The sequence below is a fragment of the candidate division WOR-3 bacterium genome (assembly GCA_039801365.1).
Lineage (GTDB): Bacteria > Hydrothermota > Tepidihabitantia > Tepidihabitantales > Tepidihabitantaceae > JBDRUN01.
Map to the genome: position 1 here is coordinate 1 of JBDRUN010000010.1, position 45,531 is coordinate 45,531.

Annotated in this window: 35 protein-coding genes; 24 read left to right on the forward strand and 11 right to left on the reverse strand. The window is 58.0% G+C overall.

From position 1 onward, the window contains the following. The 6 genes from ABIL25_02695 to ABIL25_02720 form a co-directional block, all read left to right on the forward strand. Window positions 1–444, forward strand: a 444-nt coding sequence (locus tag ABIL25_02695) for a BadF/BadG/BcrA/BcrD ATPase family protein (protein MEO0081186.1), incomplete at its 5' end; no start/stop codon positions are given. A gap of 121 nt (window positions 445–565) precedes the next feature. Beyond that, the gene (gene amrB, locus ABIL25_02700) at window positions 566–1,978 is read left to right on the forward strand and encodes an AmmeMemoRadiSam system protein B (protein ID MEO0081187.1); all 1,413 of its coding nucleotides are present in this window, start codon (window positions 566–568) and stop codon (window positions 1,976–1,978) included. 122 nt (window positions 1,979–2,100) lie between these two features. After that, window positions 2,101–3,054 carry an ACP S-malonyltransferase gene (gene fabD / locus ABIL25_02705; GenBank protein MEO0081188.1) on the forward strand — a complete coding sequence of 318 codons (954 nt, stop codon included), beginning with the start codon at window positions 2,101–2,103 and terminating at the stop codon, window positions 3,052–3,054. Window positions 3,055–3,062: 8 nt separating this feature from the next. After that, entirely contained in the window at window positions 3,063–3,338 is a 276-nt protein-coding gene (locus ABIL25_02710) for a TMEM165/GDT1 family protein (GenBank protein ID MEO0081189.1), read from the forward strand. Window positions 3,339–3,506: 168 nt separating this feature from the next. After that, window positions 3,507–4,661 (forward strand): tRNA pseudouridine(13) synthase TruD, encoded by a 1,155-nt coding sequence (gene truD / locus ABIL25_02715; protein MEO0081190.1) that lies wholly within the window; start codon window positions 3,507–3,509, stop codon window positions 4,659–4,661. Window positions 4,662–4,670: 9 nt separating this feature from the next. Beyond that, window positions 4,671–7,496 carry a hypothetical protein gene (locus tag ABIL25_02720; protein ID MEO0081191.1) on the forward strand — a complete coding sequence of 942 codons (2,826 nt, stop codon included), beginning with the start codon at window positions 4,671–4,673 and terminating at the stop codon, window positions 7,494–7,496. Between the two features lie 43 nt (window positions 7,497–7,539). Here ABIL25_02720 and ABIL25_02725 read toward each other — a convergent pair whose 3' ends face one another. Beyond that, window positions 7,540–7,857, reverse strand: coding sequence for a hypothetical protein (locus tag ABIL25_02725; GenBank protein ID MEO0081192.1), 318 nt, complete (start codon window positions 7,855–7,857; stop codon window positions 7,540–7,542). 1,207 nt (window positions 7,858–9,064) lie between these two features. Here ABIL25_02725 and ABIL25_02730 point away from each other — a divergent pair. Further along, a complete protein-coding gene (locus tag ABIL25_02730) occupies window positions 9,065–9,346 on the forward strand; it encodes a hypothetical protein (protein MEO0081193.1) in 282 nt (93 codons plus the stop codon). Between the two features lie 164 nt (window positions 9,347–9,510). Here the strand turns inward: ABIL25_02730 and ABIL25_02735 are convergent, their stop codons facing one another. Next, window positions 9,511–13,539 carry a T9SS type A sorting domain-containing protein gene (locus ABIL25_02735; protein ID MEO0081194.1) on the reverse strand — a complete coding sequence of 1,343 codons (4,029 nt, stop codon included), beginning with the start codon at window positions 13,537–13,539 and terminating at the stop codon, window positions 9,511–9,513. Between the two features lie 303 nt (window positions 13,540–13,842). Here ABIL25_02735 and ABIL25_02740 point away from each other — a divergent pair, with 303 nt between their 5' ends. After that, complete coding sequence (locus tag ABIL25_02740; GenBank protein MEO0081195.1) at window positions 13,843–16,455, forward strand: CARDB domain-containing protein; 2,613 nt, start codon at window positions 13,843–13,845, stop codon at window positions 16,453–16,455. 609 nt (window positions 16,456–17,064) lie between these two features. Here the strand turns inward: ABIL25_02740 and ABIL25_02745 are convergent. Beyond that, entirely contained in the window at window positions 17,065–18,114 is a 1,050-nt protein-coding gene (locus ABIL25_02745; protein MEO0081196.1) for a hypothetical protein, read from the reverse strand. A 41-nt stretch (window positions 18,115–18,155) separates the two neighbouring features. Between ABIL25_02745 and speB the strand changes: the two genes are divergently transcribed. Then, a complete protein-coding gene (speB, locus tag ABIL25_02750; GenBank protein ID MEO0081197.1) occupies window positions 18,156–19,025 on the forward strand; it encodes an agmatinase in 870 nt (289 codons plus the stop codon). Between the two features lie 225 nt (window positions 19,026–19,250). Here the strand turns inward: speB and ABIL25_02755 are convergent, their stop codons facing one another. The 3 genes from ABIL25_02755 to ABIL25_02765 all read right to left on the reverse strand — a co-directional run bounded on the left by ABIL25_02755 (window position 19,251) and on the right by ABIL25_02765 (window position 23,599). Further along, window positions 19,251–21,440: a two-component regulator propeller domain-containing protein gene (locus tag ABIL25_02755; protein ID MEO0081198.1), complete on the reverse strand. Its 2,190-nt coding sequence runs from the start codon at window positions 21,438–21,440 to the stop codon at window positions 19,251–19,253. A 171-nt stretch (window positions 21,441–21,611) separates the two neighbouring features. After that, on the reverse strand, window positions 21,612–22,655 hold the full coding sequence (locus ABIL25_02760; GenBank protein MEO0081199.1) for an MraY family glycosyltransferase: 1,044 nt from the start codon (window positions 22,653–22,655) through the stop codon (window positions 21,612–21,614). Then, complete coding sequence (locus ABIL25_02765) at window positions 22,652–23,599, reverse strand: glycosyltransferase family 2 protein (GenBank protein MEO0081200.1); 948 nt, start codon at window positions 23,597–23,599, stop codon at window positions 22,652–22,654. Before ABIL25_02765 ends, ABIL25_02760 begins: the two co-directional genes overlap by 4 nt. Window positions 23,600–23,731: 132 nt before the next feature. Between ABIL25_02765 and ABIL25_02770 the strand changes: the two genes are divergently transcribed. The 4 genes from ABIL25_02770 to ABIL25_02785 all read left to right on the forward strand — a co-directional run bounded on the left by ABIL25_02770 (window position 23,732) and on the right by ABIL25_02785 (window position 27,996). Next, entirely contained in the window at window positions 23,732–24,703 is a 972-nt protein-coding gene (locus tag ABIL25_02770; protein MEO0081201.1) for a CoA-transferase, read from the forward strand. After that, complete coding sequence (locus ABIL25_02775) at window positions 24,703–25,479, forward strand: CoA-transferase (protein MEO0081202.1); 777 nt, start codon at window positions 24,703–24,705, stop codon at window positions 25,477–25,479. Before ABIL25_02770 ends, ABIL25_02775 begins: the two co-directional genes overlap by 1 nt. Before the next feature lie 130 nt (window positions 25,480–25,609). Continuing rightward, window positions 25,610–26,743: an acyl-CoA dehydrogenase family protein gene (locus ABIL25_02780; protein MEO0081203.1), complete on the forward strand. Its 1,134-nt coding sequence runs from the start codon at window positions 25,610–25,612 to the stop codon at window positions 26,741–26,743. A 110-nt stretch (window positions 26,744–26,853) separates the two neighbouring features. Then, window positions 26,854–27,996 carry an acyl-CoA dehydrogenase gene (locus tag ABIL25_02785; GenBank protein ID MEO0081204.1) on the forward strand — a complete coding sequence of 381 codons (1,143 nt, stop codon included), beginning with the start codon at window positions 26,854–26,856 and terminating at the stop codon, window positions 27,994–27,996. Between the two features lie 122 nt (window positions 27,997–28,118). Here ABIL25_02785 and ABIL25_02790 read toward each other — a convergent pair whose 3' ends face one another. Further along, window positions 28,119–28,532, reverse strand: a complete 414-nt coding sequence (locus tag ABIL25_02790) for a peptide chain release factor-like protein (protein ID MEO0081205.1) — start codon at window positions 28,530–28,532, stop codon at window positions 28,119–28,121. Window positions 28,533–28,649: 117 nt separating this feature from the next. Continuing rightward, a complete protein-coding gene (locus ABIL25_02795; GenBank protein MEO0081206.1) occupies window positions 28,650–30,554 on the reverse strand; it encodes an ABC-F family ATP-binding cassette domain-containing protein in 1,905 nt (634 codons plus the stop codon). Between the two features lie 136 nt (window positions 30,555–30,690). On the opposite strand from ABIL25_02795, the gene ABIL25_02800 reads away from it, so the two are divergent. The 11 genes from ABIL25_02800 to ABIL25_02850 all read left to right on the forward strand — a co-directional run bounded on the left by ABIL25_02800 (window position 30,691) and on the right by ABIL25_02850 (window position 42,015). Beyond that, window positions 30,691–31,590 (forward strand): hydroxyacid dehydrogenase, encoded by a 900-nt coding sequence (locus ABIL25_02800; GenBank protein ID MEO0081207.1) that lies wholly within the window; start codon window positions 30,691–30,693, stop codon window positions 31,588–31,590. Between the two features lie 21 nt (window positions 31,591–31,611). Beyond that, a complete protein-coding gene (locus tag ABIL25_02805; GenBank protein MEO0081208.1) occupies window positions 31,612–32,895 on the forward strand; it encodes a DUF1015 domain-containing protein in 1,284 nt (427 codons plus the stop codon). A gap of 87 nt (window positions 32,896–32,982) precedes the next feature. Continuing rightward, complete coding sequence (locus tag ABIL25_02810) at window positions 32,983–33,972, forward strand: GTPase (protein ID MEO0081209.1); 990 nt, start codon at window positions 32,983–32,985, stop codon at window positions 33,970–33,972. 69 nt (window positions 33,973–34,041) lie between these two features. Then, the gene (locus ABIL25_02815; protein ID MEO0081210.1) at window positions 34,042–35,331 is read left to right on the forward strand and encodes a UDP-glucose/GDP-mannose dehydrogenase family protein; all 1,290 of its coding nucleotides are present in this window, start codon (window positions 34,042–34,044) and stop codon (window positions 35,329–35,331) included. Window positions 35,332–35,365: 34 nt separating this feature from the next. Further along, window positions 35,366–36,307 (forward strand): UDP-glucuronic acid decarboxylase family protein, encoded by a 942-nt coding sequence (locus ABIL25_02820; GenBank protein ID MEO0081211.1) that lies wholly within the window; start codon window positions 35,366–35,368, stop codon window positions 36,305–36,307. Beyond that, window positions 36,304–37,344 (forward strand): Gfo/Idh/MocA family oxidoreductase, encoded by a 1,041-nt coding sequence (locus tag ABIL25_02825; protein ID MEO0081212.1) that lies wholly within the window; start codon window positions 36,304–36,306, stop codon window positions 37,342–37,344. The genes ABIL25_02820 and ABIL25_02825 overlap by 4 nt, the downstream gene beginning before the upstream one ends. Then, window positions 37,341–38,000: a glycosyltransferase family 2 protein gene (locus tag ABIL25_02830; GenBank protein ID MEO0081213.1), complete on the forward strand. Its 660-nt coding sequence runs from the start codon at window positions 37,341–37,343 to the stop codon at window positions 37,998–38,000. The genes ABIL25_02825 and ABIL25_02830 overlap by 4 nt, the downstream gene beginning before the upstream one ends. A 3-nt stretch (window positions 38,001–38,003) precedes the next feature. Then, window positions 38,004–38,699: an ATP-binding cassette domain-containing protein gene (locus ABIL25_02835; protein MEO0081214.1), complete on the forward strand. Its 696-nt coding sequence runs from the start codon at window positions 38,004–38,006 to the stop codon at window positions 38,697–38,699. Then, window positions 38,689–39,537, forward strand: coding sequence for a permease-like cell division protein FtsX (locus ABIL25_02840; GenBank protein MEO0081215.1), 849 nt, complete (start codon window positions 38,689–38,691; stop codon window positions 39,535–39,537). The genes ABIL25_02835 and ABIL25_02840 overlap by 11 nt, the downstream gene beginning before the upstream one ends. Next, the gene (locus ABIL25_02845) at window positions 39,534–40,688 is read left to right on the forward strand and encodes a peptidoglycan DD-metalloendopeptidase family protein (GenBank protein MEO0081216.1); all 1,155 of its coding nucleotides are present in this window, start codon (window positions 39,534–39,536) and stop codon (window positions 40,686–40,688) included. The genes ABIL25_02840 and ABIL25_02845 overlap by 4 nt, the downstream gene beginning before the upstream one ends. 127 nt (window positions 40,689–40,815) lie before the next feature. Further along, entirely contained in the window at window positions 40,816–42,015 is a 1,200-nt protein-coding gene (locus ABIL25_02850) for a hypothetical protein (protein ID MEO0081217.1), read from the forward strand. Between the two features lie 4 nt (window positions 42,016–42,019). Here ABIL25_02850 and ABIL25_02855 read toward each other — a convergent pair whose 3' ends face one another. The 3 genes from ABIL25_02855 to rny form a co-directional block, all read right to left on the reverse strand. Next, window positions 42,020–43,078 (reverse strand): decaprenyl-phosphate phosphoribosyltransferase, encoded by a 1,059-nt coding sequence (locus ABIL25_02855; protein MEO0081218.1) that lies wholly within the window; start codon window positions 43,076–43,078, stop codon window positions 42,020–42,022. Between the two features lie 328 nt (window positions 43,079–43,406). Then, a complete protein-coding gene (locus ABIL25_02860) occupies window positions 43,407–44,207 on the reverse strand; it encodes a TIGR00282 family metallophosphoesterase (GenBank protein ID MEO0081219.1) in 801 nt (266 codons plus the stop codon). After that, a partial coding sequence (gene rny / locus ABIL25_02865) for a ribonuclease Y (GenBank protein MEO0081220.1) occupies window positions 44,197–45,531 on the reverse strand: 1,335 nt, incomplete at its 5' end. The genes rny and ABIL25_02860, both read right to left, overlap by 11 nt.

A 45,531-nucleotide genomic window follows, 5' to 3' on the forward strand; every position in this document is an offset into this window, starting at 1 on the left:
TTTGCCGAGAGTGACATGATTCACAAAGCTCAGCTCGGCATCGCCACGGCAGACATCGTCGCGGGCCTGTGCGACGCAATCGTCCGAAACTACATGAACACCGTCGCTCGAGGAAAGGTTATCCAGCCGATGATTCTGTTTCAGGGCGGTGTCGCAGCCAACGTCGGGGTCAAGGACGCATTCGAACGCGCTTTGGGTCAAAAGATTGTCGTGCCCGAGCATTTTCTCGTGATGGGTGCGATCGGCGCAGCCATTTTGGCGGCCGAGGAAACCTGCGGCAGGGGCACAAAGTTCGCCGGCTTCGAAACCGCGGACATTGAGTTTGAAACAAGAGCTTTTGAGTGTGACGGCTGTCCGAACAAGTGCGAGGTAGTCGAAACCCTGCGCCAGGGTCAGGTCATTGATCGGTACGGCGACCGGTGCGGAAGGTGGTCACAGGTGTAGGTCGCTCCATCGCGTTGACAGTGACACCGCCGACGTATAAGATGAGTTGATATTGAGGACTGCATTGCTGGTGTTGCCGATTGTGCTTGGACTGTTTTGTTCGAGCCCCAAGGAGTCGAGCATGGTTAGAGAACCCGTTGTCGCTGGCCAGTTCTATCCTGCGGACGCCGAGGCCCTTGCCAAAATGGTTGACCAGATGCTTGCCGATGCCGAGCCGCCGGCCCTGACTGGTCGAGTTGTCGGCATTCAGGTACCGCACGCCGGGTACCCGTATTCCGGTTCGACCGCGGCCTGTGCGTTCAAACTGCTTTCTGGACTGGATTCGGTCACAATCGTGATGGTCGGGCCGAGCCATCATATTCCCATCAACAAGGCTGCAGTGTTTGACAGGGGGAAATGGAAGACCCCGTTGGGTGAGGTTGAGGTAGACGCTGATTTGGCAAGTCGGATGATTGCCGAAGACGACTATCTTACGGCGATGCCTGCATCCCACTGTCAGGAACACTCGCTCGAAGTTCAACTACCTTTTCTGCAACGGGTCATACCGCAATTCAAGATTGTGCCAATAATGCTGCTTCACCCGACTTGGGAGCAATGCAGGAAGGTAGGCCGGGCGATTGCCACTGCAGCTAGGCATAAAAAAACCGTGCTTCTTGCATCTACTGACCTGTATCACGGCCACGACTATAGTGCGGCCAGACGTACTGACAGCCTCACAGTGAGTCTTATCACGCAGTTCGAGCCCAAGGCGCTGTACGAGGCCTTGGATGCCAGCAGGGCGCAGGCGTGCGGCGGGTATCCAGTTGTCGCGGTAATGACTGCGGCACAGGAGTTGGGGGCAAACAGTACGGTGCTTCTTGCTCAAACTAACTCCAACGATGTAACCGGAGTACGCGACGGGTACTGCGTCGGGTACAGCGCCACAGCGTTTGTGGTCGGGAAGAACTCTGGCCTTGATACGAATGCAGACACAAGCCATGAACTGACCATGGCGGAGAAGAAGAGCCTCCTGGATATTGCGCGGCGCACACTGGAACGTTACATCAGGACCGGCATGGTGCCAGAGGCGAAACCCGTGACGGCGAAACTGTCCGAGAAACGAGGTGTTTTCGTTACCCTGCACAGGAAAGGCGAGTTGCGTGGGTGTATTGGATATGTCGAGGCAGTAAAGCCGTTATATCAAGCGGTGCGTGATATGGCAGTTGCGGCCTCGACCGAGGATCCGAGGTTTCCGCCGGTTGAGACGACGGAACTCAGTGACATTGACATAGAAATAACAGTACTCAGTCCTCTGAGCCGAATCCTCGACCCGGAGTCGGTTACCGTAGGCAAGCACGGCCTAGTTGTGCGTCGCGGAGGCCACTCCGGCCTGCTGCTTCCTCAGGTGCCGGTTGAGCAAGGATGGAACCGCGAAGAGTTTCTTGCACACACGTGCCTGAAGGCCGGCCTACCCACTGATGCCTGGAGGGACAGGGCCACCGAGCTGTACGTTTTCACCGGCCAGGTCTTCGGTGAGAAAGTCTTGGGGCGATAGCGGTCAAACGGCGCTTGGCGCCTTGTGCCATCACCCTAAGGCTTGTTGTATCCTCTGCAACAAGGGACAACATTCATAAATCTCGGCGCAGGTCTGAGAGGAACCCGGTTGACACCCCGGTGATGGATTCTATTATTGCATCTGAACAGGAGAAGCCAATGAGCAAACGTTACGGATTTCTTTTTCCCGGTCAGGGCGCCCAATATGTCGGAATGGGCGCAGATTTGTACGACAAGTACGCTAAGGCTCGCGATACCTATGAACGTGCTACTGACATCCTCGAATTCGACCTGAAGGAGGTGTCGTTTCAGGGTCCGGAAGAGAAATTGCGGCAGACCCGCTACACCCAGCCTGCGATCCTCGTGCATTCGCTGGCGGTCTTGTCGGTTCTCGGACAGGTCGAACCGATTCTAGTTGCTGGCCACAGCCTCGGCGAGTACTCGGCGCTGTACGCGGCCGGAGCGCTTGATTTCGGGTCGGTACTCCGTCTGGTAAAGCGCCGGGCCGAACTGATGGCCGAGGAAGGTGAAAAGAACCCAGGTACGATGGCTGCGATTCTCGGACTGGACGCTGCCGTGGTCGAAGAGCTCTGCCAAGAGGCCGGTGGCGTAGTCGTTTGTGCGAACTACAATGAGCCTAAGCAGACTGTAGTGTCGGGAGAAGTTCAAGCAGTCAAGAAGGTTGCCGAGCTTGCACAAGCGAGGGGAGCACTCAAGGCGGTAATGCTACCCGTCTCGGGTGCCTTTCACTCACCGCTGCTCGCCCGGTCGGCTCGGGATTTTGCCGAGTTTCTGGCGCTGTTTCCCATCAGCGAACCCCGCTGCCCGGTCATCGCGAACGCGACGGGCCGGCCGGCTTCGACCGCGGCCGAAATAGGGGAATGCCTTGCCGCGCAACTGCGTAGCCCGGTTCGCTGGGTGCAGACGATGCAGAGCGCGAAGGAACTAGGTTGCACGGCGTTCGTTGAGGCCGGGCCAGGCCGGGTCCTGGCCGGGCTTGCTCGCAAGATTGACCGGGACTTTGAGGTCATACCGGTTGGCACCGCTGACCAGGTGGCCGCAGTTCTTGCAAGCTAGGAGCAACAATGGACTGGAGACTTTTGGCCGCAACGTTTGGAACAGTATTCCTAGCTGAGCTGGGCGACAAGACCCAGTTGGCCACTTTGTGTTTCGCCGCGTCCGGTCGCTCGTTCTGGAGCGTGTTCCTTGGCAGTTCTCTTGCCTTGGTGTTGACTTCGTTAGTCGCTGCACTCAGTGGTTCAGGCCTTGCTCGGATTGTCCCGGTTCGATATGTTTCAATCGCGTCTGGCGTACTATTCATCGTCATCGGTGTATTCGTCATCATTCGAAATGTCAGGTAATTCCAGAGGCACACGCGAGGAGGAGTGAAGACGGATATCAAATGTACAAACAGAATAGCCTGACCATACTTCCGCTGAGCCAGAGTTCCTATTTTCTACACGCCTATCATTGTTCAGTCTTTCATCGTCGGTGTCATCGGTTGCATCGGACTTTTTTCGTGTGACCTGATGAAGCTGAAGTGCCGGCCAGAAGACTTCGTCGTTGAGGAGAAGGTTCGGCTTCGCCTGAAGAGACGGGGGGCCTATTCGATCTACCGCCTGGTGAAACGTTGCTGGAACACACTTGACGTCATAAGGGAGCTTGAGGCCCGCCATCGGCTGCACAGGATCGGACGCGCTGGTCTTAAGGATCGGTATTCTCTATCGGTGCAGTACATTTCGGCCCCCGGTCAGGGACCGAAGAGTGTCGCGACGGAGAACTACCGGCTCACTCTGATAGGTATGTCAGATAAACCGGTTTCCCGGGACCTTGCTTTGGGTAATCGGTTCGCAATCACACTGAGGTCTCTGTCAGAGAACGAGGTTGAGACTGTCCGAGCTGCGGTACCACGAGTCCGGCAAGACGGTGTTCCCAACTATTACGACGACCAGCGTTTCGGTTCAGCCCGACACGGCCTGGGCTTCATCGGCCGGAAATTGATAGACGGACACTTCAACGGTGCTCTCAAGTTGTTATTGGCAACGCCTTCTGCTGCAGACGATTCGCGTACTCGAAGAACCAAGCAGTATTTGGCCGAGCACTGGGGCGACTGGAACCGGTGTCTCGAGGCAGCGCCGGAAGATGCGAGGCTGGCACTCAGGCATCTCAGTAAACATCGCTCAGACTTCAAGACTGCGGTCAAGCTCCTACCGCGTGGGCTGCTTGAGTTGTTCATCAACGCTTACCAGTCATACCTGTGGAATGAGACTCTGGCTGGTCTGCTTGCCCGACTCAGGATTCCAGCCCGGAAAGTCGAATACTCAGTCGGTGCCCTGCTTTTCTATGAACGGCTCGCACCGGACAAACTTTCCTATCTGCGTCGGCTTCTTATACCGGCCCTGGCTCCCAGCACCAAGTTCAGAAGCGACCGGGTGGCCTCGGTTGCCGCTGAGGTACTTGACCGGGAGGGACTGGAGCTGGGCAGGTTGAGGCCGAAAGTCAGGCTGGGCGGGCTGTACTTCAAACCGTATGAGCGGGCGGCAATCGTAGTACCGAGTGAGCTTGAGTTGTCCGAACCCAGACCGGATGACATGTATCCGGGTCGGTACAAGATGGAGCTCAGATTCTTCCTGCCACCCGGTTCTTATGCGACCGTGGTTTTGAAGCGGCTCGCCCTGGGCTGAACGTTCGTGGTGTTCGTCGCTGTGCTAATTACAGTAGCTCTGCCTGGTATGCTCGATTTCGACCCCAGCAGCTCGTGGTACACGCTGGAGACTGAGCACTTCGCGGTTCACTTTTCTTCACGTGGCATGTTCAAGCCCGAACAAAAGGAATTGGTAGAACATGTTGCCCGGCTGGCTGAGGATGTCCACGCCCAGCTCACCGCGCTTATTGGTTGGGCGCCTGCGTCAAGAACGCAGGTTGTGATTAGCGAGTCCTTCGACTATGCAAACGGCTGGGCCGCGCCGTTACCGGATAACACCATCACGTTGCTGCTTTTCCCACCGGCTGGCGAGAGGAGTGGATACGACGACTGGTTGCGGACTCTGCTCGTGCACGAGTACTGCCATGTCATCCAGATGGATATGGCAAGGGGACTACCAAGAATGCTACGCCGGATGTTCGGCCGGGCAGGGCTGACGAACCCCTTTGTTCCAGTCTGGCTGCTTGAAGGTTATGCACTTCACACCGAGACCAGGGTCTGCGGATATGGCCGGGCTGAGAGTGCCGAGTTTGATATGATGGTTAGGGCCGCGGCCGATGCCGGGGTCCTATTGCCGATTGACCGGTGCTGTAACTATGAGCTCATGCGGTGGCCGGCCGGCAGCGCACCGTACCTTTACGGCAGTCTTTTCTGTCGCTATATCGCAGCAAGAGCGGGACAGGAAGTCTGGGACCGCTTCAGCCTGGCGCGGAGCTCCGGGTTGCCTTTCTTTGACAACTGGTATGCCCGCCGACTGCTCGGAGCGGGATTCGATTCGCTATGGCGGGAGTGGCAAGCAGAGCTAAACAGGCACGCTGATTCGGTTAGTCACGTTATACAGCTCGAGCCATTGACCAGTTTTCGCCAGCTGACTGAGGAGGGTTTCTATACCGGTTCGCCGTTGTGGTCACGCAGCGGCGAGGAGGTGTACTACATATCCAACAATGGTACGGGGTTTCCCGCGATAAAGGCAGTGAATGTGGCGAGCCGTGCTGTCAGGGTTGTATTTCGGGGGCGGGTGTCGGGCAACCTGTCACTGTCAGCAGACGGCCGGTGGCTGGCTTTCTCGCAGTTCGAGCGCAACAACTACTCAGACCATTCCGATATCTTCTGCGTCAATCTTCGCTCAGGCGAACTGCGACGTCTCACACGAGGCATGCGGGCGCGGGACCCTGACTATTCGCCGGACGGCAGGACTCTTGCGTTCATTTCTGTCGAGCACTGCCGCAGCAGCTTGATGCTAATGGACCTGGCCACTGGAGAGGTTGAGAACCTTGTTGAAGGAGACGCCTACGCTGTCTACTCAAACCCTCGCTTCTCGCCGGACGGGCGGTACGTTACGTTTGCGGTCGGTCGGCCAGACGGTCACTCAGATATCGAAATATTGGACCGCTTGACTGGCTGGGTCGTACCAGTTACCGAGGATGCTGCCGTTGATCTCTCCCCGTGCTGGTCACGCACCGGCCGTCACCTTTTCTTTGTCTCAGACCGTTCTGGCGTTTTCAATCTCTATGCATTCTCACTCGAGACTCGGCAGGTGCGGCGCTGCACCAACGTGCTGTACGGTGCTTTTGGACCTGCTGTGTCTCCGAGTAACCGGGAGCTGGCTGTAGTCTTGCACTCGTTCGAGGGCGATGACATTGCCGTTACTTCACTGGACGCTCGAACTTGGGGTCCGGCCCTGTCCCCCCTTGACAGCATTCGTAGTGTATCGGTCGGACCAAACGAATCTAATGTCCAGCCACTTAGGACTGTGGCGTCTCTGAACCTTTCCCCAGTATACTACTACAACCCTTTTCCCACAATCCTGCCCAAGTTGTGGCTGCCGTTCGTCTGGCCTGACTCGCTTTGGAGCCTAGGCGCATTTACGTTCGGGTGGGATGCGCTGCAAATTCACCGGTACTCCGGCGCAGTCGGATACCGTCCCGGCGCGGGGCCATTCATGGCGCTAGAATACCGGTTTAACAGATTTCTGCCTCTGTTAAGACTGAGGCTGAACACCGACCCCAGGCTCCAGACTGGAGAGCTCTCGTTTGGTGTGCCGGCGCTATCCAACCGTCGTTCTTCAATATTCGAACTGACGGGCCGAGTTCGGCGCGATACGGCATTCGCGGCTCGATACATGCTGGGATTTGCGACCTCTAATGCGTTTGCCTACCGGTTCGACGTAGCGCCGAGAGAGGGTGCGGTGTGGGGAGCATACTCGGACCTCGAAGCTAGGTCGCTACTGGGCCAGCACGAGCGGGTTCGCGTTGTGTCATACGTGTCAGGTTTCGTCGGTAACTGGCCATCCTCCCCTGCTTCTCCTGTGTTTTCCCGCTGGAGTGTACGTTTGCGAGCCGCAGCCGGTTCTGCATTCGGCGATGCCTCACGGGACAGCGCTTGGCAGACAGTCGCGCGTGATGGTATCTTCGGTGTCCGAGGTCCGAGAGCGGAGTCAGTCTTGGGGTGTAACACTGCTGCTGCCGGGGTCGAGTATCGCATGCCCATTTCCTGGCTGGAGCGAGGACTGTCAACCGCACCGGTGTTCCTGCGCAACCTAAACGGAGCGCTGTTTGCCGACTGGAGGATGACTTGGAGCCACTGGCAGCCGCGTGGCAGTGACCTCGAGAGATCACTACTTGGACTCGGTGCAGAAATCAGGGCTGATCTGGTCTTTTTCCACCTGTTGCCGGCGAGCTTCGCGGTCGGCTACGCCCGGGGCGTCAGACCTGCACCCGCAAACACTGTCTATTTCAGGCTGGAGAGCTCGATGCTTGGGGAACTGATGGACCAGACGCAGGAACGCTTCGAGCCGGTTTTACTGCGCGACTAAACATGGTCCTGCGGCTGGCAGAGCAAACACGGGGCGGAAGCGATCACTTGCCGCAGACTGGGCACTTGTAGTCGGGTGCGCTTGGTGTGGGGTGGGTAGCGTCAGCCAAACCGCCGTTGCCAATCTGCTTATGATACCAGTAGCAGTGAATACTGTAGCACTCACGCGGGGTGAGGGCAGGCTCGAACCAGAAAAACTGATACTGGTTCCAGTAGGCTCTAATGGCTTCCCGGAGGTTGGCTTCGGCCCGGCCCACGACCGCTACATGCCTGGGGTCTTTACCCAGACAGTACACCCCGCCCACCTTTGTGGGGACAGAAATGTCGATCTGCAGCGGCCTCAGAAGATACGGACCACGCATTACGCGCCTCCTGAAAAACGGCGAGACTGCTCGTCTCGCCCCTCTGCCGGTCTCTCGATGTAACCCGCGGTTACTTACCGCGCATCTAATGTTACTACCACAACACCGCTTGTCAAGCGGCCGCGTTGCCTCACTAAGAATGTACTCGAAGCTACCCTGTTGCCTCGGTTGAGAGAGTACTCAAAAGGAGACGTAATTTGCCGAAAGGATTTGGTCAAATGGAACTGACCAATACGTGAGAAACAGGCCCTAAGAATGGAGCTGACCCGCCAATGTTCCCCAGCTGACAGAAAGACGAAGGCTGCTATCATCAACCAGGTGACGCGGCTCACCGGATACAACCGTTTCTACACCACACCCCTGCTGCGGGTTTCCAATCGCCACGTTCTCTTACCGCAGGCCGCCAGCCCACACCTCGTGCTAACCCGCCGCTCCACAGGGCTACGCCAGGACTAAGGCCCGGCCAAACCCGCCCCGACGCTCCTGCGGCAGACGCCAACTGTCACTCATGCTGAGCGCCGGACCGACCAGGGTATGTGCAGTTCGACCTTGTTGATCACAACGGCGGCTGTGCCCGGGGCGAATCCTGTCAACCGCTTGATGTTACACACCGTTATTATAGTGGCTGGACCGAAACTCGGGCGGTACGCAACAAGGTGCACTGCTGGATGTTTGCCGCGATGCGTGACATTCGGGGCCGGCTGCCCTTTCCCCTAATGGTGATTCACTCGGACAGCGGCCCCGAATTCATCAATGGGGCGCTATACGAGTATTGTCTGGCGAACGGGCTCGAGTTTAGCCGCTCGCGACCGTACCAGAAGAACGACGACTGCTACTTAACTCGTCCGTTCTCAAGCTGGACGAGGTTTGTGATCCGAATAGAAGTGCATTCTGAGGCGCGGGGCTTAGTACCCTGGATAGGCAACAGGCTCTGCTTCCCAGAACGCAGCTTGCGAGATTCTTTCTCTCTTATACGGCCCAACCAAGCGCAACCAGGGGCTACCGAGCATTGGCAGCCGCAGACACTAGGATACTGGGCAAACAAAAATGCGATGACTGACGCCCCTCTCTTTCTGACTTGCCGTGCACGCTGGTCTGTGTTGGTGAATCCAAGAATTCAGTTCCCAGCAACTAGCGACCAGCTTTCACAAGCACAGTTAGTTCATTCAGCTTGATTCCCGCTTGGCAAAAGCTATCATTGGCCGACATGCGTAACCGACGTACTCAGACTGGTGGACGTTCCCTTGGTCTTCTGGTGCTAGCTGTACTGGTCGCGGGCATTGCCGGCAGCGCCATATCCTACTTTCTCGCCGGAGTGTTTCCAGCTGGTCCAGTCCGAGATTTCTTCTTCAAATCCGTCGACGTCGGCGTGCCGGTCTTCACCGTGAGCCTGGGGTTTGCCAGGCTGACGTTCGGACTATCTTTCACGATTACCACCTTTACAGTTGCTCTGATCGTCCTAGGCACTTACCTCTGGTATAAATTCTGATCCTGCACGCCAGTGCGCCAGACCTAGACCCGTAAGAATGGCGAATGCGAACGCATTTCATCATGCAAAGTGCGATTCACCATCAAGACGGGCAGCGGATTGCCCGCACCGCGACTACGAGGCTTGTGGCTGCGAGATCGCCCGCAAGTCGCACAACTACCTAGCTATTCTTCCTGCACGACCAACTTACTAGTCAGGACAACACCACTAGTGATCTCCATCCTCAGGACATACACACCTGCAGGAACTCTCTGGTTACGCTCGTTGACTGCGTCCCACCGGACTGAATTTCGGCCCGGCAGGGAGGTAGCGTCATATAGCGTCCTGACCAGCCGTCCGGTCCGGTCGTAGACCCTGAGCCGGACATGGGTCGAGCCGGGTGCTGAGTAACTGATGAGAGCCCCGGTCTTGGTCGGGTTAGGCCAAGCCTGAAGAAGCGGTACGCTCGATGGATGGCCGGACTCGGCCATCGTGCCGGCACGCGTTTCCCAAGATCCCGAGACCGATCCGGCCGAATCAGCCGATGGCATGTACTCCCAGAACTCGTTGCTATAGGAGCCCTTGAGACAGAAGATGGTTGAATCCACCGCGGCCATGGCTGACCCGCGTTTGACTTTGCGGTGCCGACCAGCAATGGCTATAGGAATGCCAGTCCGCTGAAGCCAGGAATCACCGCCGGCCGTGTTGTAACTCCAAAACTCCTGGGTATTGCCGCCCTTGAGCACATAGAGCGTCTTGTTGAGATAGCTCATCGAGGCACCAGCCTTCACTCGCTTATTGCGCGGCCCAAGCAGCGAAACCGGGTCTAGCGTGTCAACCCAAGCATTTGTCAGAGGGCTGAAGGCAAAGACGTCTAGAGTACCCGAACCTCTCATTACGTACAAACGATCCTCGCCGTCATAGACCATGTCTGAGCCATGCTTGCAGGTAGCGAACACGCGGTTCGGATTCTTGGGCACAGCGATCGGCTGGCCAAGAAGGTCAAGTGGTATTTCCCACCTATTTGTGCTGATGTCGTACCGATAGAAGTTGTTGGAATTATTGCCTGGGATACAATACACTGAACCAGCTGCTCCTCGGCTCGGTACAAACGCAATCGCTGCACCCTTCTTAGGAGGTCGGTAGGTCCAGGCGGGGATGTACACCGGAGCCCGATGAATCCAGGTGTCAGCGGCAATGTCATAAGCGTAGAAATCAGGCTGGCCACCGGCCTTGATCGCCCATAGGTAACCTTTGTTGCCGTGAAGCGGGTCAAAGGTCAGGTCGCAGCCGTCCTTGGCCCTCCGACCAGATGAGTCAAGCGGCATCGAACGCAGAGAGTCCCATTTGCCGGTACTGAGGTCATAGCACCACAGCTCATTGGAGTTGGCCCCTTTCATTGCGTAAAGGCGATTCGTCGTCGGGGCATAGACTAGAGTTGCACTCTTGACTTTGCGGCGGAACCAGCCGAACGGGATATCTTCGCGCTGGACCCAGGGCGAGGCGATGACCACCTTGGAAATTACGTCATTAGTATCCACTGCGTCGTCGCGCATCGCGGTCGAGCAGGTCACGGTGTAAGCCCCGAGCGCAAGTGTACACGGCCGGAATGAAACCTCGGCGGAGTCACCAGGTCTGAGGTCGGCGACGATTACAGAATCATCGTATGGAGCCGGCGTCGGTCGTATGCGCAGAAAGACCTTGATAGTATCGCGCACTGTACCGGCATTCTGAACCCTCGCAACCGGGGTGAGTGGGCCGGGAAACAAGTACCGGTCAGGGACGGTGATTTCCAACGCCGCAGCATCGCGATAGATCTTGGACAGCCGGATGGCGCGGCCGGCCCGAAGACGGTTGGCGAGACCATTCACAGCAGAACTCATCGGCGGCCGCGCGTAGAGGTAACAGAGACCATCAGTGCCATCATCGTTTTCAAGTCCAACCGCCGAGTAACGGCCATTGTCAAAGTTCAGGTCACCGGTCGTGACATCGGCGTACTGGAATAGGATGGACCCGTTTTCGTGCAGTGTCACCTCGAAACTGATAGGCTCCGAGCTATCTCCACCTGGCAGCTCGCGCCACACGTCCTGCCAGATGACGGTGAAACGGCGATTTGGTTGCGTACCTTCGTTCTTGAAGCAGATGCGGCTGGTGCCGGTCGGATTGCCGACTGCCAAATTGTCCCACCAAGGATAGATGCAGCGGTTAGGCGGAGTAGGGGCCGGCATGACTGTAGGCAACGATTCATTCGTGCCCTGGTCTTTCCCTAACGCCAGCCAGCCATTGGTGCAAACGTAGACATAATTGTAGGATGTGTCGTAGTAAGGAAAGTGGAACCCAATCGGCACAAAGATACGGGCTTCGGTTCCAGCAGCAATAGCGACATCCGCCCCCGCCGTATCAATCCAAGCGTAGGTCGGGCCATCTAAAGTATCGGAATCAATCCAGCCGTAGCCCAGAGTGCTCGCGCCGGTATGGACGCCTTTGATAATATCCACCGTAAAACGCTTGTCGTCGTTCTCGGGAACCACATCTGAGCCCAGAGGCAGGACCTGATTGTGAACGATAACCGAGCAGCGCTCCGAAACCTCTGGTGTCCAAGGTCGGAAGGCTACCAGTGTGTCTGCGCCGTTGGCCAGCCCCTCAATCGGAACTGCATCCCAATAGCGGAGAATATTCCCTGTTCCAAAAATCGAGCAGGTCACCACGAGGTCGGAGAACCGGTCAACAGTAGTCAGGTTCTCAACAAGCGCTGTCGGGATAATGGGCGCATCGTAAGGTCTCTGCACAAAGTCATACCAGGGCGTGCTAACGAACAGCGTGCGGGCATCAACCGTCGGCGGCACAAGCGCAGTGTGGTTGACGGACGCGCGGATCATAATATCGCCCGGCGGAGTCTCCTCCTGACAGGTTCCTGCCCGGTACTGCCAGTACCGACCTGGGTTATTTAGCGTTCCGTCAACACCGAGTCGCGGGCATTCCGGTGGTTCCCCGACCTGGAAGTAAAATAGGTAGAATCGGCCGGGTGCGTCAAACACAAGTTGTTCACCAACGTCGGCCATAAAGACGGAGTTCCATCCGTCAGTACCCTCGAGCACCGGCGACTTCCAGTACATCTTACCCGGCCCTCCGCCCGATGCTTCCTTGAATACCGCCAGCTGATAACGGCAGTGCGAAGGGTTGGCAGGGCAGTCGAGGTAAACCTTTGCCGACTCCAGGTAGACCGGGTAGGGAGCAGGCGCATCAAAACGCACACCCCAGCCGAAGTGACCGACCGGCCAATCACGATAACTGGCTGGAGTACCCCCACAGTAGGACAGATTCTCGGTCCAGGTGACAGTAAAGTAGCGGTCAAGCGTATCATTTGAACGGTCGTCGTCAAGGGGCGCAGCACACCAAAACTTGATGTAGTAACGGCCAGCCGCAAGTGGAAACGGAGGGTTGAAAAATGTGACTCGCTCCCGCTCGCCAACCAGAAGCTGAGGTATCACGTCGCTCCATTCAGCAAGCGGATTCATTGCCTCGTCATATAGGCTACATGCCACTGGAATGTTCGTCTCGTCGGTAAGACCAACGTTCTGGAACGCGGCACGGGGTTCAAGGTCTCCCGGATACATCGTCGCTCCCGGTACCACAATACGGCGGCACATGACATCGTGTGTAAGCATCGGCTCTGCCTCAACCCTGACGTCATCAATGCACCACCATTTTATGTTTGCCAGATCACCGTCGAAGACCCAGATGATTGTAACATTCGCCTTGTTCTGGGCGTTGGGCAGATCAAAGACCTCTGCGACCGAGTCCACATTCTGGTCGTAGTAGTCCCGAAGCGTGTCGAGTGTCACTCCCCCATCAACCGAGTAGCACAGCAGCGCCTTGTAAGGCCGGGACAGCAAGCGGTTGAACAGCGTCGTGACGTAGAGCCTCACGTTGCGGTACCCGGAACAATTGACCTCGGTAACAAGAGAATCGGGTGGTGCACCCGGGTACAGATTCCAGAAGATCGCAGCATACGGAGTAGGATTTGTAAGCCACGGTGCGGCGTTCGCCTCCTCACGATGCCAGTCGTCGGAACCCTCAGGCGGCGTATAGGATATGCGCCATCCCGTAGGCGGCGACGCTGTGCTCCACGCTGAATTGAAATCCTCGCTCAGCAGGACATCGCCGAGCGTCAAACTTGCCAACACGGTCAGACCGACAACAAAACGATACATCTAAACCTCCTTTACTGTTCACATAGGAGTCACGTAACCCAAAACCGCGGAATAGCGTTGCCCGCAAAGCCTACCTTGACTTTGTCTGCGCGTAGGTAACCACGGTAATTCAATTATAGACCCAGTCCACGGACTGTCAACAATACGCTCCTGTCGGCTAGACCCCTATTGACGACCGCCCTGAGGTTGCTATAGTAACAGCGAAGCAGGCCAGATGTTGTTGGGTAAGATTCTATCTTCACTGGATGCAGCAATAGCAGCAAGCTGCAAGTCTCGACCTGCTAATCAGGAAAGGAGACAACAATGAAACCGGCAGTGTACTTGACCTTGGTACTCGTAGTGAGTGTCAACTTGTCGCCTGGGGCCGAAGGCTTCCAACCCAAGTCAGGCCTTCATAACTTCGGACTGGAGATACGCTATGACCCGATACCGGGCGTGCCTCTGGTTCAGTCGCGGGTTTCTCCCCTCCCGGCTGACCCGATCAAGCTGCGGACGGTGAACAGAGCCCTGCCAATGGATAGCCCCTCAGGGACAATTGTCGCATCCGGCAGTTCTGGCGACGGCTGCGCCGAGTTGCCCCTTTCCGGAAGCGAAGGAACCGGCCAAGTCGAGGAAACACCAGTCGTGCAGTTGTCTGCTACCGGTCCTGAAACAGAGGTCATTGTGGCCGGCACCGGCATTGCCTCAATCCTGGACAGGCCGCAGGATCAGGAATACGGACTGCCGAACCTCGTTTTCTACAAGCCGACCGGCTGGGATTATCCAATTGTGCCCTCGAGCGTGCGCAACACCCACACTGTTGGCCCAGACCTGAATGACGGCGATACCACTTTCTTCGATTTTGCAGTAGCGAACAACGGCAGCTCAACCGCAAAGCCACGGTTCTATACTTACCTCTACTGGGACGGACGTATCCTCGGTGGTTTCTATACCGAGTCGTTACCCGCTGGCTGGTACACGTACTACAACGACTATCCGTTCCGGATGCCATCAGGTTCACATCTCATCGCCGGGTTCACCGACTCCACAAACGTCATCGCCGAGTCGCTTGAAAACGATAACCGCTGGTCCGCGACTTTCAGTTGGCGCAATACTGGCACGGCCTTGCCCAACCTGCGGCCGTACGCACCAACTGGCTGGGACTTTCCGGTCGTGCCGTCCAACGTGCGCGGTACGCACACAGTGGGCCCCGACCTGAACGACTACGATACGACCTTCATTGACTTTGCGGTGCTAAACGACGGCAACGCAACTGCCAAACCAAGGTTCTTCATTTACATGTACTTGGACGGCAGAGTCATCGGCGGCTGGTATGCGGACTCGCTCCCACCCTACTACTATGGCTACGTAGACGACTACTGGGCATTCGTTCAAGCCGGAACGCACTCACTCGGCCTTGTTGCCGACTCTACCAACACCGTCCTTGAGTCAAACGAAGCCGACAACTGGTTCAGCCGAACCTTTACCTGGCGCCACGACCCGGCAACACTGCCCAACCTGACCTACTACACGCCAGACACAAGCTGGGACTATCCGGTGGTTCCCTCGAGCGTACGGAGCACGCACCATGTCGGGCCGAACCTCAACGACCGCGACACGACCTTTCTGGACTGGTGCATTGCCAACCTAGGCAACTGGGTGGCTCAGCCCAGGTTCTACATCTACCTGTTCCAAGACGCCGTGCCATTTGCTGGTTGGTATCTCGATTCGTTACCAGCCCGGACGTATGTCTACCTCGAAGACTACACCCGGTTTTTCCCCTCCGGCCTTCACGCCATCGCAATGTTTGTGGACTCGACCAACGTCGTTCTAGAGTCCAACGAAAACGATAACCGTTACACAAACACCTACTTCTGGAACCACGTGCCGGTGCCGGACCTTGCTCCTTACGCGCCGTCCGGCTGGGAGTTGCCACTAGTACCGTCGAACGTGCGCAACACCCATTCGGTCGGGCCGGACCTCAATGACTTGGACACAACGTTCATTGACTGGGCGGTGGCCAACTTCGGTAGCGCAACCGCGCGCCCCAGATTTTACACCTACATTTATCAGGACGGCGTGCCATTCGCCGGCTGGTATGCTGACTCGCTACCGGCCGGTTACTACGTATCAGTTGCCGACTATCCGCGGATTATCACCCAAGGTTCACACCGACTTGGGCTGTTTACTGACTCAACAAACGCGGTCACCGAATCGCTTGAGACCAACAACAAGTTCGACCAGAGCTTTGTCTGGCGTCATAGATTGCCGGCTATGCCGAACCTTGTGCCCTACGCGCCCACAGGCTGGGACTACCCGGTTGTTCCCTCAAACGTACGCAATACCCACACAGTCGGGCCAGACCTGAACGACCGCGATACGACGTTTGTCGACATGGCCTTTGCAAATATCGGCCGGGCTGTGGCCAAGCCTAGGTTCTACACCTACCTGTACTCGGACGGTACTCCCTTTGCTGGGGTATACATGGACTCACTGCCCGCAGGTTACTACGGCTATGCTGAGGACATCGCGCGAATGTTTACGGCTGGTAACCACTTACTGCGACTTCTCGTGGATTCAACCAACACTGTGGTCGAGTCCCTTGAAACTGACAACGAATGGGAACGTAACTTCGACTGGCGGCCCGGTACAGGACTCGAAGAAAATTGCCGGTCAGCATCCGGAGCTGGACGTCCCCTCGTTGCAAGCGTAGTGGCTGGCAGGACAAGAGTGCGGTTCAAACTGTCAGTCCCGGCTAGCATCAGACTCCGAGTTCTTGATATACTGGGTCGTACAGTGACAGTGCTGGCTCAAGGACACTACGCAGACGGTTTTCACGAAGTCGACTGGGACTGTGCTGGTGCGGGCGGCATTTATGTCCTCGAGCTGGAGACTCCGTACCATCGCAGGCAAGTAGCACTAGTCGCGAAACCATAGAACCCGGAGGGTTGTGGAACATTCTCTGCAGTCCTCTTGAAAAGTCTTGCCACTAGGTCAGCGCATGCTGTCTGTGTTGTAGCGATAACAACACCGTACCTTTGCGGCACGGAAACTGAGTAATTCAGGACCAAAAGAGTAGACGATAGGCTCGAAAACCTGGTTACATCCGCATGTGGCCAGCGAACTCTCCCTGAAAACGGTACCAGTCCGCATTGCCAGCCCCACACGGAGGCACCGTCTGGTCTTCGAGGCCTACTGGGTCTGAATGCGACGTCAGCTAACTCATATCCGCATGCGCGCTTCTTTTCAACCAACTGCTACCGAAGCACCGGCTTGGACTCTGCGCTGCGCCACCTGTTCTAATACCGAAGGCACGATGCGATATCTCCGGTCTGCTGTGACAGGTGTGCTACCGGTTTTCCGTGTCATCTGTTTACCCGGTTCGCACTCGACGCAGCGAAGGTGCCCAGGAACTGCTGCCAATCTCACTAGTTCGGCTTCTCCCGTTTCCTTGCGCTTTGTCGGCGTGCACAATGCACTAGTGGTGTGTTTTCGAGGGGCTCGCTGCCAGTTTGCTGTTCGCGGCCCGAGGTAACCAGACCCAGATTACCGCACCAGGCTAGACTGCAGCACAAGGCCGGCAATCCGTCCCATCGCACCGCCAGGTCCAAGCATTTTTCTGAGTCGTTCTGCATGCTCTTTGGCCCGGTTTCTGGTTCCGGCATTTTGCAGAAGGGATAGCACGGCCGCGGTTAGTGTATCAGCCGACGGATCAAGCAGTTCGCACACTGTCCCAGGACCAAGCAGTATGTTAGGCAGGGCGAACTGACCGACCCGAACCAGTGCCTGGGCAAGCAGCTGCGAACCCCAGGACAAATGGTAAGTCACGACCTGTGGAGTTCCGAGCAGCGCGGTTTCGAGTGCGGCTGTACCGGATACAACGACCGCACATTCAGCATGGCGGATGATTCCATAGCGACTGGCAACCCTGGCCAGGATGTCGTTGCCCGGACCATTAATCATGACTCCACTCAGGCCAGGGTGTAGCGTATGCAATCCGCCGAACACCCGCGCAAACAGTGGCCGGTGGAACCGCCTCTCCTGCGGCCTGGACCCGGGCAGGAAGACAATGTAACGTTCGGTCTCGACCAGTCCAAGTTCACTGAACGTCTCGGTCCTTTTTCCGACTCGGTCGAGGAGGTCGAGCAGCGGATACCCAAGAAAGATGGCATCCAATCCATGCCGCCGCAGTTCAGCTTCCTCAAATGGAAACAGGCACACAACCCGGTCTGCCGCGCTGGCAATGGCCCGCACCCGCCATCTGCCCCATGCCCAGAATTGAGGCGGGGCGAGATACACGACCGGAATCCCCAGTCTTCGACATCGCTCTCCCAGCACCAGATTGAAGCCAGGGTATCCGACAAGCACGACCCGATCCGGCCGGTCCAATGCCAGTCGGGCCAGTATATGCTCAAGCCGGGCTTTTTCCCGGGGTGCTGACCGCAAACCCTCAAGAAAGCCAAGTGCCGGATCGACCTTTCGGCCAGGCCTGATACATTCGACAATTGTCTCTGGTACGATTGCGGTCAGTGCCCGCCTGAGCAAAACTGCAAGGAGGAAGCCCGAAGGCTCGCCGGCCGAGATGAGAACACGCATCCCGCAAGAGGCTAGAAATCAGACCTTGACTGTCAAGCTGCATGACCATAGACTTTGTCCTGTCCTGTGAGACGAATCGGATGACATTTGACTTCGTGCGCGCCGACCCGGCGCAAGCCTCAGTCGTCATCGTCGGTGTGCCGCTCGACCGTTCCAGCTCGTTCATTCCCGGCACCCGGTTCGGACCTGATGCCGCCCGCCTCGGCTCGGTCAACATCGAGTCCTTCAGTCCGTATCAGAAACGCGACGCTGCCGAACTGGCAATCGCCGATGCCGGTGACGTGTGCTTCACATTTTCGAATCCTGATGCCCCATTTGAGCAAATCCGCAGCGTCACTCGCTCGAACATCGAAGCCGACCGCAAGCAGCTTGCGGTCGGCGGTGAACATACCATTACACCGGCGATCGTATCCGAGTTAGTGCGTGCACACCCTGACCTCTGTATTGTGCAGTTTGACGCCCATTCAGACCTGCGTGATGATTTCCTCGGTGAGAAATGGTGTCATGCAACTGCCATGCGCCGCGTGCTTGACTTTGTGCCGCGCTACCGGCTGTTTCAGGTCGGCATCCGTTCGTTCAGCCAGGCCGCGGAAATGGACGTGCCCGAGTTGTTCGCATTTGACGTCCTGGACTCGATTGGAACTGTCCGGCAGCGTATCGGCTCGCGGCCGGTGTATATCAGTCTTGACGTGGATGTGCTCGACCCGTCGGTACTACCGGACGTCCAGACCCCGCAGCCTGGCGGTGTCACTTATCAGGAACTGGCAAAAGCCTTGGCCGGACTGGCAAAGCTCGGCGTCGTCGGAGCCGACATCGTCGAGTTCTGTCCGCGGGGTCCGCATCCGACTGCCGGCGCACCGGTTGTCGCCGAACTGGTGCGCGAACTTGCCATCGTCCTAGGAACAAGCTGAAAGGAGGTAAGTCCGTAATGTGTTGTCATGCCTGCCCTGGGTATGAGCTGTGCCGAACCAAGAAGAACCTCAAGCAGGATGACTGCTGCCCGCAATGCCCCTACTTCTCGTCGTGCATGGAGGAAACCCTCGAGGAGGATGTGCGAGTGCCGCGTAGTCACCCAGCGCGCCGCTCCTGACGATACCCGGCAACTGCCCCATTACCAGTCCGGGTCGAACGTCCGGTCAGTGACCGACAAGTGCCAGCCGCTCGACTCTGATGCCGGCCGGACTCAGTACCTCAACAAGGTAAACCCCGGTCGCGACCCTTCCCGGTTTCCACACAGCCCGCCGCATACCTTGGTCCACAATCGGCTGGGCGACGAGCATGCCGGTCAGTGTCCTGATTTCAACCCTCGACTGCTCAGGCAATCCGGAAATCACAACCCGGTCGTTCACCCCGAGTACACAGGGATTGGGATACACCAGAATATGCAAACCTGAAACCGTGTCTTGGCCCGGCACGATGTTCAGAAGCGAGACCCCGCGCTGGGTTCCGACCACAACGATTCCCCTTATCGTACCAATCTCCAGTGCCTGGTAAAAGTCGGTTATCCCTTCTTCGCTCTTGATAAGTCCACTGTTCTGCGCGGTGTAGTTGTTCCAGCGACCTGAAATCCGGTCGTACATCGAAAGCCCGCTCTGACAGAGAAACCACACCCGGCCGGACCGGTCGGCTCGTACACGGTAGACGTTATTGTCCAGCAGCCCGGAGTTAGCGCTGGTGTAAACCCGGAACCCAGCACCATCCCACACTGCTACGCCCTGGGGCGTGGCGAGCCAGATGTTGTCTTCCGGATCGGCTGCGACCGAGCGGACCTCGGTTGCCGGTAGGCCATTCGCGATGATGGAATACGAATCGTCGGCCCGGTTCCGGAGCGTACCCCTGGTATCAATCCTGACCAGTCCGACGGTCAGGCCGAGCCACACGCAGCCGCGCGAATCAAAGGCGAAGTCAAACCCGCCCCGCGGTGGCGGCACAAGACCGGGAATGTCAAACTCCACCCGGGTGCCTGAGGAATCAACCGCAACCACCATACCCTCGCCGTTGAACACCCACTTGGTGTCATAACGATCAATGCCAAATGCATCGATCACGTTCCAGCCGGAGTTCGGTCCCCACTGAACCCTGCCCCATGTATCAGCACCGGGGTCATAGACACTCAGGCCGCCGTCACTCGCAAAGTGGGCGAACCATACCCGGCCCCGCGAATCGCAGCTCACCTCAATCGGGTTGATAAGCGGACTCGACCTGGTGTGAATTGAACCATCCGGCCTAATCTCCGTGACCGCGCTGTAACCCCAGGAGGTAAGATAGTGACACAGGTGCAAACTGCCGGTGACCGGATCGAAGGCAAGCGCCGATACTTGGGCTGACTTGATGCCCGGTAGGCCGAGTACACTCCAGGACTGACCGGTTGCTGCGAACGCAAGACCCTGGCCCGCCTGCACGTTACCGCCCAGGCCGACCCAGACCGTGTCGCGAACCAGCAGCGAGCGGGCATCAGCGGAGAGGATCAGCTCGAAGCGATACTGACTCATTCCGTCACCCCGGAACAGACCGGTATCGGTCGCCACGTAGATGTCCAGACCGGAAACCGCAACATCAGACACCGTCCGCGGTTTGGCAAAGGTGAACACCGGCCTGAAACCACTCGACTCAAGCACGGCGAGCCCGCGCTCGGTAGCAACCAGCAAACTGTCGCGCCAGAACGCCATCGCCTTTACTGAATCACCAAGAGGCCGACGATACCCGGTCCAGCTCTCCAGGCTGCGGCAAACTGATGTCACACCCTGGTTAGTCCCGACCCAGTAGCGGTCACCGACCTCCAGCGAGAGCACCCGGTCGCTAAGCAGTTCTCTACGGGTCGCGACCGAGTAGTGTTTTATGATGTCGTCCGAGAAGTCAAGCGGGGTATCCGGGTCTTCAACTACATAAAGCCCGCGGTCAGTACCAAGAAGCAGCCGGTCGCGGTCCCAAGCCAGCGCTGTGACCTTTTCCGGGAGGTCGTTTGGACGATACACCAGTGCGAAACTCGATTCCTTCGGGACAACAGCAAGACCACCGCCATCAGTCCCGACCCACAGGTTGCCAGCTGAATCGAATGCGGCTGCAAGGCAGTTGTTTGCCGGCAGCCCATCGGTGTTAACCAGCTTCTGCAACGCCCAGACCCGACCCGGGTCAAACCACACGAGCCCGCCCCGGGTCGCTAGGACGAACATCGAGTCATCGGCTACGATGTCGTTGATGTAGTTGGTGTTGGTGTAGGTCTGCCACATGGACTCTTTGCCCAGGACAGAGCATGTTGACAGAAAGCCGAGGGCCAAAACGGCCGCACTGATCGCGGCTCTTGCCGGACGTATGTTCGTAACCATCAGAGCTGCTGACAGATTCTAACCCTACAACCGCTCCAGTCAATTCCGCTGGCCACAGTGCCGAGCAGCAACACCAAGCCGCACAACACGAAAGGTAGCAATACAGGGCTGCCTTCCAGCTTTGCAGCTCTTTTCCACTTGTCTCGTGGCGTCAGTGATTGCGTAGTAGTTCTATCTCGGTTCCTGGACGGAGCTGCCCCGCCGTCCGGAAAAGAAAAGCAGGAAACAGGCTGCGACCAGTGTGACAATGAACAGCGCCGACATCCTGGGCCCAGTCGCAAGCAGCAACGCGATACCGCCAAGCAGGGCTGAAACCAGATACAGGAGCACCACGGTACGGCGGTACCCCAGACCGAGCGAGAGCAGACGGTGGTGAATGTGCCTCCGGTCGGCCTCAAAGATACTGCGTCCCCGATATGTCCGGCGAATTATCGCACCAATAGTATCAAGAATAGGTATTCCAAGCGCAATGAATGGAACAAGCAGGCTAACGAGCGCAACATTCTTCCCCGCACCGACAAGAGCGATAACCCCGAGCACAAATCCGAGCACGGTTGAACCGGAGTCGCCCATGAATATCCGGGCCGGGGGAAAGTTGTAAGGCAGAAAGCCAAGGCAGGCACCGACAAGGGACGCGGACAGCGCCATCGTGACGACAAACCCGGCACGGAAAGAGGCAATCATGAACACAACTCCGGCAATCGCCGCAATACCAGCGGCCAGTCCGTCCAGGCCGTCAATGAAATTGATCGCATTGGTTGTCAGAACTAGCCAAGCTACAACCAAAGGATACGACCAGAACCCAAGTTCAAACGTGCCGACCAGAGGCAGGTTGAGCCGGTCCATTGGCGGGACGATTACTGCAAACAGACCGGCACCCACCGCCTGCACGCCAAGCCGTACCCACCAGGGCAAACTCTTGAGGTCGTCCCATAATGAGACCAGGAAGACCGGCGCCAGTCCGATCCCCAGTCCAGAGGCGAGGCGGCCGGTGAAAGGGTAATCACCCCACTGCATGGCAGCGAGCCCAGCCAGCCCCAAGGCCGCGGTAATTCCGATACCGCCCAGCCGTGAGATACCATGCGGATGAACCTTCCGGTCATCTGCTTCATCGTAGAGCGAGTACCGGCGGCCAAGCCGGATAAGTAGCGGTGTAACCGCGACCACAACCAGCGCGGCGAAGACTAAAGGAATCAGGGCATAGCCGATGTTCATTTCCTACTCTCCGTGGCTTGCAGTCTGCGTTTCCCCTGCCTCCACGAATGCTCGTATTCCTGGATCCCGATTGTCTGCGCGGCGAATAATGCCGCCGTATAGGCAACGAACAGAAGGTCAAGCAGAATCCGGCGTCCGTAACCAGCCCCGTCAATGAAGAAGAGCCGGTGAGACCTCAGGCGATGGAATTCACTCAAACGCTGCGCTCGGCGTCGACTTGCTCCAACTGCGTGCACGACCCGGGCCTGCGGCAGGAAATATACGCCCCAGTTGCGGCCCAGCCGCCGACAGATGTCCACGTCCTCGGCAAACATGAAGAACCGTTCATCGAACCCCCCGACTTCATCAAACGCTTGGTGCCGAAACACCATGAACGTGCCCACTACCGCCTCAACTTTGACCGGTTCGCGTGTATCCTCAGCCCCAAGATATAGGAACTTCCTAGCCTGTGGATATCCGGGCCAGATTCGACTGAGCAGCGACCGTCGACCAGCCAACACGTAGCGAAGTCTCGGCAGTCTGCGGGCCGACGGATGAAAAGTGCCATCCGGGTATTCAAGCCTGGGGCCGACAACTCCGGCGTGCTCGTACTCATCGAGAAATCTAACTAGCGCTGAGACCGCTTCGGGCAGAAACTCAACGTCCGGATTCGCAACCGCGAGATACCGCGCCCGCGCCAGTCTGGCGCCGCGATTGGCGGCCGCACCGTATCCCAGGTTCCGGCCAAGCTCAACAAGCCTCGCCCCTGCGTTGCCACACGCCATCCGAAGCGAAGCTTGGTCATCTGAACCATTGTCAACCACAATAACCTCAACTCCGACGTCGCCACGCGTGTGCTCAAGCGATGCCAGCGCACGCACTAGAGAATCGGTCGAATTGTAGTTCACAAATACGACGCTTAGCTTGGGGTCCATTGCCGGGCCACGAGAAGATAACCACTGCAACTTTGGAGTCAAGGACGCCCAAAGCTCAGTGTTGACAGACAGGCTGTCTCGTCTAACATGCAGTCTGCGCTGAAGCCACCTTATGATTGCCATTGCTCACCAGGCTCCGGTCCCGAAAAACAGGAGGATACAATGGAAGTTATTGAATCGGGCACAGCCGAGCTGTTCCAGCCGCCTGACCCGGATGGCTTCCGGGAATGGGTTCACACTAGGAAGAACACCGGCATGACCGACAAGGTCATGTCCGAGCATGAAGCGATCAGTCGTTTCGTGTCCGACGGCGATTACATCGGCACCGAGCTGTACGGTACGGTCCGGGCACCGATGTCACTCGTGCGCGAGCTCGTGCGTCAGGGCAAGAAGCATCTCCGCGTCGCGGGCCAGGGCATCCACGAGATTGACCTCCTGCTTGCCGCCGACCTGGTGGATACTCTGGACATCACCTATGTCGCTTGGGAAGTTTACGGTATTTCGTCATGTCTGCGCCGGGCCGTGGAGTCCGGCCGGGTCAAGACCGCAGAATGGTCTAACGGTGCCATCACCTGGCGCTTCAAGGCTGCGGCAATGGGCGTACCGTTTCTGCCGGTGCGCTCGATGCTCGGTACCGATACCCTGAGGTATTCAGCCGCAAAAGTGGTGCCCGACCCGTTCACCGGCAAACCCGTGTGTCTTATTCCCGCGCACTATTTAGACGTGGGACTGATTCACGTTCACCGGGCCGACCGCTATGGCAACTGTCAGATTGATGGCATTTCTGGCTTCGCGGCTGAAATGGCCCGGGCTTCGAAAAAGCTCATTGTCTCAACGGAGGAAATCATCTCAACCGACAAGATCCGCAAGTACCCCGAACAGACCATCATCCCGTATTACCTGGTTGATGCTGTAGTGGAGGCCAAGTATGGGTCTCATCCGGGCGAGATGTGCTACCGATACTGGCGAGACGGTGAGCACTTGCAACAGTTCCTCAAGGACTCTGCCGACCCGGTCAAGACCAAGGCGTACTTGGATAAGTGGGTTTATGGTCCGAAGAATCACCAAGAATACATCGAGCTGGTCGGCTTGGACCGCTTGCGCGAACTCGAAGCCCAGATTGGAGGCAGGTAATGAATCAGACAATGGCACCGTACAATGACACCGAGTTTCTCATCTGTCTTGCTTCTCACCTGATGGAGGATTCGAAGACCGCGTTCGTCGGCACTGGCATTCCAATGCTTGCCGCTGCTCTTGCCAAACGCACTCACGCGCCGAATCTCCAGGCAATATTCGAGTTCGGTGGCACCGGGGCTTCGCTCAAGCAGTTGCCGCTTGGGGTCGGTGACTCCCGGACGTTCCACCGGGCAGTAGCAGCCTCGGGAATCTGCGACATCATGGAAACCGCCTGCCGCGGGTTTGTGGATTATGGATTCTTGGGCGGCGCACAGATTGACATGTATGGCAACCTGAACACGACCGTCATCGGCCCATACTGGCCGCCCAAAGTCCGCCTGCCTGGGTCGGGCGGAGCCAACGACGTCGCTTCGTTCTGCTGGAAGACAATCACCGTCATGCGTCGGCACGATACCCGTTCGTTTGTCCCAAGGGTGGACTTTGTGACATCGCCCGGGTACCTCTCCGGTCCAGGCGCACGCGAAGCAGCCGGTCTCCCTCCTGGTACCGGGCCCTATCGCGTAGTCACGAATCTGGCTCTTATGGATTTCGAGCCAGTGTCAAAACGCATGCGTCTTATCGCGGTCCATCCTGGGGTCACGGTCGAGCAGGTAAAAGCGGCGACTGGCTTTGAACTGCTGGTTGCGGACAAGGTCGGTATCAATCGCAAACCGACTAAGCGAGAACTCCGACTCCTGCGCGAAAAGATCGACCCCGAACACTACTACATATGAAGCACCAGATTCTAAGGGCGAGGCACGAACCGAGAAAACCCGTTACCGGTGTCTGTCTCCCAATCCCAGCCCCAGGTTCCTTTGCTGCTGCGCTCCTCAGACTTCGTCCCTCCTGGATTTCCAGCGTGCGATGATTCTGTCAAAGCAACACCAATCTTTCAGGGAAGAACTGCGGCGCTTTGCACTGGACCACGTTGCGCCAAATGCCCGCTCTTGTGATGCTTCCGGCGACTTCGTCCGGCAGAGTGTCCAAGCAATGGCCGAACGCGGCTATTTGGGAATACCGTGGCCTAAGGAACTGGGCGGCATGGGACTTGATTATCTGTCGTATTCGATTGCGGTTGAGGAAATATCTCGGGTCTGCGCCTCGACCGGCATCACGATTGCGGCCCACACATCGCTCGGTACCTATCCGATCTACAAGTTCGGCACAAGGGAGCAGAAAGAGAAGTACATTCCACGCCTGGCCCGGGGTGAGTTCCTTGGGTCTTTCGGCCTTACCGAGCCTAACGCCGGCTCAGACGCCGCCGGCATCGAGACCACTGCCAAGAAGACCGATTCGGGCTACATCCTCAACGGCTCCAAACGCTTCATAACCTCGGCATCGTTTGCCGGCACGGTCATCGTTGCGGCCTCGCTTGACCGTTCGCTTGGCCGCAAGGGCATCACTTGCTTCATCGTCGAAACCGCCACACCCGGTTTCACCGTCGCTTCGGAGGAGAACAAGCTCGGACTTCGGGGTTCAAATACGGTTGAGCTTGCATTCGAAGACATGCTAGTACCAAAGGAGAATCTGCTCGGCCAGGAATACGACGGTTACCGTATCTTCATGGAGACCCTGGACGGTGGCCGCATCTCAATCGGCGCATTCTGCCTGGGCATGGCTCAAGCTGCCCTGGATGACCTTGTCAAATGGTTCGGCCAGCAGAAAAAAGTCAGTCAGATGCAGTCCAAGACAATTTCCGACGTAGCGATGGAAGTCGAGGCCGCCCGTCAGCTTGTCTATCACGCCGCGGTGACGAAGGATGCTAACATCCGGGCCGATAAGGAATGCGCCTTTGCCAAGCTTTACGCCTCTGAGGTCGCGGTTCGAGCCACGGGTGCGGCCATCGCTGCAATCGGCTGGCCAGCCCTCTCGGACGAACTTTCCCTCGGCCGCGTATACCGGGATGCCAAGCTTGGTGAAATCGGCGAGGGCACCTCCGAGGTCATGCGGATGATAATCGCCAAGGAAGTTCTGAAAGAAGCAGCAAAAGATGCATAGGACGGGGACCAGAGGCTTTAGGGTTTCTTGGTTCAGGTGCAGAAGCAGGCCTTGCTTTTCGCCAGCAGACCTGACTCTCGGTCCCTCGAACGTTTTCCGAAGGAGGAAAGATGGATTTCAACCTGACTGAAGAACAGAAGATGGTCCAGGATATGGCCCGGGATTTCGCCACTAACGAGCTGGAGCCTAGAGCCGCAGAGATCGACAAGACCGGCGAATTCCCTCATGAGTCGATCAGGAAAATGGCCGAGCTCGGACTACTGGGTATGGTAATTCCAGAACAGTATGGCGGCGCTGGCTTCGACTTTATCAGCCTGGCGATTGCTGTCGAGGAGATATCCCGCGCCTGCGGCTCAACTGGCGTCATCACCGCAGTCCACAATTCGCTCGCCTCTTGGCCCATCGCGAACTGGGGCACCGACGCTCAGAAGCAGCACTACCTGCCTAGAATGGCCAAAGGCGAACTGCTGGGTGCGTTCGGTCTAACCGAAGCGAACTGCGGCTCAGACCCGGCTGCAATGGAGACGAAAGCTGTGCTCAAGGGAGACCACTATGTTCTGAACGGCTCCAAGCGCTTCATTACCAACGGTGGCGCCGCAGACGTGTTCATCGTTTTTGCCAAGACCGACCCGGGCGCTGGTGCGAGAGGCGTGACTGCATTCATCGTCGAGAAGACATTCCCAGGATTCTCGGTCGGCAAGCATGAGGAGCTTCTTGGACTGCGAGCCACCGCCAACTGTGAACTCATTTTCGAGGACTGCCAGGTTCCGAAGGAAAACATTCTCGGCGAAGTCAACCAGGGTTTCAAGGTTGCGATGGGTACCCTCGACGTATCGAGAATTGACATCGGCGCACAGGCAGTTGGTATTGCTCAGGCCGCGCTTGACAAGGCGCTTGCTTATTCAAAGGAGCGCAAGCAGTTCGGTCGGCCGATCTGCGAGTTTGAGATGATTCAGGACAAGTTTGCTCAGATGCACTCGCGTATAGTCGCATCCCGACTGCTCGTGTACAATGCGGCGTTTCAGAAGGAAGCTGGTCGGAAGCGGTTCTCGCTTGAGTCAGCAATGGCCAAGCTGTTCGCAGCCGAAACCGCAGTCTTCGTCACCAAGGAGGCGGTCCAGATTTTCGGCGGGTACGGTTACACCAAAGACTATCCAGTTGAGCGCTACTTCCGCGATGCGAAGTGCATGGAAATATACGAAGGCACGTCGGAAATTCAGAAGATCGTCATTGCCCGCAGCCTCCTAGCATAGCGGGCTGCAGGACTGCTGCGGCACACCTTTGTCCCTGCTGAGAACGTTGTACTGCCGCTCGTCCGACATTCTTGGTGCCCCGGCTCTCTGCCTACCACACGAAGTAGAAATCTCGAGCGAAGCTATTCGTCTGTAAACGGCGGACGCCTCAACTCTTTGGTCTCGGCCCGCCGGCGCTTGGCCGCAAGCACCTTTTCCTGGGCCCGCTTTGACCGCTTGCGCTTCTGCTTACGCAGCCGGTCAATCATTGCCTGTTTCTCGGTTCTGCGCCTGAGTACCGCGGCCTCAAACCGGTCAGCTAGCACCTGCCTGGCCCGATAACGGTTCAGTGCCTGAGACCGTTCCTGCTGCATCTTTACCTCAATGCCGGACGGAATGTGCCTGAGGTAAACACCGGTCTCGACCTTGTTCACGTTCTGCCCCCCAGGCCCACGCGAGCGCACGAACCGCTCGACAAGATCCTGCTCCCTGATACCGAGTGCCTGGAGCCGGCGCTCCAGAGCCTGCTCCTTGGCCGAGCTGACCCCGAACTTCATCGCTCACCTGTCACGAAAAAACATTGATTACGTTGACAAACGAGTCTGTCCGGCTCTCGTGACCGGCCTCCCAATATTGTGCTGTCTTCTTATGTTTCCTCATATTGTGCAAGTCTCTCATCCGCGTCGATCCGGAGCTTCGCTCTCAGCCCCACTGTCTTCGAACTCGACTGCCCTGGCCCGGATGAGTTCCTCCTGGATGCTACGTTCCTCAAGCGCAAGCTCCCGCGCCCGGCCAAGGTCGAACTGCTCCCTGGCCTGATAGTATTCTTCCCGCACTACGGCAAGCCTGCGCTCAAGCTCTGCAACCCGGCCGGCATAGGATAAAGTGGTTCCTGATCCTGGCGACCGATTCTTAGATTCCCTGATACCAGATTCTCGTTTCTGCCTCTTGATTTCTACGCCCGCCCTAACGCTTTGCCCCCTCTTGACCTGAGCAGCCGCATACGCGTAATTTCCCGGAAACAGCACAACCTCACCGCCCTCAACTCGCACAGTCTTGTCCGCGACGCGGTCAAGCATGTATCGGTCGTGAGCCGCAAACACCACAGTCCGCCGGTAACGGCTGATGGCATCAACCAGCACCTGACGCGATTGGATATCCAGATGGTTTGTCGGTTCATCTAGAATCAAGAGGTTCGAAGGTGTCAAGAGTACTTTGATGATTGCCAGCCGCGACCGCTCTCCACCGGAAAGCACCCGAACCTTCTTCAGGATTTCATCGCCTTTGAACAGAAACACTCCAAGAATTCCCTTCAGCTGGTTCTCAGTGTATCCGGACCCGGCGATCATCACCGTCTCCAGTACGGTCAAGTCTTCCTCCAACCGGTCTTCTGCGCCCTGTTCGTAGTACGCTGTCCTGGTTTTCCGGCTCAACCAAACCTCGCCGGTTGTGGGTTTGAGACGACCGGCAAGAATCCGCAGGAACGTCGTCTTACCCGAGCCGTTAGCCCCGAAGACCCCGACTTTCTCTCCTCCTCCGACTGTGAGGTTTACGTTCGCAAACACCCGATGTCCACCGAACGCATGCGCCACACCCCTCAGTTCGAAGGCCCGGCCGTACACTGGCTCTGATTCGGGAAACGCGATTCTTATCGTCTTTGCATCCCGGACCGGCTCGATGCGCTCCAGTTTGTCGAGCATCTTCTGGCGTGACATCGCCCTGGGCGCCGTATCTTTACGGCCCTTGAACTTGGCGATAAAAGCCTCTGTACGCCGGATGAAAGCCTGCTGCTGCTCGTATGCCTCCTGCTGCCGCTGCTCCCGCTGTTCCCTGTCGGCAAGATACTGCGAATAGTTGCCCTTGAATACAAGCACTTTCGGCTTTTCGATGGCCCAGATACGCTTTACCAGACTGTCCAGCAGATACCGGTCGTGGGCAACCATGATCAGTGCGCCACGATACCGGGAAAGATAGCCCTCGAGCCATTCAATCGAACGGATGTCCAAGTAGTTCGTCGGCTCATCCAGTAGCAACAGGTCCGGCTCGGAGAGAAGCATCCGCGCCAGCATCAGCCGCACCTGAAACCCACCACTCTGAGTTTTTACCCGCTTACCAAGGTCCTCCTGCCCGAATCCCAGACTCGTTAGCACCTTCTTAGCCCGTGCTTCGCAATCGTAGCCCGCAACCTCATACTGATGCTGAAGATGCGCGTACTGGTCAAGCAGAACTCGCAGCTGAGATTCCTCAAGGTCCTGCTTGGACATTTTCTGCTCGCACTCAACCATCTGACGACGCACCCGGTCCTGCGAAGCGAATGCTGTCATCGCTTCCTCAAGCACTGTTCGGTCTCCCACCACCGCACCCGTCTGGGGTAGGTACCCGATGCGCAGACCCCGAGCTATTTGCACCCTACCTGAACAGGGTCTCACCTCACCGGCAATCAACTTCAGAATCGTTGACTTACCTGATCCGTTCGGGCCCACAAGTCCCACTCGATCCTCTGAACCGAGCACGAGATTCACATCCCGATACAGTAGTTGGGTCCCAAACTCGACCGCAACGTTGACCAAGCTGACCACGGCCAAGGCTACTCACAACCGGGCTCAAATCAAGCCTGGTGGTGTACTCGATCATCACCGGCACAAGGGCCATTGACAAATCCTGCTGCCCGGCTAGCATTGGACTACAAACAAGACCAGACCAAAAGGAGAATCCGTGAAGATAATCATCACCGACCCAATCGCCAAGAAAGGTGTCGAACTGCTCAAGGCCGCCGGGTTCGAGGTTGACGAACGCCCAGGCCTGCCGCCGGACGAACTTAGGAAGGTGATCTCGGCTTATGACGCCATCATTGTTCGTAGTGCTACCAAAGTCACTTCCGATATCATCGCCGCCGGCACAAACCTCAAGGTCATCGGCCGCGCTGGTGTTGGCCTCGACAATGTTGACAAGAAAGCGGCCGATGAACGCAAGATCAAGGTCGTCAATACACCTGCTGCAACATCAGTCTCGGTCGCCGAACTGGCACTCGGCCTGATGCTTGCCTGTGCCCGTTCGATTCCCCAGGCAACTGCATCACTCCGCGCCCAGAAATGGGAGAAAAAGGCGTTCAAGGGCACTGAGCTATACGGCAAGACACTCGGACTCATCGGTTCGGGCCGTATTGGTACCGAGCTTGCCAAGCGCGCAGTCGCAATGGGGATGAACGTCATGGTTCTTGACCCGTTTGTCAAGGAGTGCTCATATGGCACGAAATGTGAACTTGGCGAACTCCTCGCTCAGGCTGACTACATATCGCTCCACGTGCCGAAAACTCCCGAAACCACGCACATGATAAACCGGGACACCATCGCCAAGATGAAAAAGGGTGTGGTCATCGTAAACTGCGCCCGTGGCGGCGTGGTTGACGAAGAAGCACTCTACGAGGCACTTGTATCCGGTCATGTCGGCGCAGCTGCACTTGACGTATTCGAGTCCGAACCGCCGAAGGACTACAAGCTCTTCACACTGCCCAACGTAATAGGTACTCCCCATATCGGCGCTCAGACCAAAGAAGGCCAGGACCGGGCCGGCGTGCAGATCGCCGAGCGGGTAATTGAGGCACTGCAGAACTAGTCGGAAAGGACCGAGAAACCAATGGCTGATATAAGACCATTTCCGGGTATTCGTTATAACATCAAGAAAATCGGCAAACTGGATAACGTCGTAACTCAGCCCTACGACAAGATCACGCCCGAGATGCGTGACGACTACCTAAAGCGGGACCCTGCCAATTTCGTCCGACTGATACTTTCGAGTGAGCCAGACCCCTATGCCAGCTCTGCCGCATTATGCCGGCAGTGGCTTGAGGACGGCACTCTTATCCGCGACCAGCGTCCAGCCTTCTACGTACTACACGAGGAGTTCGAACATGCTGGCAGACGACTCATCCGGAAGGGCTTTGTTGGCGCGGTAAGGGTCGAAGAGTTCTCGCGGGGCACGGTCATGCCCCATGAGTTTACACTATCCAAGCCCAAGGCCGACCGCCTCAACCTGCTCCGTGCCACCCGCAAGGACTACGAGCAGATATTCATGCTCTATGCTGACCCGGAACACAGGGTTGACGAGCTGCTTGCCTCATCCAAGGAACCGGACGTCCGAGCAACCGACGAGTATGGCGTTGTCCACAGCATGTGGATCATGACTGACCCGGAAAGGCTTACTGCGGTTCGTCGCGAGATGGCCGGCAAAAGACTGCTTATTGCCGATGGACACCACCGGTACGAAACTGCGCTCACATACCGGCAGGAATGCGAACGTCAGGGTACTGTGCCACAAGAAGCCGCTGTGCGGTTCAAGACTTCGGCCTTTGTCAACATCGTAGACCCAGGACTCGTCATTCTGCCAACTCACCGGCTTGTCTTCGGGCTTGCGAACCTTGACTTGAGCTCGTTATTTGCCCGGCTACGCGACGCTTTTACTATAACCCCGATGTCAGAACAAGTCACCCAGGCTGAACTCGCCAAGTACCGGAACGGTATCGCCTTCGTCCTGTACGCCGGTCGCGGCAAGGCCCACCTTCTGCGCTTGGCCGAGCCCTACCGCATTGCCCGCTTCTTCAGTCCGGACCGAAGCGAAGACTATCGCCAGCTTGATGTCTCGGTTCTGCACTCGGTGATTATCGAGGGGATATTAGGTGTCACGCAGGACGCAATTGAGAATCACGTCCGGTACGAACGCTATTGGGATAAGGCCATGGCACGGGTTGATTCGGGCGAAAACCAGTTGGCGTTCCTTTTGAACCCAACCCGGCCTGAGCAGGTGGAGAAACTCGCTGCCCGGGGCGAGCGTATGCCCCAGAAGTCAACTGACTTCTACCCGAAACTCATCTCCGGGCTCGTGTTCATGGATATCGAACCCGGGCTTCTGCTCCAGCCGTGAACGACCGCTTGCCACCACTCAACCAGCTCTGGCAAGCGGCATTGCGTCTCTTGCGAGTGGTAGCCGGCAGTTGCTCCTTTTCCCTCAATGCCTGCCAATCTTTCGCCTGAGTACAAAAAAGCTGAGGAACGGTTCCGACTGGCGGTTGCACCGGAAGAGAAACTCGCCTGCCTTGAGGAGATGCTCTCGGCAATTCCCAAGCATAAGGGCACCGAGAAGATGCAGGCTGACATCAAGTCTCGAATCGCCCGGCTTAGGAAAGAACTCTCGGCCCCAGGAAAAAGTGGGACCAAACGCTCCGACTGGTATCACGTTGACAAACAGGGTGCCGGACAGGCCGCGGTATTCGGTGCTCCGAACTGTGGCAAGTCCGCACTGGTAAGCGCGCTCACCGGCCTGCCTGCAGTCGTCGCGCCCTATCCTTTCTCCACCACTGTCCCGGCTGCTGGCATGATGCCGTACGAAGACATCCAGATTCAGCTCGTTGACACGCCGCCAATTGTCGCTGACTCGCCAGCCTGGCTCTACCACATCATTCGCACTGCCGACCTAGGGGTCTGGCTCCTTGACGTCTCGGACGACGCCGTGCTTGAAACAACCGAACAGACCCGCGCGTTCCTTGCCGCTGCCCGTATCCCGGTCCCGGTTCCCCAGCCGCCGCAGAACTCAAAGCCGGTCATTCTCTGCGGTTCCAAGAGTGACGACCCGGCCGCTGCTGACCGGCTGGCGGTCCTCCGTGAACTCCTGCCCGGCACCGATATCCTGCCAGTCTCGGTCCAGTCCGGTGCCGGACTGGAAGAACTCAAGCGTCGGCTATTCGTCTCGCTCGGCATTATCAGGGTTTACACCAAGAAGCCCGGCAAGCCGCCCGACCTTACTGACCCGGTCATCCTAAAAGCCGGTGCCACAGTCATAGACGTGGCATACCACCTGCACAAGGACATTGCCGCATCCCTGAGTTTTGCCCGTCTCTGGCGTGCCGGTGGCACAGGACGCTCACCCGGCCCGCACGATGGTCAGCGGGTCGAACGCAACCACGTATGCCAGGACCGGGACATTCTCGAATTCCACACCTGACTGTAGTCCCGACCGGTGCCCAGACTGCTCTTTGCTTGACTTTGCCGGTGCAGCAAATATAGTGCCGATATGAAAATCGCAATGGTCGGAACCGGGTATGTCGGCCTTACCTCAGGCGCTTGCCTGGCCAAGGTCGGCCACGAAGTAGTCTGCGTTGACAGTGACGCCGACAAGGTAGCCGTCCTCACCCGCGGTGAAATGCCGATTTACGAGCCCGGACTTGAAGACGTTATCCGGGAGACGGTCCGGGCTCGCCGACTCAGATTCACAACTGACATCAGGAGCGCAGTCCAGGACTCGGTCGTCTGCTTTATCGCGGTCGGTACCCCGACTCTTGAATCGGGCGAGCCCGACCTGTCCTCAGTTGAAAACGTATGTCGGGAAATTGCTGCAAGCATGAACGAATATCATCTCATCGTGGAGAAATCCACGGTTCCAGTCCAGACCCACAAGTGGATCCGTACGACAATCGAACGCTACAACCGGGCCGGCGTCCAATTCGATGTGGCCTCGAACCCCGAATTCCTGCGCGAAGGTTCAGCGGTGAAAGACTTCCTCGAACCGGACCGCATCGTCGTCGGCGTCGAATCTGACCGTGCGCGGGACCTGATGAGGGAAGTGTATGCACCAATCAAAGCACCGCTCCTGTTTACCGACCTCGCCTCGGCCGAGCTCATCAAGCACGCATCCAACGCCTTTCTTGCGATGAAAATCTCGTTTGCTAACGCCCTTGCCATCATCTGCGAGGCATCAGCCGCGGACGTACGTCGGGTAACCGAAGGCATGGGCATGGACCACCGTATCGGCCCGGAATTCCTGGCGGCCGGCATCGGCTACGGAGGATTCTGCTTTCCAAAAGACCTGCGTGCTTTCATCCGGATTGCCGAGGAGCTCGGCTACGACTTCGCCCTCCTGCGCGAGGTTGAACGTATCAATGCCGACATGAAACGGCGCTTTGTACGTAAAGTACAGAACGTCCTCTGGAACCTGAAGGACAAGAACATCGGTGTGCTGGGTCTCGCGTTTAAACCCAACACCGACGACATGCGATTCGCGCCCTCGATTGACATCATTGCCGAGTTCGTGGCAAAAGGTGCCCACGTACGCGCCTTTGACCCGCGGGCGATGGAACGGGCCCGTCGCCTCATACCCGGTATCGAATTCACACAGACCGCTGAAGCGGTGGCCGACGACGCCGACCTGCTGGCAATCTTGACTGAATGGCCTGAGTTTCGCCGGCTCGACCTTACCGACCTCAAGCGGCGCATGCGTGTACCCATCATCTGCGACGGTCGTAACCTGTTCGAACGACAGGAGGTCGAGAGGTTCGGTTTCACCTACATCGGAGTCGGCCGGTGATTGCCGGTTGGCGATCGGAGAACCGAGAGCGAAAATGAGGGCGCTGGTTGCAGGCGGAGCTGGCTTTATCGGCTCCCATTTGTGCGAGCTGCTGCTCACGCACGGATTCAGAGTGACCTGTCTGGACAACCTCATCACCGGCCGCCGCGACAACATCAGTCACCTGCTGCACAACCGTTCGTTCGAGTTCATCCGGGCAGACATCGCTCGTCCGCTGCCGGCACTCAAGACCCCGGACGTCATCTTCAACCTCGCATCACCGGCCTCACCCCGAGACTACCTCGCGCTGCCGCTTGCCACCCTAGCGGCTGGTGCCGTCGGAACGCGCAACCTGCTCGAACTTGCCCGTCGCCGAAAGGCGGTTTTCGTCCTTGCTTCAACATCCGAAGTGTACGGCGACCCTCTGGAACACCCCCAGTCTGAAACGTACTGGGGCAACGTCAACCCGGTCGGCGTGCGTTCGGTCTATGACGAGGCAAAGCGCTATGCCGAAGCACTGACTATGGCATATCACCGGTGCTACGGTCTTCCAACACGCATTGCGCGGATATTCAACACCTACGGCCCACGCATGAAGCTTGGCGACGGCCGGGTAGTACCAAACCTCATCCATCAGGCCCTGACCGGCCGGCCGATGACGATCTACGGCTCTGGCCGCCAGACCCGCAGCTTCTGTTTCGTATCCGATATGGTCAGCGGGCTCTTCAAACTGTCCGCCTGCTCTGACCCGATGCCCGTGAATCTTGGCAACCCGCAGGAATTCACCATCCTGCGGTTTGCCCGTATCGTCCAAGAGCTGACCGGCTCCAAGAGCCGACTTGAGTTTCTGCCCCTGCCTGAAGACGACCCAAGACAGCGCCAGCCTGACATATCCCGGGCCGGTCGGCTCCTCGGCTGGACTCCAGCCGTTTCTCTGGAACAGGGCCTTCGCACCACCATCGCCTGGTTCGAACAGCACGTGAAAGCTCGCAGATGAACCATCGAGCACGCTCACAGCGCGAAGACTCGGGCCGATACGGGCCTGGCGACCTGACTGTGCCTGTCCAGACCGAATCCGGTGTAAGACAACGCCGGCAGCTTGAAGTCGGCATCGTAGGTCTTGGTCGTTGGGGCTGGAACTACGCCCAGGTACTGGCCCGGATTCCCTCCTGTAGGGTAGAGGCCATGGCCGACACGAACCCTGCCGCTCTCAGTCCGAACTCTGAAATCCGGTCTTGCAGACAATCAAGACAGGTCCGTCTGTATACAGGGCTTGAGCCGCTACTCGAAGATAGACTTGTTGGCGCGATAGTCATCGCCACCCCGGATTACACTCACTTCGACCTTGCCAGCCGTTGTCTTGAGGCCGGGCTGGACGTTCTCGTCGAGAAACCGATGTGCCATACTGTCAGCCAGGCACGTCGGCTCGTTGCGCTCGCGGCGGCACGCGGCCGAATCCTTGCGGTCAGTCACACCGCGCTTTACCAACCGCAGTTCACCGTCCTTGTCTCAGCGCTCACCCAAGGCAGCCTGGGCCGTCCGCTTCGGGTTGAATCGGTACGTACGTCAACCGGGCCTGCGGAGCGAGAGCGTGCCGACGTGCTCTTTGACCTGGGCCCTCATGACATTGCGATGGTGGTGAGCCTGTTCGGACTCCCGGTCGCGAGCCGCGCCCTGGACTCTGGACCGAACTGTGCCGAATTCGAGCTCCTGTTTGTGGACGAAGTACGCGCTCGATGTCGGGTCGCATGGCAGCGTCAGCGTATTCGGCGCTTCGCACTGACCGGCACACTCGGTACTCACACCATTGTCGAACAGCAAAGTCCGGCACCTGCCGACCAGCCGCTTTTTCGGCAGTGCTGCGACTTTGTTACCTGCTGCCTGATGCGCACAGCACCGCAGAGCAACGACCGGCTTGGTCTGAACGTCATTCGCTGCCTTGAGTCAGTGGCTTGTTCGCGGCGCGAAGCAGGCCGCTGGGTGTCGCTGGATGAACTCCCGGCGGCGCACGAAGCATATGCTGGAATGCAATGAAACTCTCGGTCGTGATGCCGGTGTATAACGAAGAGGCTTCTGTTGCCGATGTCATCGAACAGGTGAAGCGCGTGCCGGTAGAAAAGGAGATAATTGCGGTGGACGATCACTCTCTGGACCGCACGCTCGAAGTACTCAGAAGCATTCCGGGTATCAGCGTAGTCACCCATGCCACGAACCAGGGCAAGGGCGCGGCAATTCGAACCGGTCTTCGCGCCGCATCGGGCGACGTCGTCATTATTCAGGACGCGGACCTGGAATACGACCCAAACGACTATCCCAGACTACTCGCACCGTTCGCGGACCAGGATGTAGACGCCGTCTATGGCTCGCGTTTCCGGGGGCGAAGCAAATTCCTGTTTTTGAGCCGCCTTGCCAACTACTTCCTCACGTTCCTCACCGACCTGCTGTTCGGCGGCCGGATTACCGACATGGAGACCTGCTACAAGGCAATCCGCCGGCCACTGTTTCTGCGTCTCAACCTTACCGCGCGCCGTTTCGAGGTCGAGCCGGAAATCACTGCCAAGCTCTTACGACTTGGTGCCCGCATCGTCGAGGTTCCAATCGCTTACCGTGCACGCCGCGTCGGCAAGAAAATCGGGCCCCGGGATGGCATCATGGCATGCCGGGCTCTGCTCAAATGGTACTTCAGCTAGCATATGTCTGACCACCGTGTCTCGGACTCCTCCCTTGCCATTGAGCTTGAGGGCGTTTCTAAACTGTATCACAACTCGTGGCCAGCGCTGACCGATGTCAGTCTGCGGGTTGGCAGAGGCGACTTCGTGTTCGTGCTCGGCGCAACCGGTGCGGGCAAGACTACCCTGCTCCGCCTCTTGTATCGAGCCGAGCTGCCCGACTCGGGTAAGATTTCCGTACTCGGTTACGACCTCGGCAACATCTCGAAGCGCGAGATTCCGGCTCTGCGCCGGCGCATCGGCGTCATCTTCCAGGATTTCAAGCTGCTTGCCGGCCGCACGACCTACGAGAACCTGGAGTTCGTCCTGCGGTCAATCGGCATGAAGGAAGAGCAGATTCCCGCAAGGATTCAGGAAACACTGATCCAGCTCGGTCTCACGCACCGCCGGGACGCCTATCCCCACGAGCTCTCCGGCGGTGAACAGCAAAAGGTATCCATCGCCCGGGCACTGGTCAAGGAGCCGGAGCTTCTGCTTGCCGACGAACCGACCGGCAACATTGACCCCAAAGGTGCAGCTGACATTCTCAACCTGCTCAAAGATGCAAACTACCGTGGCGCAACCGTTGTCATGTGCACACACAACTCCGAGCTCGCTCTGGGTTCGCACCGGCGATGCGTCACACTCGACGCCGGAAGGATTGTACGCGATGTCGGCTAGGCACATTCTTTCTGAAACCGGCCGCAGCATCAGCCGCAACCGGGCGACCTTCGCCCTTGCTACCACAGTCCAGGCAATCTGTCTCACCCTGCTCGGCATCTTCCTGGTCTTGGCGGTGAACTTGGGCGTTGTTGTTCGTTCCGCAGGCCGGAACATCGAACTGCACGTATTCCTGACCGAAGATGCGGATGCCCAGTCTCTTGGGGACCGTATTCGCTGCATAACCGGGGTCGCCGATACCAGATTCGTATCAAGGGAAGAAGCACTGGCCGAACTCGTTGCCGAGCTCGGCGAAGACTCCTCACTTGTCACCGCGCTTGGCTCCAATCCCCTGCCCGCATCGATCCGCGTCTCGCTCCAGCCCGGCTTCTCTAACCCGGCGCTTCTGGCTGACATCGAAGCCAAGGTACGACTTCTGCCTGGCGTCAGTGAAGTCTGGTCCAGCCAAGAAGGTCTTGTCCGGCTAAACCGGCTCTTGCGCGCAACGGTCTGGCTTGGTCTCGGAATCCTGGCCATCGTATCGCTTGCGGTCGCCTTCATTGTGTTCCAGACCGTGGACAGCTCAATCTCAAGTCGTGCCCGGGAGATCGAAATCATGGAACTCGTCGGCGCGAGCCGTTCGGTCGTACGTGCGCCGTTCATTCTCGAGGGCATAGTCCAAGGAATCCTGGCCGGCGCCTGCGCCTTTACCGCTGTTCTCCTTCTTGCTTGGGTTGCAGCCACAGTTCTGCCTGCTCCGGTCGTTCCGGTCTGGACTCTATTGGCCGCGAACCTCGGACTTGGAGCCCTGCTCGGACTCGCCGGGTCGCTTGTTGCTCTTGACCGGATCTCACGGTGAACCCGCGTCGCCTCACCTGGCCCATACTGACGGTCCTCGCGCTCTGTGGACTCGTGCTGTCATCAGCCGGTGCCGACCTCGCTGAACTTGAACAGCGCATCAAGGAACACCAGCGCGAGCTCGGCGAGACCAAACGCGAGCTTGAAGATACCCGGCAACAGATCGAACGCCTGACCGAAACCGAGAAGACCAGCCTGGCCCGACTCGAAGCCCTGCGCGCACAAATCGCTGCAGCCCGGCGCTACATCAACCAGCTTGACGTCCAGCTTGCTGACCGAACCGAGCAGGTCGGCCAGGTTGCCCGTCAGGTCGAGGAAACTGCAAGAAGAATCGAGGCACGCCGGCAGGACCTGGCCGAGCGTCTGACAGACATCTACAAATACGGCCGGCTGGTGCCGCTTGAGGCGGTACTGGCCACCGACCAAGTCGAGAACGTCTATCGTCGTCTGATGCACTTGCGCTGGGTTGCACGGGCCGATCGCCGAACTGCCGAAGAACTGATCCGGCTCCGGGCCAGCCAGCTCGAACAGCAATCTCGACTGATTGCGGCTCGCGACGACCTCGTAAAGCTGAAGGCTGAACGGCTCGCCAGCGAATCGCTGCTCGCCTCGTCCTGTCGAGCCGAGTCAGCGATGGTCGCAAAAGTCCGTACCGAACGGGACGCCAAACTGAAGCTCGAACGCGAACTCGACGAAGCGGCCCAACGACTCCAAGCGCTGATTGCCGACCTCGAAAAGGAACGTGCACAGGCATCCGCTGGCGGTCATTTCTTCGAACAGAACCGCGGCAAGTTACCTTGGCCGGTTCGAGGCGAACTCATCACCCGTTTTGGTCCTCAGACCCACCCCGTTTATAAGACCAAGACGACAAGCTCGGGTATTGACATCCGGACATCGGCCGGAACACCGGCCCTGGCGATCGCTTCCGGCAAGGTAGTGTACGCAGACCAGTTCATGGGCTACGGCCGACTTGTGATACTGGACCACGGTGGTGGATTCTACACACTTTATGGCAACCTCGAAGATATTCTCGCGCGGCCGGGTGCGGAGATACCTGCCGGTTCGCCGGTCGGCCGAACCCGGGACTTTCTTCACTTCGAAATCCGCCGACAAGGCCAACCAACCGACCCATTACTCTGGCTCGCACCATAAGTAAGCTACACATCCGGAAAGCCGGTCTCCGGCTCCGCTGCCTGGTGTCGGGACCTGCGAGACGAGGCTTGCCGGTTTTGAAACGAGCAAGTTTCACTGCACCCGTTATCCCGCCGCCAAAACTCTGATGTCCAGCGCCAGGAGTTCGGCTCCAAGAGTCAACTACGGTCTCATCGGCCAGGAACGAACTGTGGCACTGCTCGACGCGATCCTCAAGGTCGGGCGCTTTCCTCCTCTTCTCTTTGCCGGCCCGCCTGGTGTAGGAAAACGCACTGCGGCCCTGCTCCTAGCTCGGGCCGCAAACTGCGAAACCCGACCGCCGCTCACCTCAGCGGAGCACAAAGCCCCAAAGCCAGAACTGAAATCCGGGACTAGACTGCTGGCCGAAAACTCGAAATCCAAGAGCCAGAGCCTGGTATCCTGTGGCCGTTGCTCCTCCTGCCGCACCATTACGCTGCTCCACCATCCTGACGTCCGGGTGTTCTTCCCTGTCCGCCCTGAGAAACGCACCGCCGATGACGAAGACGAAATGGCAGGCGCGCTCCAGAAGACGCTCGAAGCATCCGAGCGTTACCAGCTCGGTAAGGCTCAGCCCGAACCCGACCCGAAGCACACCATCTCCATCGAAGTGGTCCGCTGGCTACGACAGGAAATGACCAAGCCACCACTGCTCGCTCGACATCGCTTCTTCGTAATCCTTCACGCCCACCGGATGACCGCGGAGGCGGCCAACGCATTCCTCAAGACTCTCGAGGAACCGCAGCGCCAGACCGCCCTCATCCTTACTACCGACCGTCCAACCCTGCTGTTCGAAACAATTCGGTCAAGATGCCGACTGGTTAGATTTTCACCCATTACTCCAGAAAAACTGCAGCAATGGCTGACCGAAAAGACTGGCATCAAACCCGAGGAAGCCGAACTCGCCGCGCTGGTCGCAGACGGCTCTCCGGGCCGCGCCCTGCGCTTCCTGAACGAACCCGATGACTTCCTTGCCGCTCCGGTGCTGGAATTCTTCTCGCTTCCCCGGGCCAGTGAACGGGACGTGCTTGTGACAATGACGCGGCTCGACCAAACCCCACTGGCCACCGTCACTTTCACCCTGCTATTTCTTTTCCGTCAGGCCCTGCTCGCCAAGCTCGGCATTGGCACCGGCTATGCCCGCCACAACCCTGCAATCAGAGCCAAGGCGGCAGCATCCTCCCTCGACTACCTGCACCAGGAAAACCTCTTCCTCGCCAGCCGGCTTGAAGACTGCCGTCTGAACATCAACCGTCGGCTCTTCCTCTACACTCTGCTTGCCGACGTGCGCCGGCATGGTTCAGACTGAACCTCTAGAAACGGACGTACAGAATTACCACCACTGTTGCCATCCACAGGAAGATATCAACCAGCAGCGGTACGTCAGAAAACAACACCTTCTCCGGTGTTCCGCCCAGGTCCTTGCGATATACAAGATAGAGATACCGGCAGATACCGTAGAGCACGAACGGAAAAGTCAGATACAGCTTGTTGGTCCCGAACTTCTCCACGGTTTCGGGTGCGATCGTGTACAGACAGTAAGCAACGACGGTAGCCGAAGTCGCCACCGCAATCATCTGGTCCAAAAGCGTCTCATTGTACTTACCAAGCACGCTGCGGTGTGATATCCCTCCACCCTCCAGGAATACAAGCTCATGCCGGCGTTTGGCCAATGCCACAAACAGCGCCAGAAGAATGGTACAGATAAACAGCCACGGCGAAATTCGCACATGCACTACGTAGGTACCCGAAATCGCCCGCAGGGCAAACCCAAGCGCAACGATGAGCACGTCCAGCACAACCACCTGCTTCAACTTCAGCGAGTACGCAAGCTGCATGACGAAGTAAACAAGCCCGACAAAACCGAATCGCCAGTCAAGGGCAAACCCGACCACAAATGCGACACCGACCGCAAGACCGGCGCCGGTGAGCGCAACCGGCCCTGGTACCCGTCCTGAGGCAATTGGCCTATCCTTCTTGGTCGGATGCCTTCGGTCCTGCTCCTTGTCAACCAGGTCATTGATGATATAGACCGCACCAGAGAGAAGACAGAACGAAACAAACCCGGCAAATGAACGCAACACACTCGGTCCATGCATAAGGTTCTTCGAGAAAATCAGGCCCGCAAAGACAAGCAGGTTCTTAACCCACTGCTTGGGCCGCATAGATACGACGAGTGCGCCCAACATTACAGGCATACTTCTACCCGATTGCGCACAAAAGTCAACCAGTGCTTCACCCCCGGTACTGCCCTGGGCACCACCTGCGGCGGTAACGGCCTTGGTCGCCAATTCGACACCGACTTCTGCGCCTGCTTCGGTTAGTGCTTCCCGGCCTGCCTCGGCCACTGCGTCGGTGCGCGTACGAGTCACTGCACCTGAACCTGCCCCTGCAACCGCAAAGGAACTAGTTTCGAGAAAAGCCTGCGAACTCGTGTCGGCCGTCGCCCAAGTCCGAGTCTGAGAAATTGTTCAGAAGCCGGCCTCGACAATGGCCAGGGCGGTAGCCGCCTACCGAACGACCCCTACCCTTGAATTGCCGGCCTGTGACTATGTCGAAACCGACTGATAATCAGAGCGTTACTCATGCCTGGCCAGACTTGCTCAACTGCTGTTTCTTGCAACGCCCCTGAACGCAACACCGGCATACAGGGCACAAAGCAACAACGACCTTAAGTCCTGAACCACCAGACCGCGGGAGCTAACTGATGTCAACCTCAACCCGGCGTGTGATGCGCTCGATTGACTCGGCCCGGCCGGTCTCGGTGTCAATCGTCACTAGGACACCGTTGACCCGCAGGTCGGTCTTGGCCGGGTGAAGTCTGACCGGTAGTGAATCCAGAACCCGGCTCAGGGCCTCCTCCTTTCGCATTCCCAGCACCGAGTCGAACGAGCCGCACATGCCGACGTCAGTGATGTACGCCGACCCCTGCGGCAGCACCTGTTCGTCTGCAGTCTGAACATGGGTATGGGTGCCAAGCACGGCAGAAACACCACCGTCCAGGAACCAGCCCATCGCCTGTTTTTCCGCGGTCGCCTCGGCGTGGAAGTCAACAATAATCGCCCGGGTTTGGGTCCTCATTTCAGCTACGAGCTGTTCGGCCCGCTGGAACGGGCAGTCCAAAGGCTTCATGAACACGCGGCCCTGAAGATTGACAACGCCAACCATCCAGCCGTCACGCTCATATACTGCGCAGCCCCGGCCCGGAGCTCGTGACGGAAGGTTTGCAGGCCGAAGCAGTCGGGATTGAACTGGAAAGTACTCCCATGCCTCCTTGCGGTCGAATGCGTGGTCTCCGGTTGTCAGACAATCAGCCCCGGCCGCGAAAAGCTCTTCGGCCAGCCTTGGCGTGATGCCGTAACCGGCGGCGGCATTCTCGGCGTTGACGATGACGAAATCCGGCCGGCAGGTCTCCCTCAACCCGGACAGCGCCGCCTTGACCGCAAACCGGCCCGGTTCAGCGCAGACATCGCCGAGAAAAAGCACTCGTCTAACGGGCATAGTCAACCGCCCGGGTTTCACGCACGACCATCACCTTTATCTGTCCCGGATACTTGAGCTCGCTCTGAATCTGGCTTGCGACCTTTGCCGCAAGCTCGCTGGCGTCCTGGTCCGAGACTTTGTCCGGTTCGACCAGCACGCGGATTTCCCGGCCGGCTTGAATCGCGTACGCCTTTTCCACACCTGGGAATGACGATGCAATCGTTTCCAGGCTCTCGACGCGCTTGATGTAGGCATCGAAGCTCTCGCGTCTGGCCCCGGGCCTTGACCCTGAGATGCTGTCGGCGGCTGCGACCAGAAATGCATAGGGCGATTCCGGAGTTACTTCCTCGTGGTGCGCGGCAATCGCATTCACTACCACCGGGTCCTCAGCGTACTTGCGGACCAAGTCGGCGCCGATGCGTGCATGAGTCCCTTCAACCGAATGGTCCAGCGCCTTGCCGATGTCGTGCAGCAGCCCGGCCCGCTTGGCAACCGAGGCATCCAGCTCAAGTTCCTGGGCCATCAGCGAGGCAAGGTAGGCAACTTCCTTTGAATGAAGCAGAACGTTCTGACCGTAGCTTGTGCGATACCGGAGCCGGCCAAGCATCCGGACGAGCTCATCGGCAAGGCCGACGATCCCCATCTCCAGTACCACCGACTCGCCCGTTGTTCTAATCGCAGCATCCAGCTCTTCGGTTGTACGGGCAACCACCTCCTCGATTCGAGCCGGGTGAATCCTGCCGTCCTGCACCAGTTTCTCCATTGCGAGCTTGGCCACCTCGCGTCGTACCGGGTCGAAACCGGAAATGATGATGGCGCCGGGCGTGTCATCAATCATGACCTCGACCCCGGTCAGGGTCTCAAACGTCCTGATGTTACGGCCCTCGCGGCCGATTATTCTGCCCTTGAGCTCGTCGGACGGCAGGCTGACGACCGACACCGTTGTCTCGGCGGCATGCGAAATCGCGCACCGTTGGATCGCGGCAACGATTATCTCTCGTGCCTCGATCTCAGCCCGTGCCCTGGCCTCGTCCTTGATGTCCTTGATCATCTGCGCGGCCTCGAGTCGCGCCTGATTTTCCAGATTACGGAACAGCTCCCTGCGCGCCTCCTCGGTTGACAACCCGGAAAGTCGCTCGAGCTTTGCGTTTTCAAGCGCAATGAGCTGGTCAAGCCGCTCCATCTTGGCTTTGAGAATCTTCTCCCGCGAAGCAAGTTCGCGGTCCTTCCGGATAAGGTCGGCCTCCTTCTGCGTCAGCACGCTGTCGCGCCGCGCCAGAAAACCCTCCCGGCTTGCCAGTCTTTCCTCAATTCGGGCCAGCTCGCGCCTGGTCGCCGCGGT

What these genes read in the sequence shown, in the direction of transcription:
- ABIL25_02810 (MEO0081209.1), top strand. Translation starts at nt 32,983, where the DNA reads ATGCCTGCCAATCTTTCGCCTGAGTACAAAAAAGCTGAGGAACGGTTC.
- ABIL25_02745 (MEO0081196.1), bottom strand. Translation starts at nt 18,114, where the DNA reads ATGCGTGTTCTCATCTCGGCCGGCGAGCCTTCGGGCTTCCTCCTTGCA.
- ABIL25_02740 (MEO0081195.1), top strand. Translation starts at nt 13,843, where the DNA reads ATGAAACCGGCAGTGTACTTGACCTTGGTACTCGTAGTGAGTGTCAAC.
- ABIL25_02725 (MEO0081192.1), bottom strand. Translation starts at nt 7,857, where the DNA reads ATGCGTGGTCCGTATCTTCTGAGGCCGCTGCAGATCGACATTTCTGTC.
- ABIL25_02760 (MEO0081199.1), bottom strand. Translation starts at nt 22,655, where the DNA reads ATGAACATCGGCTATGCCCTGATTCCTTTAGTCTTCGCCGCGCTGGTT.
- ABIL25_02755 (MEO0081198.1), bottom strand. Translation starts at nt 21,440, where the DNA reads ATGGTTACGAACATACGTCCGGCAAGAGCCGCGATCAGTGCGGCCGTT.
- ABIL25_02825 (MEO0081212.1), top strand. Translation starts at nt 36,304, where the DNA reads ATGAACCATCGAGCACGCTCACAGCGCGAAGACTCGGGCCGATACGGG.
- ABIL25_02820 (MEO0081211.1), top strand. Translation starts at nt 35,366, where the DNA reads ATGAGGGCGCTGGTTGCAGGCGGAGCTGGCTTTATCGGCTCCCATTTG.
- fabD (MEO0081188.1), top strand. Translation starts at nt 2,101, where the DNA reads ATGGATTCTATTATTGCATCTGAACAGGAGAAGCCAATGAGCAAACGT.
- ABIL25_02735 (MEO0081194.1), bottom strand. Translation starts at nt 13,539, where the DNA reads ATGTATCGTTTTGTTGTCGGTCTGACCGTGTTGGCAAGTTTGACGCTC.
- ABIL25_02830 (MEO0081213.1), top strand. Translation starts at nt 37,341, where the DNA reads ATGAAACTCTCGGTCGTGATGCCGGTGTATAACGAAGAGGCTTCTGTT.
- ABIL25_02840 (MEO0081215.1), top strand. Translation starts at nt 38,689, where the DNA reads ATGTCGGCTAGGCACATTCTTTCTGAAACCGGCCGCAGCATCAGCCGC.
- ABIL25_02860 (MEO0081219.1), bottom strand. Translation starts at nt 44,207, where the DNA reads ATGCCCGTTAGACGAGTGCTTTTTCTCGGCGATGTCTGCGCTGAACCG.
- ABIL25_02815 (MEO0081210.1), top strand. Translation starts at nt 34,042, where the DNA reads ATGAAAATCGCAATGGTCGGAACCGGGTATGTCGGCCTTACCTCAGGC.
- ABIL25_02790 (MEO0081205.1), bottom strand. Translation starts at nt 28,532, where the DNA reads ATGAAGTTCGGGGTCAGCTCGGCCAAGGAGCAGGCTCTGGAGCGCCGG.
- amrB (MEO0081187.1), top strand. Translation starts at nt 566, where the DNA reads ATGGTTAGAGAACCCGTTGTCGCTGGCCAGTTCTATCCTGCGGACGCC.
- ABIL25_02775 (MEO0081202.1), top strand. Translation starts at nt 24,703, where the DNA reads ATGAATCAGACAATGGCACCGTACAATGACACCGAGTTTCTCATCTGT.
- truD (MEO0081190.1), top strand. Translation starts at nt 3,507, where the DNA reads ATGAAGCTGAAGTGCCGGCCAGAAGACTTCGTCGTTGAGGAGAAGGTT.
- ABIL25_02835 (MEO0081214.1), top strand. Translation starts at nt 38,004, where the DNA reads ATGTCTGACCACCGTGTCTCGGACTCCTCCCTTGCCATTGAGCTTGAG.
- ABIL25_02785 (MEO0081204.1), top strand. Translation starts at nt 26,854, where the DNA reads ATGGATTTCAACCTGACTGAAGAACAGAAGATGGTCCAGGATATGGCC.
- ABIL25_02780 (MEO0081203.1), top strand. Translation starts at nt 25,610, where the DNA reads ATGATTCTGTCAAAGCAACACCAATCTTTCAGGGAAGAACTGCGGCGC.
- ABIL25_02730 (MEO0081193.1), top strand. Translation starts at nt 9,065, where the DNA reads ATGCGTAACCGACGTACTCAGACTGGTGGACGTTCCCTTGGTCTTCTG.
- speB (MEO0081197.1), top strand. Translation starts at nt 18,156, where the DNA reads ATGACCATAGACTTTGTCCTGTCCTGTGAGACGAATCGGATGACATTT.
- ABIL25_02850 (MEO0081217.1), top strand. Translation starts at nt 40,816, where the DNA reads ATGTCCAGCGCCAGGAGTTCGGCTCCAAGAGTCAACTACGGTCTCATC.
- ABIL25_02710 (MEO0081189.1), top strand. Translation starts at nt 3,063, where the DNA reads ATGGACTGGAGACTTTTGGCCGCAACGTTTGGAACAGTATTCCTAGCT.
- ABIL25_02805 (MEO0081208.1), top strand. Translation starts at nt 31,612, where the DNA reads ATGGCTGATATAAGACCATTTCCGGGTATTCGTTATAACATCAAGAAA.
- ABIL25_02770 (MEO0081201.1), top strand. Translation starts at nt 23,732, where the DNA reads ATGGAAGTTATTGAATCGGGCACAGCCGAGCTGTTCCAGCCGCCTGAC.